This is a genomic window from Bacillus sp. 5RYD7K (assembly GCF_059831465.1).
Genome location: NZ_CP191200.1, coordinates 2,140,858 through 2,197,872, shown reverse-complemented (window position 1 = coordinate 2,197,872; position 57,015 = coordinate 2,140,858). Strand labels below are relative to the sequence as shown.

Below are 57,015 nucleotides of genomic sequence, written 5' to 3'. Positions count from 1 at the left end.
AAAATTCAGCCTGTTTCCGATGCTCCGGTTAATGCGATTTCCACTTGTGTCAAAGGGAAATTCGGCTGGGACTTTGTGAATTCGGAAGAACGGATTACAAAACCGCTCATCCGGAAAAACGGCGCATTTGTTGAATCGTCATGGGAAGAAGCGCTTGACCTTGTCGCTTCAAGACTCGGTTCGATCAAGGCTGAGCACGGCAGCGGTTCTGTCGGTTTTATTTCTTCTTCTAAAATTACGAATGAAGACAACTACGTCATCCAAAAATTAGCGCGCCAAGTATTTGAAACCAACAACGTGGATAACTGCTCACGCTACTGCCAGTCACCGGCAACGGACGGCTTATTCCGCACCGTCGGTATGGGCGGAGACGCCGGCACAATTAAAGATATCGCAAAAGCGGGCCTCGTGCTCATCGTCGGCGCTAATCCGGCGGAAGGACATCCCGTTCTGGCCACACGCGTGAAACGCGCGCATAAGCTGCACGGACAAAAATTAATTGTTGCCGATCTGCGCAGAAATGAAATGGCTGAACGGTCCGACCTCTTTATCAGCCCGAAACAAGGAACTGACCAAGTCTGGCTCATGGCAGTGACGAAATATATGATTGACCAGGGCTGGCACGATCAAGCGTTTATTGATGAGAATGTCAACTACTTTGAAGATTATAAAGAAACGCTGAAAAAGTATACATTAGAATATGCGGAGCGCATCACCGGACTATCTCAGGATACGATCATCCGCATTGCCGAAATGATTCGTGATGCAGACGGCACTTGTGTTCTTTGGGGCATGGGCGTTACTCAAAATACAGGCGGCTCTGATACATCAGCGGCGATTTCCAATCTGCTGCTAGCCACAGGAAACTACCGCCGTCCGGGTGCCGGAGCTTATCCGCTGCGGGGACATAACAACGTTCAAGGCGCTTGCGATATGGGAACTCTCCCGGGCTGGCTTCCGGGATATCAGCATATTACCGATGATGCGGCCCGCGCTAAATTCGAAAAAGCTTACGGTGTCGAGATTGACGGCAAGCCGGGTCTTGATAATATTGAAATGCTCCATGCGATTGAAGAAGGAAAGATGAAGGCGATGTATCTTGTCGGTGAAGACATGGCGCTCGTCGATTCAAACGCCAACCATGTTCATGACATTTTATCCAGCCTTGATTTCTTTGTTGTGCAGGATATTTTCCTTTCAAGAACGGCGCAATACGCGGATGTCATCCTGCCTGCGGTTCCTTCTCTTGAAAAAGACGGAACATTTACAAACACAGAGCGGCGTGTGCAAAGATTGTATCAGGCGCTTCCGACGCTTGGTGATGCAAAACCGGACTGGTGGATTATTCAGGAAGTCGCCAACCGTTTAGGCGCTGATTGGAATTACACGCATCCAAGCGATATTTTCTCAGAAATGGCGAGCCTTTCTCCGCTGTTCGGAAAAGCCAGTTACGACGTTCTTACCGGCTGGAACAGCTTCTTATGGGGAAGCTTTACGGGAGAAAGCACTCCGCTTCTTTATGAAGACGGCTTTAACTTCCCTGACAAAAAAGCCCGTTTTGCCCTGAGCGATTGGGTGGAGCCTGCCGTATTCCCTGAAGAATATGACTTGCACATTAATAATGGGCGGATGCTTGAACATTTCCACGAAGGAAATATGACAAACAAATCTAAAGGCATTCAGTCTAAAGTGCCGGACGTATTTGTTGAAGTATCGCCGGAGCTCGCGGCTGAACGCGGAATTTGCGACGGAACAATGATCCGCCTCGTCTCTCCTTTTGGAGCGGTTAAATTGAACGCGCTTGTAACAGACCGCGTCCGCGCAAATGAGCTTTATCTGCCGATGAACTCTACAGATAAAGATTCGGCGATTAATTTCCTGACCGGGCCAGCGTATGATTCACGGACACATACGCCTGCCTATAAGCAGACAAAAGTCCGCATGGAAGTGCTCGGTTCCTGTGATACTCCGCCGCTTCCGAAAACGAATCCGCGGAACAAAAAACGTCATCCGCAAAATGGTGTGGAAGCTCAGCGAAAATGGAACCGTCCGGGCTATGTGCACTTAACTGATTAAGGAAAGGAGGAAGCATTATGGCAAGCCCAATTACTGAAATTCAAAAAGAAACAAAAACGGAGGAACAGCTGAAAGCAGAAAAGCTGGAAGAGCTGAAGACGCTTCTCGCAGAAAATGAAGAAGCCGTCGCGAAAACGATGTCTATTATGGCTGAGCTGAATGGCTTGGGCATTTTTGATGCCGCCGGCTATATGCTCCAGGCGAAAGAGGAAATTGCCAAAATCGCGCTCGGACAGATTTCCCGGGAACCTGTCACAAATCTCCTGAATACGATGATGGCAGCGGGAGGCGCGCTGTCAAAAGCTGATCCTGAATTTATGGGCAGACTTTTAGAAAGCGTCATGGCTGGAACGGAACAGGCGCAAAGCTTTTTAAAAGAAGACCGGAAAGTCAGTATGTTTGAACTGATGAAAGCCGCCGGTGATCCCGATATTAACCGCGCGCTCGGCTTCGGTCTGCAGTTTTTAAAAGGAATGGGAAAAGAATTACGGGAAACGCCGTCTGAGTAAGCAACGAAAAAGCCATTGTCTTTTGACAATGGCTTTTTTTTTATTCCTCGGCTTCTTCCAGCCTCTTTTTATAAATAAGTGAACGGTCCACGCAGAAATAAGCGCCCGCTAAAAATACACAATCCGTTACAAACATCAGCATTTTCTGGCCCGCAGTCAGCCCTTGTCCGGGAAGAACCGCGCCAATATAAATGAAGGTGCTGACTGCAAGCAGAATAAATGCGTAATGCTTAAAATCTTCTATTAATGATTTCAGTCTTTTGTTCTCCATATAAGGTCACCTGCCAGTTTTATAGTCTAACAACATTATAATATAAGCTGACAGCCGACAGAGAATGTAAATCTATCCAATCTTTATAAAAGTGAATCAAGCGCCTGTTTCACATCTTCCGTTAAATCCTCAGTATCCTCAATACCGACTGAGATCCGGACGAGCCCGTCTGTTATGCCAAGTGCAAGCCGGCGGTCGCGCGGGATTGAAGCATGCGTCATTCTGGACGGCACGGAGATTAAGCTTTCAACCGCTCCTAAGCTTTCCGCGATCGTAAACAGGTTCAATTTTTCTAAAAATGCGTCGACGCGTTCGCTGCTGCCGATATCAAAGGAAATCATTCCGCCGAAACCGGAGCTTTGCGCTTTTGTCAGCTCATGGCCCGGGTGTTTCGCTGATCCCGGATAGTAGAGCGTCTGAACGGCATCATGCGCTTCAAGCAGCTCGGCGATTTTTCCGGCGCTGTGATTGATGGCATCCATTCTGAGTCCCAGTGTTTTAATGCCTCTCATTAAAAGCCATGAATCCTGCGGTCCTAAAACGCCGCCTGTTGAGTTTTGCACGTAATGGAGCTTTTCACCGAGCTCCTTATCAGCCGTCACGACTAAGCCGCCGACGACATCGCTGTGGCCACCGAGATATTTTGTCGCGCTGTGCAGCACGATGTCAGCGCCGAAGCTGAGCGGCTGCTGGAAATACGGCGTGTAAAACGTATTATCGACGATAAGCAATACGCCCGCTTCTTTTGCGATGTCAGACATCAGTTTGAGGTCAGTCACTTTCAAAAGCGGGTTTGTCGGCGTTTCGATATAAATGGCTTTCGTATTCGGACGGATGGCTTTTTGGACTTTTTCTTTGCTGCTCGTATCGACAAAGTCCGCTTCAATGCCGAAGCGGTTCAGCACGCCTGTCATCACCCGGTAAGTGCCGCCGTATACATCATCCGTCAAAATAACATGATCGCCGCTGTCAAACATCATCATGACGGCTGTAATCGCAGCCATACCAGAACCGAATGCATATCCCGCCGCGCCGCCTTCAAGCTCCGTAATTAAACTTTCAAGAGCCGTCCGCGTCGGATTGGCCGTTCTTGAATATTCATAGCCCGTGTGCTCGCCCGCTTTCGGCTGCTGGTACGTGCTTACTTGATAAATCGGTACGGAAACCGCTCCGGTCTTTTCATCTCCCGTAATTCCTCCGTGCACCATCAGCGTTTTTTTCTTCATCTTACTGACCTCCTTGGAAAATGTTTTTGCTTATATAACGATCGCTGCCATCTGGGAAAATGGTGACGATATTTGAGCCGGCGGGCGCTTTTTTCGCTTCTTCCAGCGCCGCATATAGAGCCGCCCCTGATGAGCTTCCGATTAAAAGGCCTTCTTTCTCGGCCGCTTCTCTGACAAACGAAAACGCCTTATCGTCTTCCACCGTGTAAATGGCGTCAAAATGGCTCTCGTCCATATAATCCGGGATAAACTCCATACCGATGCCTTCCGTTTTATGGGCATGCGGCTCTCCTCCGTTCAGGATCGAGCCTTCCGGTTCAACGATCACCGTTTTGACGGCAGGATTTTTTTCTTTTAAATAAGCTGCCGTGCCGGCAAAGGTCCCGCCGGAACCCGCTCCGGCGACAAAGGTGTGGATATTGCCGCCGAGCGCGTTCCAAATTTCGGGACCGAGTGTTTTATAGTAAGTCAATGGATTTACTCGGTTTTTAAATTGCAAAACGGCATAAGAATTATTAATCTCTCTCTCCAGCTCAAGCGCTTTTCGGATGGCTCCCTGCATGCCTTCTTCTCTCGGCGTATGCACAATGTCCGCTCCGAGCGCTTTCATAATCTGCTGCTTTTCTCTGCTGAAATGCTCCGGGACGCAAAAAACGGCGCGAAGCTGGTGCTTTCTGGCGCACAGAGCGAGTCCGATTCCGGTGTTCCCGGCTGTCGCTTCAATGATAACGCCGCCCGGTTTCACCTTGCCCGTGCGAAGCGCATCTTCAATGAGCATCTCGCCCAGCCTGTCTTTAATGCTGCCGCCCGGATTCATCATCTCAAGCTTAGCATAAACCGCTGTTCCCTCCGGTATATCAAAATGCTTGAGACGGAGCAGCGGTGTATTTCCGATCAGTTCTGTAATATCTGTTATCACGTTCAATATTGTGTCCTCCCCCTGAAAGCGGAGGAGAACGAGAATCCCCCGCTTAGTGAATTCGTTTGATGACATTCAGGACAAGCTCAGTTGAATGAACGGCTGCCTGTTCTAAAAATTTATCAAATGAAACGTCAGATTCTTTTCCAGCAATATCAGATAAAGCTCTGATGACAACAAAAGGCGTTTGGAACTGGTGGCACACCTGTGCGACAGCTGCAGCTTCCATCTCAACCGCATACAAATCCGCAAACTTGGCGCGTACGTCTTCAACCCGCTTCGGATCATTCATAAAAGAATCTCCTGTAGCGATTGTGCCTTTTGCGACTTGAATGCCGTTCAGTTCAGAAACCGCTTCCTCGGTAATGCTGATCAGCTTTTCATCAGCCTTGTATGCTGCCGGAAGACCCGGCACCTGTCCGTATTCATAGTCAAACGCCGTCACGTCCACGTCATGATGGCGGACGTCTGTTGAGATGACGACGTCTCCTACATTCAATGTATGATGAAATCCGCCCGCTGAGCCTGTGTTAATCACATAATCAGGTTTGAAACGGTCAAGCAGAAGCGTCGTGCTGATCGCCGCGTTGACTTTTCCGATGCCCGATTTCAGCAAGATAACTTCGACGCCTTCATAGCTGCCCGTCGTAAACTCACAGTGAGCGATCATTTCTTGTTTTGCGTCTTTCAGTTTGCTTCTTAAAATCGTAACTTCTTCTTCCATTGCTCCGATGACTGCCAGTTTCATTTATACACAATCCCTTCGATTTACCGTTTAATCGCCTCCATTATCCAGACAAAGTCGTTTTGCTGCGTAAATCTTGCGGCAAATCCCTCAGCTGAAAAGATGTTTTTCATTGTCCCGAGTGTCGGATAATGTTCCGTCTTTAAATCGTCCGCTAATTGGTGATAGCCGTTCCGGTTTGCTTTTCTGACGGCTTCCCCGTATGCTTCATGATCTTTAAAGACGGTATCGGCAAACACTATTTTATCATGCTTCTGAAGGATTGTGCCATATTGCTTTACAGCCGCGTGCTTTTCTTCATCGGTTAAATGATGAAATGCGTACGAGCTGACGATGGTATCTATTTGGAAAGGCGGAGCAGGAAACTCCAGAAAATCCCCGTCACTGAACACAGCTCTGTCAGAAAGCTTGTCAGCTGCCAGTTTTCTCATTGACGGTGACGGTTCTACACCAAACACTTTTTTGTTCGCGGCGGCTAATTTCGCCGTTAAATTCCCTGTGCCCGGTCCGAACTCTAAAACGTTAGAACCCGAAAGTGCGACGATACTGTCAAGAATCTTGTCATACCCTTTAAAGACATCAGCATATTGTTCGTCAGCTCCGTGCACCGTGGCGTCATAAGTCGCTGCCCAATCTTCAAATAAAGGAATAAATTCACGGCCCATATTTTTCACTCTCCATAATTTATAATTCCTATGAGTATAGTATGGATTAATCATGGAACAGTTCCTATCCTATCACAAAAAAGAGCGAAAGGGTACTAAAATACTTTGGGATTATTGCGCAATTACAGCAGAAAGGCTTATACTTTCATTGACTCAGAAGAAAAATCAGGAGGATCTATACTGATGAATTTTCAATTGGATTTAATAAAAGATAAAGTAGAATTTTTTGAAGCGGCATCTTTGCAGGAGCTGGAAAAGAAAATAAACGTACAGATTGAAAACAACCAGGCGATTATGCTTCGCGTCCGTTCGGTATCCCATCAGGTGACGGCCGTTGACGGCAGAATTCTTTACAGCGCGTCGGTGCATTTTTCAGCTGACGTATGACAGAAAAAAAGCAGCTGAAGAGTCAGCTGCTTTTTTGCGGTTATTTTAAGGTTTCTACTTTTGTCGGCTTCCAGCCTTTTTTGTCTTCCCAAGTGATAGTGACCTGATACTTTTTGCCGTTCGTTTTGTCTAAAACTTTACCCTTCGCATCTTGCGGGCTTCCATTGTTTCCGAGCCACAGCACTGTCATGTGATCTTTTGACACGCCGGTTGCGTAAGAGATGGCGTCAAGCATTTCGGACCAGTCTTCAGAGCTTGAGTCATACGTCGCCGCATGTTCTCCCGTCTGCTTTGTGCCGACTGGTTTCCATTTTGAGTTAACAATTGTTTTATCGACATCGCTGGATGAGCCGCCCTCTGTTATTTTTGCTCCTTTAAAAGGATCGCTTGAATCAGAGGCTTTTTTGCTGTCATCACTTTTCGATGAATTATCGTCTTTTTTGCTGTCAGAGTCTGAAGATGAATCGGATTTGTCCTTATCCTGTTTATCTTTTTTGTCATCGTCTGATGCCGTATCTTTTTTGCTGTCTTTTATGTCCTCATCTGATGTCTGCTTCGTCTTGCTTGATGCAGGGGTTTCCTGCTTCTGGCTCACGTCGCTGGACGGACTGTTGATGAAGAGGCTGACTGCAACGACGACAATAAGAATAGATACGATAGCAATTAAAATGTTAAGCACCAAATTTGCTTTTCTGCGCTTATCACGGTTTTCAAAACGAGATTGTTTATTGCTCAATCATTCTGCACTCCTTTATCCCTCTTGCTCAGCATATATTTTAACATGGGCTGAGCGGTTGTTCTATGTCTGATTTGTTTCATTTTCATGTACCTTTTTAACAATATCATAAAACACTGTATTTGTCAGAGCCTTATCTCCCGGCGTGTCCATGTGCAGCACAACGAGAGCGTATTTCGGCTTGTCCGCGGGAAAGTATCCCGCAAACCATTTGTTGTAAAGCGTCTGTTTATCTTTTGTAAACATTCCCGTCTGGGCCGTTCCGGATTTTCCCGCCACCGCATACGGCAGATCTTGAAATCTTCTGCCGGTTCCTTTCGGTGATGTGACGACTTCTCTGAGAATTTTTTGAAGCTGCTGGGCCGTATATTTATCGATCGTTTTCCCCTTTAACGGCTGATCTTTGAATGACGCCATCGTCGTTCCGTTTTTGTATTCGATTTTGTCTGCGATTTTGACTTGTTTTTTTTCGCCGCCGCGCGCGATTGTCGCCATCATATTGGCGACTTCAAGCGGGGTGACTTTCACGTTTTTCTGTCCGATTGCCGTCTGGGCTACTGCTTTTTTGACGCTTTTGTCTTTGGCATCTCCCCAAATGACGCCGCTTTTTTCATTATACAGCTGCCTGAATCCGTCTTCCCGGTACAGCTTGCCTTCCCAGCCCGCCCGCTGTGTGAGACCGAGTTTTTCCGCCATGTTTTCAATAGCGGAGTCATCTTTTTTGACCAATTTTTCCGCAAGACTTGTAAACGTATAATTGCAGCTTTGGGCAAAGCTTTCTCCAAAATTGAGCGTGCCTTTGTCGTCACCCGGCTCTCCGTACAGGTTGAGACTGCAGTTAAAGGATGTGCCCGGCTTCACTTCATTTTGTTCAATTGCGGCTGCGGCGATCACCGTTTTAAACACGGATCCCGGATAAATCGGCGTCAGCATGTAATTTTGCAGTGTCTGCTGCTTTGACATGTCGGCGTCAGGCTTTGATACCATTCCGAGCACACTGCTTTTTTCAATGTCTAAAAGGACGGCTCCCCCCTTTTTTAACCCGCGGTCTTTCAATACATCTTCCATTGCTTTTTGAATGTTGCGGTCGATGGAGGTTTTGACTTGCAGCGGATAAAACGCGTTTGCTTCTGCCGTATATTTGACGTCCATTCCGAATAAAGGGTTTCCCCTTCCGTCGACATGATACAAAAGTTTTGTGTCCTGATCCGCCAGCAAAAACTCATCAAATGTCCGTTCCATCCCGCTTGTCCCGATTTTTGCCGTGATCGGCAGTTCCTTACGTCCGGGATACTTCTTTTTCAAAAGCTCCGGGTCCTGATTTGTCGCGCCCAACAGATGAGCGGCTATGTTTGTTTCTTTGCTGTCTTTCATATATACGCCGTAAATGCCGGGATATTTCAAAGAATTGATATTTGACACGGATTGTTTCGTCAGATGCTTTATTTTTCTGCTGTTTAGGATCACCGGTTTTTTCGCTTCCGTGAGAAGCTGCCTGAGCTCATCCTGTTTCATCCCGAGAATGGCGGATACCCGGTCAATCGGCCAATCCTGCGTCATGAGAAAGGGAAACAGAACGACAGCAGGCTGCTTTTTTCCGGTCAGCTCTTTGCCGTTCCGATCAAGAAAAGAGCCGCGTCCGTCTGAAATTAGGACTTCTTCCGTCCGCTGCTTGACGCTTTCCTGAATCAGATTAATATTAGATTTTGAAAAAGATTCTGTAAAAAACAGCTGAATTTCAGCCAGCCTGGCAAGCAAAAAGAAAAACACGAGCAGAAAACAAATCACGGCCGTTTTCAGCCTTTTTGATACGATCATAAAAAACACCTCATCCACATTTTGGACGAGGTGTTTCATTGTTAAACGGATCTTATGAAATTTTCACAATTTTCACGAGCATTTCTCCGCCCGGCGTCTGAACAGTGACTTCGTCGTCCACTTTTCTGCCGAGCAGGCTTTTTGCGATCGGCGAATCGTTTGAGATTTTTCCTTCAAACGGATCAGCTTCAGCGCTTCCGACGATCGTGTAAGATTCTTCTTCACCGTCAGGCAATTCGATGAATGATACGGTTTTTCCCAAACCGACAACATTTGAACCGCCGTCGTCCTCGATGATTTTCGCATTGCGGATCATATTTTCAAGCGTCGTGATGCGCCCTTCCACAAATGCCTGTTCTTCTTTTGCAGAATCATACTCAGAGTTCTCTGACAGATCTCCGAAGCTTCTTGCGATTTTGATGCGTTCTACTACTTCTTTACGTTTAACCGTTTTCAATTGCTCTAATTCTTGTTCAAGTTTTTGTTTTCCTTCTTGAGTCATCGGAAAAACTTTTTCTTGTGCCATGTTCCTTCACTCCTTGGTGGTTGTCCCTCAACAATAACGTGTGATTATGTATGAGAGCATAAACGAAAAAATCAAGAATGAGAACACAGGGCAGTCCTCGTTCTTCTCTCCCATATAGGTACTGTTTATCTTAAACTGAATGTGTGTTTTCTGCAAATGTTTCGGTTTATAAACAGGGAAAGAAGGGAACTGTCTCATTCCCTTCCAGCCTATACATAATATGGTCTGAGTTATTTATGTCTATGCTATGGTATTACAAAATTGCATTTTGTTCAAGGATCGTTTGAATCTTCGTGACCATCAGATCAATCGCGACGTGGTTTTGGCCGCCTTCCGGAATAATGATGTCCGCGTAGCGTTTCGTCGGTTCAACAAACTGATTGTGCATCGGTCTGACGACGGATACATACTGCTCGATGACAGAATCAATAGAACGGCCTCTTTCGTTAATATCTCTCATAATCCGTCTGATGATACGGAGATCCGCGTCCGTGTCGACATAAAGTTTTATGTCCATGAGGTCGCGAAGCCTTTTATCTTCAAGAACGAGAATGCCTTCCAGAATAATGACATCCTTCGGCTCAACCGGAATGGTTTCCTCAGAACGCGTATGGAGTTTATAATCATAAATCGGCTTTTCTATCGGCCGGTAATTCAAAAGCTCTTGAATATGCTCGATTAAATAGTCATTATCAAATGCGAGCGGATGATCATAGTTTGTGTTGAGCCTTTCTTCAAACGGAAGATGGCTTTGGTCTTTATAATAAAGGTCTTGCTGGATCATTAAAATCGAGTGTCCTTTAAACTGTTCGTAAATGGAACGGGTGACGCTTGTTTTTCCTGATCCGGAACCTCCGGCGATACCTATAACTACAGGACTCTTACCCATTGGGATTACTTCCCCTTTCTCATCATGTTGCTCGGATAAATCTTTTTGTCTACTTTAAATGTAACGATTTGCAGGGGATGGCGGGCAGCATCAAGCTCGTTTCCGTCTTCGTCCCAAATAGTGCCGATGGTGAATGTGAAATTGTCAATTTCAGGACCGAAAAATTCAACTTCGTCACCTTGTTTAAAGAAATTGCGCTGCTGGAGCGTCACCATTTGAGTTTCCTCGTTATATGCGAGCACGAGACCGGCAAAATCAAATGTTGTTTTCTTTCCGTGTTCGCCGAACATCTGCTCCTCAAAACCGGGCGTGCCTTCAAAGAAAGCAGGCGCAGTATCCCGGTTTGCACATTTGTCCAGCTCATCAAGCCATTCTTTTTGAATGATAAAGTTTTCAGGATCAGCGCAGTATGCGTCGATGACTTTGCGATACACACTGACAACCGTCGCTACGTAATGAATCGATTTCATCCGGCCTTCAATTTTCAGACTGTCAATGCCCATCTCGATCATTTGCGGTATGGATTCAATCAATTTTAAATCTTTCGGGCTCATCGCAAACGGAGCGTCTTCTTCGTCATAGAGCGCGACCGCATTTGCACCGTCTGTCTGATACAGGTCATAATCCCAGCGGCACGACTGACAGCAGCCGCCGCGGTTGGAATCACGGGCCGTCATGTGATTGCTCAGCACGCATCGGCCTGAGTAAGCGATACACATGGCGCCATGGATAAAGGTTTCGATTTCAATATCCACCTTTTCCTTCATTTCTTTAATTTCCAGTCCGCTCGTTTCACGGGCAAGCACCACACGGTCAAGACCTTCTTCTTTCCAGAACTGCACCGCTTTCCAGTTGGAAAGGGACTGCTGTGTGCTGAGATGAATCTCAACGTCCGGGGCGACTCTCCGGCATGTTTCAATAATCAGCGGATCAGCGACGATAATTCCGGCAACTTTTGCGTCTCCCAACGCTTTTAAGTATTCTTCCAGACCGTCCATATTTTCATTATGGGCGAAAATGTTTGTTGTCACATATATTTTCGCCCCGTATTTTTTGGCGAATTCTACGCCCTCTGCAATTTCTTCTATAGAAAAGTTATCCGCATTAGAGCGGAGCCCGTATTCCTGTCCTCCGATAAAAACCGCGTCCGCCCCGTAATGAACGGCAATTTTTAATTTTTCAAGGTTTCCTGCCGGAGCAAGAAGTTCAGGTTTTTTCGTAATGACGCGTTTTCCGTTTACGACTTTGGAAATGGTTTGATTTACGGCTGTCATCCGTTGCACCCTCCTTTTTAATAGACCGTTTCTTTAAAGAAGAATCCTGTGTCGATGCTTCTGTTCACAGGCTGAATGCTTTCAATCCGCTCTATCCAGCTCTCTTTTTTCTCTTCGTATGCCTCGCGGCTTTCGATGCACAAATCGATTGCCTCTCTGTACATGCGGGTCACTTCGGTTAAGTATTCAGGAGACTTCAAAACTCCGTCGATTTTGAAAGAATCAATGCCGGCGTCTATCAGATCCTCTAATTCATCAATCATGCACACATCGTTCGGACTCATGATGTGCGTGCCGTTTTCGTCTTCAAAAATCGGGTATTTATTGCCCCGTTCTTTGTCATGCAGAAACATGCCCGCTTCTTTTTTCTTCTGTTCGATGTCCATGACTTTTCCCTGGTATTCGAAGTAATGGCCCACTAATGAACGCTTAGATTGGAACATGCACGTCATGCCGTGGATTTGAATTTCAATTTCCACTTCGGCGTTCTCTTTTATGTCAATGATGCTGTCCATATTTAATTCCTTTGCCAGCACTGCGCGCCGTGCGCCTTTGCGTCCCCAGTAATTACAGGAATAGTAGTTGGTTCCCGTTGTTTCCGTGCTCCAGTGCAGTTTGAGCCCGGGAGCCGCTTCACGCGCCGCCATTAAAACGGCCGGATCACCGAAAACAGCCGCATCCACGCCGGCTTCCTGCAAAAAGGCAAGATAGCCGTTCAGCTCGTCCACTTTTTCATTGTGAAAAATAGCATTGACGGCAGCGTACACTTTCGCGCCTTCCTGATGAGCTGTTTTTACGGCTTCTTTAATATCTTCTCTTGAAAATTCCCCGGCCAGTCTCAGGCCGTATCTTTGTTCTCCGACTAACAGCGCCGTTGCCCCCGCTTGAATGAGCGGAAGAATATCCTGTACGGAAGTCGGAGTCACCAAAAGTTCAGGTTTTTTCATGATCATTCACCTCTTCTTTTTACTGATGGCGATGCCGTCTCCGACCGGCAGTATGACCGTTTGATAGTCAGGCCGGTTCATCAGCCATTGGTTATATTGATCAATTTTTTCAACAAGCTTCCGTCTTCTTTTCGGCTCAATTTCCGAGTGATCTTGCGCCACCAGCCCTTTAAACAGAACATTGTCTGTGAAAATGACCCCATCCGGCGCAAGCATCGGTTCATAGAGCTCAAAAAAGTTCGTGTACTGGCCTTTTGCCGCATCGATAAAAATGGCATCATAAGGAGCCGTGACACGGACAGACTCAGAAAGTTCAAGCGCATCCCCGTACAGTACGTGAATCCGATTTTCCATTTCAAAGTCTTTTATATTGTTCACAGCTTCTTCATAGCGTTTGTCGTCCCGTTCAATCGTGTAAATATTCGCATCCGGAAGTTCAAGCGCCATCCGTATAGCCGAATATCCGATTGCCGTGCCGATTTCCAAGATGTTTTTCGCCTGTTGAATCGACAGCATTTGAAGCAGCACTTCAATGCCCGCTTCTTCCATAATCGGAACATGGTGCTCTTTTGCATAGGCTTCAAGCTTTTTCACTTTATCAGGCCGAGGCTTCAGCATCGCGTTTATATACTCGTTTATTTGTTCATACCGATCATTCACGGCAAACAGCCTCCGTTCTAAAAAGGAGTGCCCCTGACGAATCCGCGGGGACACTCTCTTAAGACACTTCTTTATCCATAAGTAAACAACCCGATATATTTTATCATAAAACCTTTCAGAATGGAATAAAAGGAGAGCTTTTGCCCTCCTTTATTCACTGTCTTTTTTGGAAATATACTTTTCCTTCGCTTTATTATGATCTTTTAATGTTTTCGTGAATACGACCTCACCGTTAGATTTTGCCAGGAAATAGAGATAATCCGTTTTGTCAGGGTTAAGAGCCGCTTCCCACGATGAATCCCCGGCGTTTGCAATCGGTCCCGGCGGCAGCCCCTTATGTTTATACGTGTTAAACGGAGAATCAATTTTCAGGTCTTTGTAGAAGACCCGGCTCTTATGCCTGCCGGCCGCATATAATACCGTCGGGTCAGTCTGCAGCGGCATTTTTTCTGCAAGTCTGTTGTAAAAGACGCTTGCGATTTTGTGACGGTCGGCTTTGGCAGTGGCTTCCTCTTCGATAAGCGATGCCATCGTCAGGGCGTTATGGACGGAAAGTTTCTTTTTTTCCAGTTCAGATTTATATGTTTCGATACGGGTGTTTGTTTCCTGAACCATTGCCGTCAAAATCTTATCAAGCGATGCTTCCGGATCATTAAACGGATATGTGGCCGGGTATAAATAGCCTTCAAGCGGATGCTTAAGCTTCTTGTTTGAAAGGGCGTCCGTTATTGTATCAGGAAACTGTTTTTTCAGTTTGTCGATAAATGTTTTGTCGTCCAGTTTTGCCATGATCTCTTCTTTTGAATATGATGTTTCTTTTGCGATCGCGTCGGCAATCTGTGTCAGCTGTTTTCCTTCGGGAACGGTGATCTGAAAGGCATACCCCGCAGATCCCGCGGTCAGTTTTTTGATAATCGCATCCGCGTCCATTCCTTTATTCAGATGGTAAAATCCCGCCTGAAATCCGGAAGCGCCTTTATACTTCACATACAGCTGAAATGCTTTTTTGCTTTTGATGACATGCTGATCCTCAAGAATTCCGGCGATTGCCGAAACCGAAGAACCGCTCGGAATATTAATATTGACTGTCGTTTTGCTGCCTTTGTCAACCGGGGACAGCAGAGATTTTCCATAGAAAAAAGCACCGCAAATGATGATGATCAGAGCGATCACGGAGGACAGTATTATCGTCGTTTTTTTGTTTTTGCGCAGAAATGAATGTTTAGTCTGATTGATATTCATACAAGTATTTTCCTCCCAACAGCTCTTATACTACATGATTCGCGGGCATTCGGCAATTTATTACAAAAAAAGCCGAAGCGGCATATGCGCTCCGGCTTTTTCTGTTCATTTTATTCTTCGTCTTCTTCCGCTAAAAACGTATTCAGCGTTTCTTCGATCATTTCCCACTCTTCATCAGTTTCAATCGGCATCAGTTCGCCGTCTTCGCCGTTTTCGTTCGGCTCGAAGCTTGAAGCGTGAATTTCGATTTCATCATCGTCTTGAGCATCAATCGGATAATAAAGAACGTAAGATTTGTTGAATGTGTCGTTTTCAAATGTAAACAGCACTTCGCAAAGCTGTTCGTTACCTTGATCATCGACAATTGTAATGTGTTTTTCGCCGTGTTCCATTTCTTTCACCTCTTAGTTTAAACTGTCCAGATATCCTTGAAGGATCATGACAGCCGCCATTTTATCAATGACTTTTTTTCGTTTTTGCCTGCTGACGTCAGCCGCGATCAGCATTTTTTCAGCCGCCATCGTCGTCAGACGCTCGTCCCACAGCACAACAGGGACATTGTACGCTGTTTCAAGCAGTTTCGCAAATGTTTGGCTGGCTTCGCCTCTCGGACCGATCGTCCCGTTCATGTTTTTCGGAAAACCGAGCACGACCTTCTCTACATTATAGTCTTTCATCAGCTCGGATAAACGGTCCAGACCGTAATCTCCTTCAGCTTCGTTTATTTTTATCGTCTCAATGCCCTGAGCGGTCCAGCCCATCTCATCGCTTAAAGCGACGCCGAGTGTTTTCGTTCCCAGATCAAGTCCCAATATTCTCATGAGTGTATTTACGCCTCTTTATGCTGTTCTAGATAGGATTTTACCAATTCCTCAATTAATTCGTCACGTTCCAATTTGCGAATTAAGTTCCGGGCGTCGCGATGCCTAGGAATGTATGCAGGGTCTCCAGACAGCAAGTATCCGACAATCTGGTTGATAGGATTGTACCCCTTTTCCTGAAGCGCATCATATACTGTAATCAGCACTTCTTCGACGTTTGTTTCAGCAGAATCATCGGAGAAATTAAATTTCATCGTTTTATCAAACGAGCTCACCGTTTTGCACCTCTTTCCCAAATTCGCAGGCAAAGTTCAGCCTGAGGTCCTCATCTTATCATCATTCTACACTAGTTGAAAGGATTATAAAACGGATTTTATCCAATCTTCCGCAGATGCGAGCGCCTCTTCCAATTTCTCAGGCTGCTTTCCGCCGGCCTGCGCCATGTCCGGACGGCCTCCGCCTCCGCCTCCGCAGACTTCTGCCGCTTGTTTGACCATTTTGCCGGCGTGAAGGCCTTTTTCGATCAGGTCTTTTGTTACGCCCGCTGACAGGTTGACTTTGTCATTTTGCACGGCGCCGAGAATGATGACCGCAGAGCCGAGCTTCGCCTTCAGGTCATCCACCATTGTGCGAAGGTGGTTCATGTCTTTCGCGTTTACTTTTTCAGCCAGCACTTTTACGCCGCCGATGTCTTTTACTTTAGACAGAATGGCTCCGGCTTCCACATTGCCGAGTTTGCTGAGCAATGATTCATTTTCTCTTTGCGCTTCTTTTAGCTCCGCTTGAAGAGACTGGATTCGCTTCGGCACGTCTTTTACGTTTGATTTCAGCTCGTCCGCAGCGTGCTGCAGGAGGCTGAGCTGGGTGTTCATTTCCTGATAAGCGCCTTTTCCTGTCACGGCTTCAATTCTTCGCGTACCTGCGCCGATCCCTGATTCGGATACGATTTTAAACAGGCCGATTTCAGCCGTATTCGTAACATGGCATCCGCCGCAAAGCTCAATGCTGTAATCTCCGACTTGTACGACGCGGACGATATCGCCGTATTTCTCGCCGAACAGGGCCATTGCGCCCATTTCTTTTGCTTCATTGATCGGTTTCAGATCAATCGCTACCGGAATGCTCTCCCAGATTTTTTCGTTGACGATTCCTTCAATGCGTTCAAGTTCTTCTTTAGTCACTTGACCGAAATGAGAGAAGTCAAAACGCAGACGGTTTTCGGTAACGAGTGAGCCGGCTTGGTTGACATGTGTGCCGAGAACGTCTTTCAGCGCCTGGTGCAGAAGGTGGGTTGCCGTATGGTTTTTCACTACGCCGCTTCTCATTTGGTCCTCCACTTCAGCGGTGACGCTTGCGCCTTTTTGAATCGTGCCGCTATCCACTGTGCCTTCGTGGACATGCTGGCCGTTCGGAGCTTTTTTCACGTCTTTAATGGTTACGACAGCCTGTGCGCTTCTCAGCACTCCTCTGTCACCGATCTGTCCGCCGCTTTCAGCATAGAAAGGCGTTTTATCAAGAAGAATCTGAACGGTATCCCCTTCATGCGCCTCGCTGATTAATTGCCCGTCATGAAGAAGCTCGATCACCTTCGCTTCAGCTTTTACGGAACTGTAGCCGACAAACGTGCTTTCTGCAGTAATGTCGCGCAATGCGCCGCCCTGCACCTGCATGCTTCCTACATCTTGGCGCGCATTTCTCGCCCGTTCACGCTGTTTTTCCATTTCGGCTTCAAAGCCTTTATGATCAACCTTCATTTGCTCATCTTCCGCGTATTCCTCCGTCAATTCAACCGGGAATCCGTACGTATCGTACAGTTTGAATACGTCTTTTCCGGAGATGATGCCGCTGCCTTTTTCCTTTTCTTTCTTTATTACGTCAGATAAAATGGCAAGACCTTCGTTCAATGTTTCATGGAAGCGCTCTTCCTCCGTTTTGATGACTTTGGCGATAAACTCTTGCTTTTCTTTCACCTCCGGATAGAAAGCGTCCATAATTCCTGCAACAGTCGGTACCAGCTCATACATAAACGGACGGCTGATACCGATTGTTTTCGCGTATCGTACAGCCCGGCGAAGGAGGCGTCTCAGAACATACCCGCGCCCTTCGTTTGACGGCAGAGCTCCGTCGCTTACCGCAAATGCGACCGTTCTGATATGATCTGCAATCACTTTAAAGGCTGTGTCCTTCACTGCATCCTTTCCGTAAGCATCTCCGGAAATGCGCTCTGCAGCTTCAATAATCGGCATAAACAAATCAGTGTCAAAGTTTGTCGGAACGTCTTGAATAACGGAAACCATCCGTTCAAGCCCCATGCCCGTATCAATGTTTTTCTTCGGAAGCGGTGTGTACGTGCCGTCCGGATTGTGGTTGAACTCTGAAAATACCAGGTTCCACACTTCAAGATAACGATCATTTTCGCCGCCCGGATATAATTCAGAATCTGACGGATCATTGCCGTATTTCTCGCCGCGGTCATAGAAAATTTCCGTATTCGGTCCGCTCGGGCCTTCGCCGATATCCCAGAAGTTCCCTTCCAGGCGGATGATTCTTTCTTCCGGAACGCCGATTTTTTCGGCCCATAGCGTATAAGCTTCTTCATCCTCAGGATGAACCGTTACAGACAGCAGCTCCGGATCAAAGCCGATCCACTTTTCGCTCGTTAAAAACTCCCATGCCCACGTGATGGCTTCTTCTTTAAAATAATCGCCGATGGAAAAGTTTCCGAGCATCTCAAAGAACGTATGGTGGCGCGCCGTTTTTCCCACATTTTCAATATCATTTGTGCGGATTGATTTTTGCGCGTTCACAATTCTCGGATTCTCCGGCACAACGCGGCCGTCAAAGTATTTTTTCAGCGTCGCAACGCCGCTGTTGATCCACAATAAAGACGGATCTTCATGCGGAACCAATGAGGCGCTCGGTTCAACGGCATGGCCTTTTTCTTTAAAAAAATCTAAAAACATTTGACGCACTTCAGCAGAAGTTAAGTGTTTCATCTATATTCCTCCTTATCACTACCCGAAATTCTCTTTCGCGACAGCAAAAAAGCCCTCTCCCTATGCAAACCATGCGTTCACACAGGGACGAGAGCTGTCTCGCGGTACCACCCTGATTACAGGCCGAAAAAGGCCCGTCACCTTTCATCCCGTAACGCAGGACTGCGGCAGCCTTTAACTGCACTCAGGATTAGCTTCGGCCGATCTTCTGCTGAAGCTCCTTTCAGCGTATCGGAGCTTCTCTCTTAAACAGGGCTTCGGCGTACTCATATCCGTCACTCGAGATTCGTATGTATTCTACTCGAAATTATAGACAAGCAGAACCCGAATGTCAATGTTCCGTCCTGATCCGCAAAAAGTGAATAGCCGTCACTTTTAAAACGGCTGCTGCAGGCACAGCGAGAATCATGCCGGGAATGCCCGCAAGCTCTCCTCCGGCAAGAAGTGCAAGCATAATCACGACGGGATGCATTCTGAGACTGCGCCCGACAATAAGCGGGCTCAAAATGTTTCCTTCTATAAATTGAAGAATAAAAATCGTGACGATTACGATGATCACAGCTTTAGCAGAAATCGCCAGCGAAAGGAGCAGCGCCGGAACAGCGCCGATAAACGGACCGAAATACGGTATGACATTCGTAATCCCGATGGCAAGACCTAAGATCAGCGGATAAGGAAGGCCGAACAGCCAGAAAGAAACGCCGGCTATTAATCCGAGCAAAAAACAAACGAGAAGCTGCCCGCGGATATAGTCGCCGAGAGAGTCGTCCACATCCCGCAGAAATTCACTCCCCCTTTTCCTCCAAGACTTCGGCGTCAAATACCAGACCGTCTTTTTCATGACGTCTATATCCTTCACCATATAGAAAACGAGAAAAGGAATCGTCGCCGCGATCAGGATATAATCAAGCACGAAACGGATGCTTCTGATTGTGCTTTCAATCGTGCCGGCAAGAAACGTTTCTGTCTGCTGAATCATTTTATCCATCCGATGGTGCATGCCGTCAGGCCAATGATCTGTATGATTATGCAGATGCCTCAGCATGATGTTGTAGTTTTCGGCAAGACCGGGAATGCTCTCAGACAGATCCTGCAGCTGTTCAATTAAAACAGGAACCCCTTTATAAGCCCCCCAGCCGATTCCGCCGAAAAACAGGCAATAAATCAGAAGCAGGCTTAAAGTTCTAGGCATCCCTTTCTTATGAAGCCATTCAGTAATCGGAAGCAAAAGATAAGCAATAAATACTGCAATGAATATGGGAATAAAGAGAGATTTTATAACAAGCCATATGGGTGACCATAACATATCGAGCATACAAAAGACATACACTGTTAACAAAACGAGCAGACATACAGCCGTCCACATTAAGAGCTGCAGCGGTTTTTGAAGCATGATGTTTCACCTCTTGCTTTATCTTTTGACAGAAAGCCGGAATTATTCCCGTTTCCTAAAGTCCGCCTTATGTCGCAGACCTCATGACGGAATTAATTATCTGAAATTACTAAAAAGTTTGAATATATTTTCTGGAAATTTGTATAATCATCGTAACGTTAAAGAAATTTCCATAACTGTTAGTTAATATGACGCATGTTTTTCTAAGGAGGATGACCATGATCTCATTTCAGGATGTCAATAAGCACTACGGACAGTTCCACGTGCTGAAGAACATTAATCTGCACATTAAAAAAGGGGAAGTCGTCGTTGTCATCGGACCATCAGGATCCGGAAAAAGCACGCTTCTCCGCTGCATTAATCAGCTGGAAACGGTTGATGGAGGCGTTTTAACGGTAAACGGCGCCTCCATCCATGACAAAAAAACGGATATGAATAAAGTCCGCCGCAATATCGGCATGGTGTTTCAGCATTTTCATCTGTATCCGCATAAAACCGTTCTGCAAAACATTATGCTCGCGCCGATCAAAGTGCTCAGGCAATCAAAAGAAGAAGCAAAAGAAACGGCCTTATATTACCTGAAAAAAGTCGGCATACCCGACAAAGCGGACGCTTACCCTTCACAGCTTTCAGGCGGCCAGCAGCAGCGCGTCGCCATTGCCAGAGGGCTTGCGATGAAGCCTGAGGTGATGCTGTTTGATGAACCGACATCCGCGCTTGATCCGGAAATGATCGGGGAAGTGCTGGATGTCATGAAAACACTTGCAAAGGAAGGAATGACCATGGTGGTCGTCACACATGAAATGGGATTCGCCAAAGAAGTGGCGGACCGCATCGTGTTTATCGACGGCGGTTCCATCTTAGAGGAAGCTGCACCGGCTGCGTTTTACGAAAGCCCGCGTGAAGAGAGGGCGCGTTTATTCTTAAGCCGTATTTTAAATCACTGAAAAGAAACGGGGGAACGCTTATGTCACGCGTAACAAAATGGTTATCTTTCGGATTGATCTCACTGCTGGCCGTCTTGATGCTGGCCGCCTGCGGAGGGAAAGAAACGTCCGGGGATTCAAAGGGCACAGGAAAAGACACATTAGCTTCTATTAAAGACAGAGACAAAATCATCTTCGGCGTTAAAACCGATACGAGATTATTCGGACTGAAAAACCCAAGCTCCGGGGATATCGAAGGGTTTGATATTGATATCGCCAAACAGATTGCAAAAGATATTCTGGGAGATGAGAAAAAAGCGGAGTTTAAAGAAGTGACGTCAAAAACGAGAATTCCGATGCTGCAAAACGGCGATATCGACGCCATCACGGCCACGATGACGATAACAGATGAGCGGAAAAAAGAAGTTGATTTCTCAGACGTTTATTTTGAAGCCGGGCAGTCCCTGCTCGTCAAAAAAGGAAGCCGCATCAAAAGCACCGAAGACCTTGGAAAAAGCTCAAAAGTATTGGCGGTAAAAGGCTCCACTTCCTCACAGAACATCAGGGAAAAAGCGCCTGACGCCTCAGTGCTGGAATTTGAAAATTACGCCGAAGCGTTCATTGCGCTTAAAGCGGGACAGGGAGATGCGCTCACAACGGATAATGCGATTTTATACGGCATGGCGGATGAAAATAAACAATATCAGCTGACAGGCGGCACATTCACCGATGAACCTTACGGAATCGCCGTTAAAAAAGGCCAATCCGGGCTCGTCAAAGAAATCAACGCCTCTTTGAAAAAAATGAAAGCCGACGGCAGGTACGGGAAAATCTATAAAAAATGGATTAAAGAAGAACCGGCAAAATAGAATCGACCGCGGGATGAGCAGACATGCTCATCCCCGTTTTATAAGGAGTGACAAAAACATGAACTTTACAATCTTAACGGAAAACTTCGATATGTACCTGGACGGTTTCCTGCACACACTGCTTGCGAGCTTCATCGCGCTGGCCGGCAGCTTCGCTCTTGGTGTTCTGATCGCAGTCATGAGAATCACGACGTTCAAACCCCTCCAATGGATCGGCACTGCGTATGTGGAATTTATCCGGAACATTCCGCTTCTCCTCATCACATTCGTTTTTTATTTCGGACTTCCGAACGCCGGATTGAGACTGGACGGCTTTCAGGCGGGAACGATCGCACTGACGATTTATACGTCCGCCTTTATCGCAGAAGCCATAAGAGCCGGAATTCAGACTGTCTCCAAGGGACAAATGGAAGCGGCCAGATCGTCAGGCTTCACCTACAGTCAGGCGATGAGATACGTGATTCTCCCTCAGGCTGTTAAAATCGTGATTCCCCCGCTTGGAAACCAATTTCTCAACCTTGTCAAAAACTCATCAATTCTCGGAGTGGTGGCGGGACTGGATTTGATGTATCAGGCCGATCTCGTTTCTTCAAGCACTCTCGTCGTGTTTGATGTTTATATCTTTGCGGCGCTTTTTTATTTGATTTTAACGATACCGCTCAGCATCGGGGTTCATTATTTGGAAAGACGCCTCGGAAAAAGTGATTAAAGAAGGAGAGTGAAAAACATGGATTTTAGCGGCGCCTATACACCTGACCACCTGCTGTTTTTATGGAACGGCTTTTTGATCACGCTTTATGTTGCGCTTATTTCTATTATCCTGAGTTTTATTTTCGGGCTTGCCGCCGGCACTTTGCGCTATGCGAAAATCCCTGCCGTCTCTGGCATTATAGCCGCCATTGTCGAAACCATCCGCAACCTGCCGCTGTTATTAATCATTTTCTTTACGTTTTTTGCCCTTCCGGAAATCGGCATCAAACTGGAAATTTCCGCAGCCGCCATCACAGCGCTGACGATTTTTGAATCAGCTATGCTGTCAGAAATCATCAGAAGCGGTCTGCAATCCGTTGAGAAAGGCCAGATTGAAGCGGCGCGTTCTTCAGGACTGACCTACACGCAGACTCTTTTTCTCGTCATCATGCCGCAGGCGCTCAGGCGTATGGCTCCTCCGATTGTGAGCCAATTTATTTCTTTATTAAAGGATACGTCACTTGCGGTGGTCATCGCTCTGCCCGAGCTGATTCATAATGCGCAGATTTTAAACGGACAAAGCGCTGACGGGGGTTATTTTTTCCCGGTTTTTCTGCTGGCGGCCCTGATGTATTTTGCGGTCAATTACAGCTTATCTCTTCTAGCCAGGCGGCTGGAGGCGAGACAAACGTAAAAAGGATACTTCCGAAGAAGTATCCTTTTTTCTGCTTAGAACATTTTCATAACTCGTCTTCTCATCCGTTTCATACCTTTTTTATTCAGCATATCGGACTGAGAAGCCATACGATACATAACGGCTCCAGCTCCTAAAGCCAATAGAGAGGTCATTGTTCTGCCCATCGCGCGTATCTCCTTTCAACATTAAAAATTGATACTGCGTTCGTCTTCAGAAAACAAATCATCAAGACTGCTTAACGTGCCGTCTTCCTCTACTTGATGTGTCGCAATTTTGCCTTTGGCCACCGTCAGCTCTATGAAGCAGCCCCAGCAATAGTATTGGTTTACGCCGATTTTGCCGATATCTTTACTTTTGCAGTTCGGACATACAAGCACAGACTACACCTCTTATCCGTTCAGGACGATGCCGTCTTTCCCCGCTTCAATAAGCGTATCGGCAGCGCGCCGCACTTGGCGTCTGCCTGCCAGATCTGAAAAGAAGCCGTCCGAGAGTTCATATGCTACGATTATGCCCTTGTCCAAACAAAAGTATACATCTTCCAGCAAACCGAACATTTCACCATCAGGCGATTTCACCGGCTGCATCTTAATCTGTTCAAAGGTGAAACAGCTCTTCGGCAAAGGCTGCAAGTGAGCTTCGGCGGCAGCTACGGCTTCTTGTTCCATCTCTTTTATATCACTGGCTGCTAAAAAAAGATGGCGGTTGTGAAACAGGCGTTTCTGCTCAAGCACGAAACCGAGAAACCGGCCGTCAAGAGAGAAACACACATCCGATATTACCCCCAGGCTGCGCCGGGTGTGTTCGTCATATACGGTTCGTCCTTCAGCTGCATGGCATGTTCTCAAAGTGTGATCAACCACCTTTTGTTGAACACGTATAGGTTTTGCCAAGAAGCCGGGCGCCATACTTTGAAATGACTTCCACAGGCGAAAACCCGGCGCATGAACATACGCCGGGTTTTATTTACGCTTTTTCTTCCATAAAGTCAAAAGGCGTGATGCCTTCCATTCCGATATTTGCATCGTATACACTGAACGGCAGCTCTTTTTGGAGGGCGGCCAGTTCTGCATCCATCTCTTCAGTCTGCTCTGTGAGCCTGTTTTTAAGTGACGTCTGTCTGACGGTGGCATCATTGTTTTTGACGCCCCATTCAAGCGCTTCTTCTTCTCCGCAAAGAATCAGAAATTTTTTGGCTCTTGTAATGGCGGTATAAAGGAGATTTCTCCTGAGCATTCGATAATAGCCTTTGACGACAGGCAGGACGACAATCGGAAATTCGCTGCCCTGCGACTTATGAATGGAACAGCAGTAAGCGTGGGTAAACTGGCTGAAATCCTTTTTCGTAAAGGTGATTTCGTTGCCGTCAAACGAGACGACGACCATGTCTTCTTTTTCCGTATTTTCTTTGGCATAAAAAATGGACACGATTTCGCCGATATCTCCGTTAAACACATTGTTTTCCGGCTGGTTGACAAGCTGTAATATTTTATCGCCCGTCCTGTAGACGACATCTCCGAATTTCAGCTCCCGCCTTTTTTCTTTCGGCGGATTCATGATGTCTTGAAGAAGCACGTTCAGTTCGTTAATTCCCGCTTTTCCCCTGTACATCGGCGCGAGCACTTGAATGTCTTTGGACGTATATCCCTTTTTTAGCGCATTCGAGACGACTTGATCCACGACTTCTTTAATTTGTGAAGAATTACAGCGGATAAACGAGCGGTCCTTTGTCGGCGCGGTCAGCCCCTTGGGAAGCAGTCCCTTTTTCATATCATGGGCAAGTTCAACGATGGATGATCCTTCAGCCTGACGGTAAATATCTGTCAGACGCACGGTCGGCAGCACCTCAGAAGCCAAAAGGTCTCTCAGCACCTGCCCGGGCCCTACGGAAGGAAGCTGGTCTTCATCACCGACGACGATAAGCTGAATGTGCTTAGGGAGCGCCTTAAACAAATGGCTGGCGAGCCAAATATCGAGCATACTCGCTTCGTCTATAATAATCAGTTTCCCTTCAATCGGCTGATCTTCATTGTAGGTAAAGCCTTCAGCGCCATTCCAGCCGAGCAGCCTGTGAATCGTAACAGCCGGCAGACCCGTAGATTCGCTCATTCGTTTTGCGGCTCTTCCGGTCGGCGCGGCAAGCAGCACCGGAAAGGCTTCATCTTTTTTATAATCACCAGGGTCAAGCGATACTCCGTGCAGTTCACTGTACAATTCCACGATGCCTTTGATAACGGTCGTTTTTCCCGTGCCCGGTCCCCCGGTCAGTAAAAGCATCGGCGAGGACAGCGCTTTTTGAATTGCATCCTTTTGGCTCGGAGCGTATTGGACATTCATCCGTTCTTCCAGTTCACCGAGCGCAAGAAGAAATTCCGATTCAGGAAACTGATCGGCATACTCCGTCTGGGCCGCAATGTCGAGCACGCGTTTTGCGACGTTTTGTTCCGCGTAAAACAAGGACGGAAAATAGCAGCGTTCTCCTTCTATGACGATGTCCTTACTCTCCCCGAGGGCGATGATGCCGTCAGCCGCATCCATTTCCGTGACGCGGCCGCCTTCAGCTGACTGATTCAGAAGCGTTTGCGTATTGATAATCAGCTGCTTTGTCTCTATGTACGTATGACCTTCTGAAAGACACGTTGATTCAATCGTATATAAGATAGCCGCTTTGACCCGCTCGGGGTGGTTTCCTGACAGCCCCATTTTCCCGCCCAGCTCGTCGGCTTTAACAAAACCGATGCCTTCCACGTCCTTTACAAGCTGATAAGGATTTTCCTGAATTTTCTCCAAGGTGTCCGTTTCGTAAGCCTGATAAATTTTCATGGAAAGCTGAGGTCCGAAACCGTATTGGTTCAGAGAAATCATAATCTGTTCAAGCCCCTGATGCCGCTGCAGCTCTCCCGCCAGTTTGTCCGCTTTCTTTTTTGACATTTTCGGCACATCATAAAGCACCGATGCATCAGCCAGAATTTTATTGAGCGCGCCGTCTCCAAGCTTTTTGACAATTTCTTCCGCCGTTTTTTTTCCGATTCCTTCAAACAGATCACTTGATAAATAGTGAATGATCCCTTCTTTTGTGGTCGGAATTTCTTTTTTAAAGTGTTCAGCCTGAAATTGCAGGCCGAACTTAGGGTGTGTGGCGGTTTTTCCGTAAAATGTGTAAGTCTCATCTTCTTGCAGCAGAGGGAAGTAGCCCGTTACGGATACGACCTTGTCTTCGATCGCCTCAGACGTTTCTGCAACCTTGACTTTCAGCACTGTATACAGGTTGGTGTCATTGTGGTAAATGACCGTATGAATGACGCCTTTTACATACGGCTGTTCCTCGATGTTCAGCTGATCCACGAGCCTTCCCTCCTTTTGTTATGACTGAGTGATAAGCTGTTTCGCATGAAGCGCGAGCATATGATCAGGCTGTATGCCGATTGCGCCTTCAAGCATCTCAAGCGCCTTTTCACGATTTTCTTTGTAAGCGTAAGCGACTCCGGCATTATAAAATGCGTCCGCATGGCTTGGGTCCTGTTCAATCACCGTCTCAAACTGCGCCAATGCTTCATCCAGCATTTCTTCGTTTGCGAGACACATTCCGAACTGGAAGCGCGCTTCCGTGTCATTTTCGTTTAATTCAACGGCCCGCTGCAAATACGGCAGCGCAAGCTTCGGCTGCTCTAATTTGACGAGAACGGTGCCGAGCATATAAAACAAGTCTCCGTTTTCCATTCCGGAGCGAAGCGCTTTTTCAAACATATCCTTCGCTTCGGAAAACGATTCCTTCATCACGTATACGTTTCCCGCTCCGTAATAAGCGGCTGCCGCTGAATTGTCCAATTCAAGCGCTCTGTTGTAAAATGCAAGCGCGCGTTCAAGTTCGTTCACTGAAGAAAGCAGATTTGCGAAGTTGATGTACGGCACCGGATCTTGGCCGTTTTCCTCAATCGCTTTCGTGAAAGCTTCTGCCGCTTTTTCAAAATCGCCCTCCTGCATGGCATCAATTCCGATTTTATTATAATCCATTTTTAACTTCCTTTCGCTAAAAAACCCCAACATGCGAGTTGAGGTTTTTTACATGTGTTATACGTACCACAATTTTGTTCCGTCTTTATAAACGTCATCTATCGTTCCGCCGCCGAGGCACTCTTCTCCGTCATAAAAAACAACGGCTTGTCCCGGCGTTACGGCGCGGACCTGCCCGTCAAAAATGATTTCCGCTTCATCGGCACCCGTCATTTTCACCGTTACTTTGTGATCTTCCTGACGGTAGCGGAATTTCGCCGTGCATGTCATTTCGCCGCCGTCCATCAGACCGGGACGCGTCCAGCTGACATTTGTCGCCGTGATCTTATCGGAATACAGAAGCGGATTGTGGAATCCCTGATCGACATACAGAATGTTTTTCTCGAGATCTTTACCGACAGCGAACCATGGCTCGCCGCTTCCGCCGATTCCTAAACCGTGGCGCTGTCCGATCGTATAATACATCAGTCCGTCATGACGCCCTTTTACTTCTCCGTCCATTGTCATCATATCGCCCGGCTGAGCAGGGAGATATTGGCTGAGAAACGTTTTGAAGTTGCGTTCGCCGATAAAGCAGATGCCCGTGCTGTCTTTTTTCGCAGCTGTCGCAAGTTCCGCTTCTTTGGCGATTTCCCGCACGCGGCTTTTCTGCAGATCACCGATCGGGAACATGACTTTGCTGAGCTGTTCCTGATTGAGCTGATTCAGAAAATAAGTCTGATCCTTGTTTTCATCCAGACCGCGGAGCATGCGCACTGAATTTGCGCTTCTGTCCACGCGGGCGTAATGGCCCGTCGCAAGGTAATCCGCGCCGAGTGATAAAGCATGATCCAAGAAAGCCTTAAACTTAATTTCTTTATTGCACATGACATCCGGATTAGGGGTTCTTCCGGCTTTATATTCATCAAGGAAATACTGAAATACCTTTTCCCAATATTGCTTTTCAAAATTGACGGCATAATACGGAATTCCGATTTGGTTGCAGACCCGGATGACGTCTTCATAATCTTCCGTCGCCGTGCAAAAACCGTTTTCGTCCGTATCATCCCAGTTTTTCATAAAGATTCCGATTACATCGTAGCCCTGCTCCTTCAGCAGAAGGGCCGCCACAGAAGAGTCCACTCCGCCGGACATGCCGACTACGACTCTTGTATTCTCCGGCCGTTTTTCCATTTGCATTCACTCCATTAAAAACGTAAGTCCGCCGTTTTAAGCAAGCCGTTTAACGACGTCGGCGAGCTTTTCGGCGGCTGTTTCGATTTGTTCCGCCGTATTGCCGAGGCCGAAGCTGAGTCGGATTGACGAGGTCAGTCTGCCGCTTTTACTTCCGAACATGGCCGTAAGCACATGGGACGGAAGAACGGATCCCGCCGTACACGCGGATCCGCTGGAGACGGCAACGCCTTCCATGTCAAGATTGACCAGCAGCGCTTCCACCGGCACACCGGGAAAGTAAAGATTTAAAATATGAGGCAGGCAGTTCTCGGCATCTCCGTTCACCTCCGCTGTCACGCCGGCTTTTTCCAGCGTGCTCATGATGATGTTTTTAAACTCCTTAAACTTCGCTGTTTTCTCTTCCCGCTCACGGTTTGAAAGAACGACCGCTTCTTTTAAGCCGGCGATGCCCGGTACATTTTCCGTCCCCGCGCGGCGCTTTCGTTCCTGCTCTCCCCCGAGAAGAATCGGTGACAGCTTCACCTCTTGATTTACATATAAAAAGCCTGTCCCTTTTGGCCCGTTAAGCTTGTGACCGGAAACAGACAGCATGTCAATTCTGCTTTTTTTCACGTCAATCGGCATATAACCGAATGCCTGAACGGCATCTGTGTGAAAATAGGCCTGATGCCCGCTTAACAGCTCTCCGATTTCGTCAATCGGCTGAATGGTTCCGACTTCGTTATTGCCAAACATGACGGTAACAAGGATTGTATCATCACGGAGCGCTTCTTTCACCTGATTTGCACTGATCCGTCCTGAAGGGCCGGGGATGAGGTATGTCACCTCAAAACCGTCTTCTTCCAGCTTTTCGCAAGCGTGCAGTACGGCATGATGCTCAACAGCGGTCGTAATGATATGCTTTCCTTCATTCTTCCGGGCGGCAGCCGTTCCGAAAATCGCTAAATTATCAGCCTCCGTGCCGCCGCTTGTGAAAATGATTTCCTGTTCTTTCGCACTGATTTCACGGGCGATGTCCGCTCTCGCTTCGTCGACCCATTTCCGGGACTCTCTTCCAAATGAATGGATGCTTGACGGGTTTCCGAAGCTGCCGAAGAAATGCGGCTTCATTTTTTCAAGCACACGCTCATCCATCGGGGAAGTCGCGGCGTGATCTAAATAAATCCGTTCCATTGTTTTTTACACCTCTGGTTTAAATATAGAACATATAGGCTTCCTGCTCGCCGTCCGTGTAGCTCGCAAGGTCTTCTAACGTCGTGCTGTCCAGCACGTCTTTTACGGCGTCGCGGATGCGGATCCACAGCTCCCGCTTGGCAGGCTCTTCATCCTCAAGAACTTCCACCGGGCTGATCGGTCCTTCCAGCACTCTGATAATATCTCCGGCCGTGATCTCTTCAGGCTGACCGCCGAGCACATAACCCCCGTAAGCGCCTCTGATGCTTTTTACGAGTCCGGCGTTTCTGAGCGGTGATACAAGCTGTTCCAAGTAATGCTCAGAAAGGCTGTTTGTTTGGGCGATGCTTTTGAGCGACGTCGGACCGTCTCCGTGCTTTTTCGCCAATTCGATCATAATGGTGAGCCCGTATCTTCCCTTTGTCGATATTTTCAATATGAACACCCCAGTCAATTCTAATTGTTAATTTATACAAGTAAATGGATATGAATAATCTGTTTAGTATCTTATAGACCAACTGTTATTATAACATAACTTATCCTAATTTTCATTGAAACACGGGGCCTGCCGCAATTCGCTTTTCTAATCGTCCGTTTTCCGTTACCCTGTATATGTAAGGAGAGATGTTCATGAAACCACTGGCGTATCGGATGCGGCCTGCCAATATCGAAGACATTATCGGCCAGGAACATCTGGTCAAAGAAGATAAAATCATCGGCAGAATGGTGCGTGCAAAGCACTTATCCTCCATGATCCTGTACGGTCCGCCGGGCATCGGAAAAACGTCCATCGCCACGGCGATCGCAGGATCGACAAGCATCGCATTCAGGAAATTGAATGCCGTCATTCATAATAAAAAAGACATGGAGATTGTCGTACAGGAAGCGAAAATGTCAGGCCAGGTCATTTTAATCCTTGATGAAGTGCACAGGCTTGATAAGGGGAAACAGGATTTTTTGCTGCCCTATTTAGAAAACGGCATGATTATTTTAATCGGCGCGACGACCGCCAATCCTTATCATGCCATTAACCCGGCGATCAGAAGCCGGACCCAGATATTCGAGCTCGAACCGTTAACACCCGATCTGATCAAGCAGGCATTGAAAAGAGCGCTTACAGATGAACACCGCGGACTCGGTTCCTACAGCGTTTCGGTGGACGGCGATGCGATGGATCATTTCGCGCAAGGGTGCGGAGGAGACGTCCGCTCCGCTTTGAACGCGCTGGAGCTTGCCGTGCTCTCCACAAAGGAATCAAGCGACGGCACGATCCGGATTACACGGGAAACAGCGGAGGAATGTCTGCAGAAAAAAAGCTATACCCATGATAAAGACGGAGATGCGCACTATGACGTCTTATCCGCGTTCCAAAAATCAATCCGGGGCTCTGACGCAAACGCAGCCCTTCATTATTTGGCCCGTCTGATCGAAGCCGGCGACCTTGAAAGCATATCAAGAAGGCTTCTCGTGATTGCCTATGAGGATATCGGCCTCGCAAGCCCGCAGGCAGGCCCCCGGGTGCTGAGCGCGATTCAGACCGCAGAACGGATCGGCTTTCCGGAAGCGAGAATTCCGCTGGCCAATGCGGTCATCGAATTATGCCTCTCGCCAAAATCAAACTCCGCCATCTCAGCCGTTGATGAGGCGCTTAAAGATATCAGAGCGGGTAAAATCGGCGATGTGCCGAAACATTTAAAAGACGCCCACTATAAAGGGGCCCAAGAGCTCGGACGCGGGATCGGCTATCAATATCCTCACGATTTCGAGAACGGATGGGTCGAACAGCAATATTTGCCCGATCCGTTAAAAAACAAGCAATACTATAAACCGAAACAAACGGGGAAATTTGAAGCCGCCATAAAGCAAGTGTATGAAAAACTGATGAAGAAAAAATAACCGGGCAAGGACACCCCATGTGTTCTTGTCTTTTTTGTTTGATACTGGCCAGACCGTCCGCACAGGCGGCGGATTCAAATAAAAAAACAGCCTTTCTTAATGAAGGCTGTTTTTCTTTTTATTTATCTTTAACCCGTTTAATCTTGATGTCCTTTAAGAGCTCCATCACGACATGTCCGCCCATAATCAGGCCGGCCACTGACGGAACCCAGGCGTTGGAAGACGGCGGCATTTGCGCTTTGCGGATTTTCGCTTCATCATTCCCGACTTCTTTTCTGACGTCTTCACGGATGACGATCGGGCTTTCATCAGAAAAAATGACCTGTACGCCTTTTTTAATGCCCTCTTTACGAAGCCTTGTGCGGACGACTTTGGCAATCGGATCAGTATGGGTTTTTGAAATATCAGCAATCTGAAAGCGTGTCGGGTCTGTTTTATTCGCCGCTCCCATGCTCGAAATCAGCGGAACATCCCGTTTCAGACATTCTTTCATCAGATGAATTTTATAATGAATCGTATCCGATGCGTCAATGACGTAATCGAGCGGATACTCAAAGAACTGCTCATATGTCTCTTCTGTATAAAACATTTTTAAGGCGACGACATCGCAATCCGGATTAATATCCGCGATCCGCGCTTTCATCAAGTCCGTTTTCGGCTGTCCCACCGTCGACAAGAGCGCATGCAGCTGGCGGTTTACGTTTGTAATGTCAACATCATCTTTATCGACAAGGACGATCCGTCCCACTCCGGACCTCGCCAGTGCTTCGGCTGCGAATGAACCGACTCCGCCGACGCCGAGAACGGCCACCGTGCTGTTTTTTAACGTGTCCAGCCCTTCTTTTCCAATCGCTAGCTCATTTCTGGAAAACTGATGTAACAAGAACCTCACTCCACATTCTGGTTTTATAAACTCGGCTTGTCAAAAAGCCGCTGGTTTCAGCGCACAAAAAATAAAGTCCCAATTGTGCCGTTGCAGCTTTCCTTCGTTTTGAACCCGCTCTCAGCAGGTGGGTGCCCTTTTTCAAATCTTGTAAGTCCTCTTTACCGAATGAAAAGAGGCATGTACGCCATTTAAAAATACGGGCTCCCAAAGCAAAAAAATGTTCGGTCAAAACTAGGTGTACAACTAACACATCAGGACTTTATTTAACTTGTCAAAATCATATCACAGCAGATTTTGATTTTCAAGAAACAAACTGCTGATCTTTACTGTTTCACTTTTCTTTTGACAGAAAGGTGAAGTTCTTCAAGCTGGGCGTCGCTCACTTCGCCGGGCGCTTCCGTAAGAAGGCAGCTTGCGCTTGCCGTTTTCGGGAAAGCGATCGTATCTCTTAAGTTTGTGCGGCCTGCAAGAAGCATAACGATACGGTCCAGACCGAGCGCGATTCCGCCGTGCGGAGGAGCGCCGTATTCAAAGGCTTCAAGAAGGTATCCGAACTCCTCCTCCGCTTCTTCTTGTGTAAAGCCGAGAAGCCCGAACATTTTTTCCTGAACGTCTTTTTCAAAAATCCGGATGGAGCCTCCGCCGAGTTCATAACCGTTTAAGACAAGGTCGTAAGCCTGCGCTTTCATATCTTCAGGCGCTGTTTCAATCAGATCAAGGTCTTCACGGACAGGCATAGTAAACGGATGGTGAGCCGCATAGAAACGGCCTTCTTCCTCGTCATGCTCCAATAACGGCCAGTCCACAACCCACAGGAAGTTGAAGAGGCTTTCGTCAATCAGGCCGCGTTCTTTACCGAGCTTTAAGCGCAGCGCACCGAGGGATTGAGCCACAACCTCAAACTTATCAGCGCCGAACAGGAGCAGATCGCCTTCAGAAGCATCCAGCGCTTCAGCCAGTTCTGCCTGCTTCTCATCATCAAAGAATTTCGCAATCGGGCCTTTTACGCCGTCAGCTTCAACTTTGACCCAAGCGAGACCTTTCGCGCCGTAATTTCCGGCGAAAACGCCGAGCGCATCAATATCTTTTCTGGAGTAGTCGCCGGCAGCGCCTTTAACATTGATCGCTTTTACAACACCGCCGTTGGCTACAGCTGATGAGAACACCTTAAATTCAGTATCTTTCACAATGTCTGATACGTCCGTCAGCAGCATGCCGAAGCGGGTGTCAGGTTTGTCGGAACCGTAGCTGTTCATCGCTTCTTCATATGTCATTCGCGGAAGCGGCAGCGATACTTCGACGCCTTTTGTTTCGAGCACGACCTTCGCCATCATCTTTTCCGCCAGAGCCATGATGTCTTCTTGACTCATAAAGGACATTTCGATATCAATCTGCGTAAATTCCGGCTGGCGGTCGGCACGCAGGTCTTCATCGCGGAAACAGCGGGCCACTTGATAATACCTTTCAAAGCCAGATACCATCAGAAGCTGTTTAAAAATCTGCGGCGATTGCGGAAGAGCGTAAAATTCCCCTTCATGCACCCGGCTCGGCACCAAGTAGTCACGGGCGCCTTCCGGAGAGCTTTTCGTTAAAATTGGGGTTTCAATATCAAGAAATCCGTTTTCATCCAAGAAATGGCGGATGGATTTTGTGACTTGATGGCGCATTTGCAATGTTTGAAACATCGCCGGGCGGCGCAAATCCAAATAGCGGTGTTTTAACCGGACGTCTTCAGAAACGTCAGCCGCCTGGTCACTGATCGGAAACGGCGGCGTTTTCGCCGTGCTGAGCACCGTCACTGCTTCGGCTTTAATTTCAATTTTACCGGTTTTCAGGTTAGGGTTCACCGTGCCTTCTTCACGGGCAGAAACCGTGCCTTCGATATCAAGCACATATTCGTTTCTGATTGCTTCTGCTGCGGCAAGGGCTTCTTTCGAGACGTCAGGATTGAACACGACTTGCACAATACCCGAACGGTCGCGCAAATCAATGAAAATCAAGCCGCCGAGATCGCGCCGTTTCTGCACCCACCCTTTCAGTTTGACGGTTTCGCCAATCGCTTTTTCAGTTATCTCGCCACAATAATATGTTCTTCCAAACATAGCGTTCCTCTCCTTCACTGCTTTTGATCTGCCTTTAACACTTGTATCAGCTCGTCTAACACCACTTCACGCTGCTCGCCTGTTTCCGCATCTTTTACATTGATTTTATTTTGGGCAAGTTCATCTTCCCCTAAAATCGCGATAAAGCGTGCGCCGAGACGGTCAGCTGTTTTGAATTGGCCCTTCATTTTTTTGTTTTCATAATCGATTTCACTTGAGATGCCCGCTTCTCTCAGTTTGTACACGAGGGAAACGGAATAATCCTTCGCTTTTTCTCCGAGCGTCACGATATAGCAGTCAATCCCCTGATTGACGGGAAGCTCTGCTTTCTCAGCGTCAATGGCTGCCAGCAGGCGTTCGATGCTCATCGCAAATCCGATACCCGGCGCTTCAGGTCCGCCGATCTGTTCAACAAGCCCGTCATAGCGGCCCCCTCCGGCAAGTGTTGTAATCGCTCCGAAACCTTCCGCGTTGCTCATGATTTCAAAAGCGGTATGATTGTAGTAATCAAGCCCTCTGACAAGGTTCGGATCAATTTCAAACGGGATGCCGAGATCGTTTAAGTATTGTTTGACTTTCTCAAAATAAGCGGCTGATTCTTCATTTAAGTAATCAAGAATGGATGGTGCCGATTTCATCAGTTCATGTTCTCTGTCTTTCTTGCAATCAAGAATTCGGAGCGGGTTTGTGTGCAGGCGTGACTGGCAGTCTGAGCAAAATTCTCCGATGCGCGGTTCAAAATGTTTGACGAGTGCTTCACGGTAGGCTTTGCGGCTCTCCTGGTCACCGAGGCTGTTCAGCACAAGCTTGACATTTTTCAAACCGGCTTTACGGTAAATGCTCATCGCAAGCGCAATGACTTCTGCATCCACAGCCGGATCTTTGGAGCCGATCGCTTCAATTCCGAATTGATAGAATTGGCGGAAGCGCCCCGTCTGCGGACGTTCATAACGGAACATCGGTCCGACATAATACAGCTTCGTCGGCTGCACCGGGTTCGCAAATAATTTATTTTCATTGAACGCGCGGACTGCGGCGGCTGTTCCTTCCGGCCGAAGCGTCAGGCTTCTCCCTTTACGGTCTTCAAACGTGTACATTTCTTTCTGCACGATATCTGTAGATTCACCGACGCCTCTTGCGAACAATTCCGTATGCTCGAAAATCGGCGTGCGGATTTCTTTATATTGATAAGTGCGGCACGTCTCTCTCATAATTTGTTCGACGAACTGCCATCTGTCTGATTCACCCGGCAGTATATCCTGTGTGCCTCTTGGAATGTGATATGCCATGTAACAGGCCTCCTTAATGTCTTTCTTCAAATAAAAAAACTCCCGCTCCTACTATACATGTATAGTAGGGACGAGAGTTATACCCGTGGTGCCACCCTAGTTGGAATGCTGAAGCATCCCCGCTCTGACCGTTAACGCAGGTTCACGTCCGCTGCCTAATGACTCGCTAAAGCGTTCAGCAGGGAACCTCCGGAGTGTTGTTTCGAGAAAGATGCAGTGCGGATCCGCTTTCAGCCCGGGACGGTTCCTCTCTTCTCCATGCATTCTGACCTACTCTTCTCCATTATCGGTTCAAAATCGTTATTTTGACTTATGTACATCAATTTCTATTATAATAATGGGATTGCACTCCCCTGTCAAGTTTTATTCCGTCTGTTTTTCCTTGCGACTGCATCTTTCGATAAAAGACCGAACTCCGTCGCCGTCTCTTCAAGAAAACCCGCCTTCTCTTTATCGCTCTGATCACTGAAGTGCAGATTTCCTTCCGCATCGTGCAGCGCGCGTCCCATTTTTGGTTGATATTTCATGATTTGCACACCTTTTCGCTGTATTTACGACTAGTATAAACAAACCATTTTATTTTTATTTAACATTCAACAAGGAAAATACGATATTATACAAGAATGTATTTTAGTTAGTTCAGAAAGGAGGACAGCCATGAATAAGAAAACTCTTGCTCTTATTTTATGCGGCGTCATCATCACGGCACTTCTTCCGTCATTTCATACCGCTATCGCCGCTGAGGGAGAAGCGGTTATCGCGACAGACAAGATCAATGTCAGAGGCGGTCCCGGCCTGAGCTATGGAATAAAGGCTGAAGTGAAAAAAGGGGAAAGATACCCGATCACAAAAGAAGAGGGAGACTGGGTACAGCTTCAGCTGAGTCCCGGTAAGACCGGATGGGTCGTTTCCTGGCTGATATCAAAAACAGCCGGAGGAGCAGACCATTCATCCGCAACAAGCGGAACGGTCACTTCCAACGACCCTGATCTCCGCATCAGAAAAGGCCCGGGGACATCATATGAAGTCATCGGCAAACTTCCGCAAGGCGCACATGCTTCTGTGCTGGACAAGAACAGCGGCTGGGTGAATATTTCTTATCAAGGCACAAGCGGGTGGGTTTCTTCCGAATACGTCACCGCGGACAGCGGCGGATCGGATTCGAAAGAAACTTCGTCCCAAAACGGTTCAAAGAACGGGACGGTAGGCGTTTCTTCATTGAATGTCAGAAGTGCAGCGTCACATGATTCAGCGATTATCACTAAATTATCACGCGGAGCAAAGGTTTCCATCTTAAGCGAAGACCACGGCTGGCTGAAAATTGAAGCAAACGGGCAAAAAGGCTGGGCAGCAAGCCACTACATCATAAAGGATTCCGACTCATCGGACACCCCGTCCGAATCGGGAGACGGCTCTGAGGGCTCAGGCTCCTCGAAAAAAGCGTATATCGTTTACGGCGGCACCAACCTAAGAAGCTCAGCCTCGACTTCCGCTTCTATCGTAAAAAGAGCGGATAAAGGCGCAGCCTATCCGATTGTCGGTTCAAGCGGCAAGTGGTACGAAGTCCGGCTGGAAAACGGCCAAACGGCATATGTGGCAAACTGGGTCGTACAAACGTCAAAAAGCGGTGAAGAAACAGGAGAAGCACCTTCTCCCAACACGTCAGGCGGCAGCGGATCGCTCAAAAACAAAACGATCGTCGTTGATCCCGGACACGGAGGAAAAGACAGCGGAACGATCGGGTACTCCGGAAAGTTTGAAAAAAACGTAACGATAAAAACAGCTAAGCTGTTAGCCGGAAAATTGAGAGCGGCCGGGGCAAATGTGTATATCACAAGGCAGGATGATACATTTATCAGCCTGCAGGCCAGGGTTTCAACATCCCATTACCGGAATGCGGATGCCTTTATCAGCATCCACTATGACAGCTATGCCGATACGTCAACGAGAGGAAGCACGGCTTATTATTACAGTCCGTCTAAGGACCGCCAGCTTGCCTCAGACGTCCATTCTGAAGTAGCGAAGCGTTCACCTATTCCTGATCGCGGCGTTCTGTTTGGAGATTATTACGTCCTGAGGGAAAACAAACGGCCTGCCATGCTGTATGAGCTCGGCTATCTCAGTCAACCGCAAGAAGAAACAATCATACATAGCGGCTCTTACCAGGAAAAAGTGACAGACGGAATTGAAAGCGGATTGGAACATTATTTTCAATCATAAAAAAAGCTGCCGAACGGCAGCTTTTTTATTGTTTAGAATCCATAATCAATGTAACGGGCCCGGAATTCGTCAGCTGAACATCCATCATGGCCCCGAATATTCCCGTTTCAACTTTGACTCCCTTTTCCCGAAGAAGTTCGTTCCACTTTTCATAAAGGAGCAGAGCCTGATCCGGTTTGGCCGCATTCATAAAATTCGGACGTCTCCCTTTCTTCGTTTCGCCGTAAAGCGTAAACTGGGAAACTGATAAAATCTCTCCGCCCGTATCTAAAAGCGATAAATTCATCTTACCGCTTTCGTCCTCAAAAATCCGGAGATTCACGATTTTATCCGCCAAGTAAGCGGCATCTTCCTCTGTATCTTCATGAGTGACACCGACAAGCGCCATAATACCGGGTCCGATCCGGCCGGCGACAGCGCCGTCAACCGTCACACTCGCTTCTGTTACACGCTGAACAACTAATTTCATAGCAAGCTCCTTTTAGTTCATAACCCGTCGGACTGAATAGATGTCTCTGATCTGCTTAATCCGCTCGACCACTTTATGCAGATGATTGATGTTCTGAATAAAAATCGCCATATGAATCGTAGCAACTTTATTCCGGTCGGATTTGCCGGATACAGACGAGATGTTGGTTTTCGTTTCATTTACGGCCTGGAGCACTTCATTTAACAGCCCGAGACGGTCATACCCCAAAATCTCAATCTCAACGTTATATTCTTTGCGTCTTTGAACCTGTGATTCATGTTCCCATTCAACAGGGATCAGACGTTCCTGCGCTTCATTCGTTTTTACATTCGGACAGTCATCACGGTGAACGGATACACCGCGGCCTTTTGTAATAAAACCGACAATATGGTCTCCGGGCACGGGATTGCAGCATTTCGACAAACGGACGAGAAGGTTGTCGATGCCTTTCACGCGCACACCCGCTTCCCGTTTTCTTCCTTGCGGGTACTGTTTCGGCTCGGAAGCGACTTCCTGAACGATTTTTTCCTGCTCTTCCTGGTCACGCTGCTTCCGTTCTTTTTCAGTGAGCCTGTTGGCCACCTGCAAAGCGGTAATGCCGTTATACCCGACAGCCGCGTACATATCCTCTTCATTTGAGAAATTAAACTTGTCGGCAACCTTTTGAAGATTTTCGAGCGTTAAAACATCCTTCACTTCAAAATCAAGATTTTTAATTTCTTTCTCGACAAGTTCACGGCCTTTTTCGACGTTTTCTTCACGGCGCTGTTTCTTAAAGAACTGGCGGATTTTGTGTTTGGCCTGCGACGTCTGAGCGAGTTTGACCCAGTCTTGGCTCGGTCCGTACGAATGCTTGGACGTCAGGATTTCAACGATGTCGCCCGTCCGGAGCTTATGGTCAAGTGTCACCATTTTCCCGTTCACTTTCGCTCCGATTGTTTTATTGCCGATTTCCGAGTGAATCCTGTAGGAAAAATCAATCGGCACAGAGCCTGACGGCAGTTCAATGACATCGCCTTTTGGCGTAAATACGTATACCATGTCAGAAAACAGATCGATTTTCAGCGATTCCATAAATTCTTCCGCGTCGGTAGACTCGTTTTGGAATTCCAGAATTTCGCGGAACCAGGACAGTTTTTTCTCAAATGTCGCTTCTTCGTTTGCAGCCTTGCCTTCTTTATATGCCCAGTGCGCGGCCACCCCGTATTCAGCGATCTCATGCATCTCAAATGTTCTGATCTGCACTTCCAGCGGATCGCCTTTAGGCCCGATTACGGTTGTATGCAGGGACTGATACATATTCGGCTTAGGCATCGCAATATAATCCTTGAATCTGCCCGGCATCGGCTTCCAGCACGTATGAATAATGCCGAGTACGGCGTAGCAGTCTTTAATGCTTCCGACAAGAATACGGACGGCGAGCAGATCATATATTTCATTAAACTGTTTATTTTGCAGCGCCATCTTGCGGTAAATGCTGTAGATGTGCTTCGGACGGCCTGAAAAGTCCGCTTTGATATTCACTTCTTCGACGCGTTTTTTCACTTCATTGACAACCTCATCGACATAAAGTTCGCGTTCCGCGCGCTTTTTCTTCATGAGGTTGACGATTCTGTAGTATTGCTGAGGATTCAAATAACGGAGAGCGGTGTCTTCAAGCTCCCATTTAATTTTCGAAATCCCGAGCCGATGTGCCAGCGGAGCGAAAATTTCCAGCGTCTCATTTGAAATTCTCCGCTGTTTTTCCTGCGGAAGATGCTTTAACGTCCGCATATTATGAAGGCGATCCGCCAGCTTGATCAATATGACTCTGATATCCTGAGCCATAGCGACAAACATTTTTCGGTGGTTTTCCGCCTGCTGCTCTTCTTGAGATTTATACTTAATTTTACCGAGCTTCGTTACACCGTCGACAAGCATCGCCACTTCTTCAGAAAATGCTTCCTTCAGGTCATCGAGGGTGACATCCGTGTCTTCTACCACATCATGCAGAAAGCCGCCTGCAATCGTGGAAGGGTCCATTTCCAGATCGACGAGGATTCCCGCCACCTGAATCGGATGAATGATGTACGGCTCACCTGATTTGCGGTACTGTTCGCGATGCGCGTCTTGCGCATACAGGTAAGCTTTCTCAACAAACGCAATCTGCTCCCCCGACAGATACGTGCGCGCTTTATCTATTACTTGCTCGGCAGTCAATACTTGTTCGTTCGCCATGGAATCACCTTTTTTAAATGTAAACTGTATTAGTTTATTATCAAGAAAAAAACGAGAGATGTAAAGGGCAGAAGTTCAAAACACCTAAAGAATCTGTCAGGATGATGAAATAATAGGAAAAAAGCACCCTGACACGAGTGCTTTTTTCCATATGCGGTTAATATTTCATTAATGTTAAAATATCGTAATCGTCAAGCTTGTCTCTGCCGTCAAGGTAAGAAAGCTCGATTAAAAATGCAATACCGGCTACGACGCCGCCCAGTTCTTCGACAAGCTTAATTGTTGCTTCGATCGTGCCGCCTGTTGCAAGCAAGTCATCAGTAATCAGCACGCGCTGTCCCGGCAGGATCGCATCTTTATGAATCGTCAGTACGTCTTTTCCGTACTCCAAACCGTAATCGACTTTAATGACTTCACGCGGAAGTTTTCCTTCTTTCCGAACCGGCGCAAAACCGACTCCGAGAGCGTATGCAACCGGACAGCCGATAATAAAGCCGCGCGCTTCAGGCCCGACAACTAAGTCAATTTCTTTTTCTTTTGCATATTCAACAATTTGGTCAGTGGCGTAACGGTAGACGTCGCCTTTGTCCATCAATGTCGTAATATCTTTAAATTGTACGCCTTCTTTCGGGTAATCGGGCACAATTGTTACGTATTTTTTAAGATCCATCTGTTCTATGTCCTCCTCGTACTTTCATAAGCCTCTGAACCTTGGTTCATCAGCTTATTCAGCCATTCCTTCAGCTCATGGGCCGCGGAATAATTGAGCTTCTGGTCTAATTCCATCAGCTGCTGTTTTACCTGGTAGGTTTGCGAATCTGCGAGGTCGCGTTTTTTCGCGCCGCTCACGACAGACAGCACACCATCTTCTATTTTAACAAAACCGAGATCAAAAAACACCTTTGTCATGAAATTGATTGTGTCAATTGACCATCCTTTGTGTCTCGCAAGCTCCGAACCATGCTTACTTAAGTCAAAATTGCCCCTTTTCAAGAGAAATGCGTAAAACCACTTGAAATCACTCCGCGATGGAAATGAGGACAGAAAATGTTCTTCATGATTGATAAAAACAAAATAAATCCGTTCCGGCTTCTTCCCGTCAAGCAAACGCTTGAGCCGCTCCTCTGACGGCGGCACATCCAGAAAGACGGCATACTTTCCGTCAAGCGGAAGAGCCTCCGCCTCGGATTCCGACATGATCTGAACCAGCTCGTCCGGCAGCTCTTCGCCACGAAGTTTTCGGACAGTTTTTTCGTTAAAACTGATGAGCACCCGTTTTTCCTTCGGCAGCGCAGCAACCGTATCTTCCCACGTCCGCTTGCCTCTGATATCAAAAAGCTGCCATTCCAGCACCGCAGCGTCTTTAATCATCAGCTGGGGTTTCTTTCTGTTGTTCCATTCATTAATAGACATTTCGCCGACAATGGAAATCGCTGATCCGGGAACAATTCCGGCTTCCAGCTCTCCTTTGTTAAAGCCGACGCAGTCGAGAACGGCGGCATCATTTTTCACCGTCATTTTCACGTGATTTTTATTCGCTCCGATCAGGCGCACTTCATCAAGCACGGCGTTTTCCACCATGACATGCGGTTTAGGGTTAAGCATGCCGAACGGCGAGAGCATATTCAATTCTGTAATGCTTTCAACGGTTATGTCTTCGACGCCGCAGACAAGATCAATCTCCTGAATCGGGATAAAATCCTCTTCCTTAAGGGTTTCTTCAGCCAATTGATTCAGCCTGTCTCTTAAATCCGGCACATCTTCAGCCTTTAAAGTCATTCCTGCGGCCATCGGATGCCCGCCGAAATGAGGGAGAATGTCTCTGCACTGTGAAAGGCTCGTAAAAAGGTTGAAACCCCTGATGCTTCGCGCCGATCCTTTAGCGATTCCCTGCTCCTCATCTATCCCCAGCACGACAGCGGGGCGATAAAAACGTTCAGCGAGCTTCGATGCGACAATACCGACAACCCCCGGGTTCCAGCCGGCTTTTGCCACTACAATGGCAGACGGGTTTCCGTCTTGCTGCTGAACCATTTCAACAGCCTCTTCGGTCATAGTTTTCACCATTTTCTGGCGTTCCTTATTCAGCCTGTCAATATCCGAAGCCAATTCCTCCGCTTCAAACCGGTCTTCGGTCATCAGCAGGTGCACGGCGGGATCAGCCTGTTCTATTCTTCCGACGGCATTCAGCCTCGGTGCAACCTGAAACCCGATCGTTTCCTCATCAGCTTGTCCGATATCTCCGCCGGAAAGCTTAATCAGAGCTTTGAGACCCGGCCGTTTTGTCGTCCGAAGCTTTTCGATCCCAAGTGACGCAATTAATCTGTTTTCATCATGCAGCGGCACCAGATCCGCAATCGTACCGATGGCCGCTAAGTCCAGCATAGCTTCCGGCAAAGAACCCGTAAGCGCGTGGGCAAGCTTAAACGCCACACCGACGCCGGCCAATTCTTTAAACGGATAGCTGCAGCCCGGCTGCTTCGGGTGGATGATCGCAAATACGTCGGGAAGCTCGGGTCCCGGCTCATGGTGGTCGGTAATAATGACGTCTAGACCCAGCTCTTTTGCGACTTCAGCTTCATGAACGGCGGCGATGCCCGTATCCACTGTAATGATAAGCGAAAAACCCCGCTCTTTTATGGAGCGGAAAGCTTGTTCATTCGGGCCGTAGCCTTCTGTGAAACGGTCGGGAATATAAAAGTCAACGTTTGCTGACAGCTGTCTGAGTGCCGTCAGCATCACTGATGTGCTTGTAACGCCGTCTGCATCGTAATCTCCGTAAATCATAATCGGTTCCCCTTGAGAAACCGCCAGCTTTATCCGATCAACTGCTTCCCGCATTCCTTTTAATTCATACGGGTCATAAAAGTCTGCATCCTTTGTATGTAAAAAATGCCTTGCGCTTTCGGCAGTATCAAAACCTCTTTTTACAAGCAGCGATGCCACAAGAGGTGTTATGTCCAATTGTTCTGTGAGTGATTTGACCTTTTCCTGATCCGGCTGCTGGATTTCCCAGCGCATTTTTGACGCTAACATAAATTCACCCCTCAACCACCCTATTATACTAGAGCGGACTGAGGGGTTTCAAATGTTATTCTGATCCTTTTTTCTCTTCCAATATTTCTTCCGGCGGCGCGGCCGGTTTTCTGCCGTCCGGATCAGCCGGCAATTCAGCAGCGGATCTGTTTTCTTTCCGCAGCATTTTAATTTCCCGCTTCAGCTTCATCACTTGAAATATACCGGCTGAAAATACGATCAGCGCTCCCATTAACACAGAGCCTAAAATGACTAAAATCAGCGGCCATTCAGCGGTGCCGAACAGATAATCAACCTCAACCGCCCGCACGTTAATAACAGCAAAAATGGCGACAATCAGAGTAAATAGTAAAGCGAATATAATAGTCCATTGTTTATTCATACGTCAGCCCCCAATTATTAATTCTTATCTTTTCCCTCATTTTCCAGAGATTAAACCCCGGTCTCAGGAAATCCGGGCCGTTAACTGCTCACGGACCAGCCTTTTCAATCCGCTTCTTTCACCGGATAAGACGAGGGTGTCCCCTTCTTCAATCACAGTATCAATGCCGGGGCTCAGCTGTTTTCGCCGGTTTTTCTTAACGATCGCAATAATCTGGACGTTGTAATGCTTCTTGATATCCAAATCTCCGATTGTGCGGCTGACAGCCGGTGCGCGGGATTCGGCTTTAAACCACTCAATAACGAGATCATCAAGTGCAACTTCCACAGATTCCAGCGCTTTCGGCTTATACGTCATCCCGCCTAAAATAGCGGAAATCTGCCTCGCCTCTTCATCGTTAAATTCAACGGATGCCAAGCATTCGTCATAGTCTTTCTCATCGAAGTAATAGAGCTCTCTTCTGCCGTCATCATGGAGAATAATACTGATTTTATCATGATTTTTCGTAATGATTTCGACTTTCTGGCCGATGCCCGGAAGTTCCGACTCACGAACATTCATAAGAACCCTCCTACATGTTTTTACAATGATGATTGATTATGTAAGCGTATGTCATTATAGCAAATGCAGGTTTTAAGTTCAACGCAGCCTAAAAAACAGGCTGCCTTCTGCAAGACAGCCTGTTCCCATTTTACTCTTCGATTGATTTTTTCCCTTTAAATTCTTTTCCTTTCCATACAAGCCACAGCTGTGAAGCGATGTAAAGAGAAGAATAAACACCCGTCAATAAACCGACCAATAAGGCGACTGAGAAGTTCGTAATTGACGATGAGCCTAAAATAAGCAGCACGACGACTACAATCACAACGGTTAAGACCGTATTGATCGAGCGTGTAAAGGTTTGCTGCAAACTCAGATTCACAATGTGTTCCAGATCGGCAAATGACTTCGGCTTGCGTTTTTTCATCTGCTCGCGTATCCGGTCAAATGTAACGATCGTATCATTTATCGAGTAACCGATTATGGTGAGAATAGCGGCGATAAAGGTGACGTCGACCTCAAGCCTTGTAATGCTGAAAAACGCGACGATAAAGAAAGCGTCATACAGCAGGGATACAATCGCGGCGATAGCCATTCTGTACTCGAAACGGATTGACACGTAAATAATGATGCCGATTGATGCAATTGCCACGGCATATAAGGCATTACGGGCCAGTTCTTTTCCGACTGTCGGCGATACCGTGCTGACATTCGGTTCAGCTCCGTATTTATCCTTAAAGTACGTTTTGATTTCAGCGATCTTTTCTTTAGATGGCTCTCCGACAAACCGGGCTGCGGCAACATGGTTCTCTTTACCCGAGAGCACGATGTTTTCCGGATCCATGCCGAGAGAGTCAAAATCTTTTTCAACCTGCTGCGCCGTCAAAGCATGATTGCTCTGCACGTCAATCCGCGCACCGCTTGCAAAATCGATTCCCAGGTTGAGCTTAAAGATCAGCAAGATGATAATTCCCGCAACGGTTACAGCGCTTGAGAAAATAAAGAAGTATTTTCGTTTGCTCGTGAAATCCCATTTCTGGAATGCCGTATGCGGTTCAGTATTTTCGTCGGTCTTCTGAATATCCATAATGTGTTTTTTCTTGACGCCGAACCAGCCTTTTTTCCGGTCAAGCCATCTGCTTTCCACAAGAAGGCCGAGCAGGAATCTTGAAAGGAAGACAGCTGTGATAAAGCTTGTCAGTATTGACAAGATCAGCATCGTCGCAAACCCTTTTACAGAGCTTGTCCCAAAAATAAAGAGCACGACCGCTGCGATGATCGTTGTGATATTCGCATCGAAGATCGTCGCAAATGACCGTCTGTTTCCTGAACGGAAAGCCGAACGGACGGATTTGCCGAGTTTCAGCTCTTCTTTTATCCGTTCATAGGTGATAATGTTGGCGTCAACCGCCATCCCGACACCCAAAATGAGCGCCGCAATACCCGGCAAAGTCAGCACAGCCTGCATCCAGTCAAACACTTGCAGCGTAATATACACGTATACAGAAAGCGTAATGACCGCTATGAGTCCCGGCAGTCTGTAATAAAGCAGCATAAATAAGAAAACAATTGCAATCCCGATGATGCCGGCCTCGACCGTATCATGTAAAGCCTGCTGTCCGAATTGCGCCCCTACTGAAGTAGAGTATTTTTCGGTCAGTTTCACAGGCAGTGCGCCCGCGTTTAAAATATTGGCCAAGTCCTTTGCTTTTTGAACGGTGAACTGGCCTTCAATCGTGACATCCTTTGTATTTAATTCCTGGCTCACATTCGGAGCGGATACATATTTCGGATGTTTTTTGCCGACTTCTTTTTTAAATGAATCGCCTTTTTGATAATCGAGCCAGATGACGAGCTGATTATTAGGCGCCATTTTCTTGACCTTTTTCGTCACTTCTCCGAACTTGTCTGCATCCTTCAGTTTCACGCTGACAATCGGTTCGTTCGTTGTCGGATCAAAAGTCTGCTTCGCGCCGTTTTCCACGAGATCAGAGCCGTTTAAAAGCTCTTTATCATTCGTGTCCCTGAATGAGAGCTGCGCTTCCGTTGACAGAATTTCGCGCGCTCTGTTTTGATTCGTGACGCCCGCCAGCTGTACGCGGATGCGGTTGTTCCCTTCAATCTGAATGTTCGGCTCGCTTACGCCGAGAACGTTAGCCCGGCGGTTCAGCGCCTGCACCGTGCTGACGAGCACGTCTTTTGTGATTTTATCGCCTTTTTTGACGGGCTGCACGTCGTACAGTACTTCAAACCCGCCGCGTAAATCCAATCCTAACGTAATATTATTGGCAGCCGGTTTTGTAAAATACCCCAGCCCTGTGCCGATTAATAATACGATCAGGAAAAACGCAATCAAGCGTCCTTTTTTCATTATGTATTTCCTCCTTAAACCTATGCCGTCAAATCATTATCTCAGCAGTTCATCCAAAGCTTCCTGACCTTCATCGCTTTCCAGCCAATTAGACGACTTAAAAGCTTCAACGGTTGCATAGTTCATAAAATCGCCAATTTTAACTGATAAAATATCGCCGGCCAATTCATACAGCGGCATTTCCTTTTTCTGTTTCCACTTTTTATGTATTAGGTATGACCATAAACTCTCGTGTTCAACATCATCGTATCCAAGGATTTTGAACTCTTCAAGTTTACTGTACAAAAAAGGCCGCAAATGATCCTTATACATTTCGGCAGGATGCTTCTCCATGGGCGCTCGCTCCTTTTTCCCTTTTTCTCGAAGACTTGTCATGCTCGGACGACATCGGCGCATATCTTTATTGTATATGATTCCAGGTAGTTTGAGAAGGCAGGGGTTATAAAATGGCAAAACAGACTTTTTTAAGGGGCACTCTTATTCTCATCGCAGCGGGGATGATTACAAGAATGCTCGGCTTTGTCAATCGGGTGGTCATCGCCCGGTTTATCGGTGAAGAAGGTGTCGGATTGTACATGATGGCTGCCCCGACATTTTTTTTGGCCACCACTTTGACCCAATTCGGCCTCCCTGTTGCCATCAGCAAGCTCGTCGCTGAAGCAAGCGCCCGGGGGGACCGGCAGAAAATGAAACACATTTTAGTGATGTCGCTTACCATCACCGGGGTATTAAGTCTCATCTTTACGCCGCTGTTTTTATGCTTTGCGCCGATTATGGCGGAAACGATGCTGACTGATCAACGCACGGTTTACCCGCTTCTGGCGATTACGCCCGTCGTGCCGATTATCGCAATCTCCAGCGTGCTGCGCGGTTATTTTCAGGGCAGGCAGAATATGAACCCGCTGGCATTTTCCCAAGTGCTTGAGCAGATTGTGCGGATTTCACTTGTCGCGGTCTGCACGACAGTGTTTCTGCCATACGGGATTGAATATGCCGCAGCCGGAGCCATGATTTCATCTGTCATCGGAGAGCTCGCCTCTCTTATTTATTTATTCATTTGTTTCAAAGCTAAAAAAACAATCAGAATCAGAAAACAATTTTTCAAATCGATTGCAAATGGAAAAGAGACCTTCCGTCAGCTGATGAGCGTATCGCTCCCGACAACCGGAAGCCGATTCATCGGAAACTTGTCTTGGTTTTTTGAGCCTATTGTCGTCGCGCAGAGCCTTGCAATTGCAGGAGTCGCCACCGCTGCTGCCACCAGCCAGTACGGGGAGCTGACCGGATTTGCCATGACGGTTTTGACGCTGCCCAGCTTTATAACCTATTCTCTGTCAACGGCCCTTGTTCCTGCGATCAGTGAAGGAATGGAGCAAAAAAAGCTGCAGGTTGTCGAATACCGTCTGGAACAGGCGATGAGGCTGTGTCTTTTAAGCGGGGGCATTTCGGTGGTTATTTTATTCTCTTTCGCTGATGAGCTGATGTCCGTCATGTACGGATCGACTAATGCGGCGGTTTTTATTAAAGTCATGGCGCCGTTTTTTCTGCTCTATTATTTTCAGGGGCCCCTTCAAGCAGTGCTGCAGGCGCTTAATTTAGCCGGAGCCGCCATGATGAACAGTTTTATCGGCGCCGCTGTTAAAACAGGCCTTATTTTTGTGCTGGCGACCAGGCCTTCTTTGGGCATTATGGGCGCGGCATTGGCGATTGTGACGGGAATGGTGCTCGTCACCCTTCTCCATGCGGCCACTGTAAGCAAAGTGCTTCCGATCAGCATTAAAATAAAAGAATATGCGCTCTGTTTTGCTGTTATATTCATCTGCGGTTATGTGAGCCGACTCATAAAGCGCGCCGTTCATTTTTCAGGGTCAGAGGCCGTTAATCTTACAGGCTGGATTGCCATGACCGTCATACTATACATTGTGCTTCTGCTGTTATTCAGGCTGATTAAAAGGGAGGAGCTGATCCGGATTCCGGTCATCGGACGGTTTGTGACGCGGTGAATCTGGTTTAAGGCTCCCCTTTTTCATTTTTGATATCAATAAAAAAAGCGCCGTCTGTAAACGTGCAGAATGATATTTCCGAAAGATCCTGATATCCTCTTTTCGCTAAGTTTTTTTCGAGCCAGTGTTTGTCTTTCCCGATTCTGTCTAAATGCTCGTTTTGAATGACTCCATCGACGATAAGCGGTGTTTCCATCTGCTTATCCTTATTGTTTTTCTTTTTGACGATTGACAGCTTTCCCGACGACTCTAATATGGCGTATGACACGTCAGAGATTCTCTCGATGTTATTTTCCCTCAGCTGCATAAGAAGATCATCAAAATTGTAGCGCTGCGACCTCATCGCCCGTTCGTCGATTTTTCCCTGTTTAATGATAATAGTGGGTTTGCCGTCAAGCAGCTGCCGTATTTTTTGGCTTTTGAGCGAAATAAAAGCAAGGCTTACTTGAATAATCATTAAAATGACAATCGGCACAATGGTATGCAAAAGCTTATCATCTACATTTTCGATTGCCAAAACCGCTATCTCGGCAATCATAATGGAAACGACAAGATCCAAAATGCTCAGTTCTCCGATTTCCCGTTTTCCCATCAGTCTGAAAATCACAAGAATGATAAAATAAAGCACAATCGTACGAATCGTAATAATGAAAATATCTCCCATATCGCACCTCCAACGGTCATAGCATTTGCGATCCGCTCTGTTTTATGTAAGAAATGAACTGAACATGATGCTTTTACGTCTAATCCGAACATTCAGAGAATACATTTAGAAAAAGACGGGCTCCGGCTTGTCATATGTCAGGCCCAGAGCGGAGAGGAGATCAAAATGGAAGAAACAAAACAAGTGGGTAAAGGCGTCTTATACGGCTTAGTGGCTATCTTTGCAGTGATGCTTCTTACGAGTCTGGCGATTTCACTGCTGCTGACGGTTACCTCAATGGAAGAGTCATCTTTCAGCTGGCTGGTCACCGCGCTTTCTTTTCTTTCTTTATTTGCCGGCGGTTTTATTTCCGGCGGCAAAGCAAAAGAAAAAGGCTGGATGATCGGAGCGTTAACCGCCGTTTGTTTCTCATTAATCATCTTGCTGTTTCAATATTTAGGGTTCGGAAAATCATTTACATCCGGTCAGCTTTTGTTTCATCTCGGCTTTTTGGGAGTCAGTATGCTGGGCGGGATTTTCGGAGTGAATTTGAAGGGCAGCAGATCAGCGTAATAAAAAAAGAGCGGATTCTCCGCTCTTTTTTAGTATGTATGAGCTTCGCTGTTATTCAGCAGAAGCTTCTCTGATTGCGCGGCGGTCAAATGTTAAACGGGTGTTATCACCTGTTTTAATGACGACCTTGCTTTCATCAATTGACTCAACAGTGCCGTGCAATCCTCCGATTGTCACCACTGAATCTCCTTTTTTCAGCTCTTCCTGCATCTGGCGTACGGCCTTCTGCTGCTTTTGCTGCGGACGGATGAGCAGGAAATAAAGCACTGCAAACATCAAAATAATAGGAACGATTGTGCCTAAAGTACCCATCTGTTTCCCTCCTTTCAAAAATGGTTTTTATTTAGAAGCTTTTCGCATTTGGCTTATTATAGCCGTAACGCTCAAAGAACTCTTCTCGGAAATCACCAAGACGATCCTCTCGGATAGCTTGTCTGACCTGCTCCATTAAGTGTAACAGAAAATGAAGGTTATGGTAAGTTGTTAATCGAATTCCAAACGTTTCATTGCAGCGGATCAAATGTCTGATGTAAGCACGGGAGTAATTTTTGCATGTATGACAGCTGCACTCTTCGTCAATCGGTCGGAAATCGCGCTCATATTTGGCGTTTTTCATGTTCAGGCGCCCTTCATTCGTAAACACCGTGCCGTTTCGGGCAATCCGGGTCGGCAGTACGCAGTCAAACATATCCACGCCGCGGATGGCGCCGTCAATTAAGGCATCCGGTGAACCCACACCCATTAAATATCTCGGCTTGTCCTTCGGTAAAAGCGGAGTTGTAAACTCAAGCACTCTGTTCATGACGTGCTTCGGCTCGCCGACAGATAATCCGCCTATGGCATAACCCGGGAAATCAAGTGAAACCAAGTCTTTGGCACTTTGTGTCCGCAGGTCTTCATACTCTCCGCCCTGTACGATTCCGAACAGCCCCTGCTCATCAGAGCGCCCGTGCGCCTCCAGACAGCGTTCCGCCCAGCGGCTGGTCCGTTCCACAGAGCGTTTCATGTAATCATACTCTGCCGGATACGGAGGACATTCATCAAACGCCATCATGATATCAGAACCGAGGGCGTTTTGAATTTCCATCGCTTTTTCCGGAGATAAAAACAGCTTGTCTCCGTTTAAGTGATTGCGGAAATGTACGCCTTCTTCTTCTATATTACGAAACTTGCTCAATGAAAAGACCTGAAAACCGCCGGAATCCGTTAAAATCGCGCGGTCCCAGTTCATAAACTGATGAAGCCCGCCCGCTTCTTTTACAATGTCATGTCCGGGGCGGAGCCATAAATGGTACGTATTGCTTAAAATAATACCCGCATCCATAGATTTCAGCTCGTCCGGAGACATCGTCTTTACCGTAGCAAGCGTGCCGACCGGCATAAATACAGGCGTTTCAAAGGAGCCGTGGGGCGTATGAACTCTGCCCAGACGCGCTCCCGTTTGTTTGCATTCCTTTATAAATTCATAACGTATCGGTTGTTCAGCCACTTTGTATGAGGCCTCCTGTCATTCAAATTAGATAATCAGCATGGCGTCGCCAAAGCTGAAGAAACGATATTCCTCTTCTACCGCATGACGGTAAGCGGAAAGAACATGCTCTCTGCCGGCAAGCGCAGAAACAAGCATGATAAGCGAAGATTTCGGCAGGTGAAAGTTGGTGATCATGCCGTCAATCGCTTTAAATTCATATCCCGGATAAATGAAGATCGACGTCCAGCCGCTTGAAGCGGTAAATACGCCGTCATGCTCGCCGGCAATGGTTTCAAGGGTGCGCGTTGATGTCGTCCCGACCGACACGATGCGCCCTCCCGACTTTCTGACCTCGTTTAAAGAAGCGGCGGTTTCTTCCGTCATTTCATAAAATTCCGCGTGCATGTTATGCTCTTCCACATCATCCGCACTGACTGGGCGAAATGTGCCGAGTCCAACGTGCAGGGTGATAAATTCAATCCGCACACCCTTTTGCTTCAGCTCGTCCAGAATCTCTTCCGTAAAATGAAGTCCGGCAGTCGGAGCTGCGGCGGACCCGATTTCTTTTGAAAAGACGGTCTGATACCGTTCTTTATCATCAAGCTGCTCTTTAATGTAAGGAGGAAGCGGCATTTCACCGAGCGATTCAAGCACTTCGTAAAAAATCCCGTCATACCGGAATTCTATTTTCCGGCCGCCGTGATCAAGTTCCTCCGTGCAGACCGCTGTCAGCCGGCCGTCCCCAAATGTCAGGACCGTTCCTTTTTTTACGCGTTTCGCCGGCTTTACAAGCGTTTCCCATGTATCATTTTCTTCCTGTTTTAATAACAGGAGCTCCACTTTCGCTCCCGTATCTTCTTTTGTGCCGAATAATCTGGCAGGGAGCACACGGGTATTGTTCAAGACGAGGCAATCCCCTTCTTTAAAAAAGCTGACAATCTCTTTAAATGAACTGTCCGTCAGACCGCCCGTCTGTTTGTCAAGCACCATCAGCCGCGATGCGTCACGCTCTTTCAGCGGCACTTGGGCAATGAGGCGTTCAGGCAGTTCAAAATCAAATAAATCGACTTTCATCATTTCACCTTTATTCTGTCTATTGTTATTTCATTCTGCCGAAAAAATTGAGCAGGATGGATAGTATCACACTGATTACAATACAAGTAACAACGGGAAAGAAAAATGTGACATTTCCCTTTTTAACGAAAATATCTCCGGGCAGCCGTCCGACAAAGTGCCAGACTGCGCCGGCAATAAGCAAAACAGCACCGAGAACCATGAGAACCTTCGGAAAATCAGTCACAGGCGGGTGCCTCCAATCGAAAATGCTCATACACAGCCGGGGTCACGACCCGTCCCCTCGGCGTCCTCTGAAGAAATCCGATCTGCAGCAGATACGGTTCGTACACATCCTCTATTGTATGCGGTTCTTCGCCGATTGTCGCGGAAATCGTATCAAGGCCGACCGGACCGCCGCTGAATTTTTCAATCATGCCCATCAGCAGCTTGTGGTCAATATGATCAAGGCCGAGCGCATCGACTTGAAGACGTTCGAGCGCGTCGTGAGCGATTTCTTCCGTGATGCGGCTGTCGCCGAGCACCTGGGCAAAATCTCTCACCCTTCTGAGAAGCCGGTTTGCAACCCGCGGCGTTCCCCTTGACCGTCTGGCAATTTCCAGAGCCGGCGCTTCTTCGATATCCACTTCAAATACTTCAGCCGTTCGTGACACGATATCTGTCAGCTCTTCCTGCGTATAGTATTCAAGGCGCGACAGCACCCCGAACCGGTCTCTGAGCGGTGCGGTCAATAATCCCACCCTGGTCGTCGCTCCTACCAGCGTAAAAGGCGGAAGGTCAAGACGGACGGAGCGGGCGGACGGGCCTTTACCAATGACGATATCAAGGCAGAAATCCTCCATCGCCGGGTACAGCACTTCTTCAATTGAACGGTTCAGCCTGTGAATTTCGTCTATAAACAGCACATCTCCGGGTTCAAGCGCCGTCAGAATGGCTGCCAAGTCTCCCGGCCTTTCAATGGCCGGCCCTGACGTCGTCCGCATCTCCACACCCATCTCATTGGCCACGATCGACGCAAGCGTTGTTTTTCCGAGACCCGGAGGCCCATATAAAAGAACGTGGTCAAGCGTTTCCTGCCTCATTTTCGCCGCATCGATAAACACGCGCAGATTTTCTTTCACCTTCTTTTGGCCGATGTACTGGGCGAGATTCTGCGGCCTGAGGCTTTGCTCGATTATTGATTCATGGCTGTCTGCTTCACTTGAAACGAGCCGTTCATCCATGAACATCACCTTACTTTAATAATTTTTGCAATGCTTTTTTCACATATTGATCTGTTGAAAGCGCCGTTTCCTCTTTTAAGTGAGGAAGCACTTTTTTAATTTCTTTTTCGGCGTAGCCGAGAACCCTGAGCGCTTCAAGCGCCTCGTCAAGCGCCGTTTCAGCCTCTTGTTTTTCAATGCGCGCTTCATGATTGAACAGATTGTCAATCATTTCAGGCACGACATCGGCCAGTTTGCCTTTTAAATCAAGAATAATCTGCCGCGCCGTCTTTTTGCCCACACCCGGAAATTTCACCAAAAAGGCTTCATCTTCCTGTTCAATCGCTTCGATGACGGCTCCCGGATCACCGGAACCGAGAATGGCGAGCGCCCCTTTCGGCCCGATGCCGGTGACGTTCAGCAGCTTTGTGAAAAGCGCTTTTTCTTCCCTGGTTGAAAAGCCGTACAGAGAAAAGGCGTCTTCTTTTATATGATGATACGTAAAAATGGTCTCTTGATTGCTTACCTTATAAATAAACGGATTCGGAGTGAAGACCTGATAGCCGATTCCGCCGTTTTCAATCACGATGTATTGGGGAGATACGTAATCAATCGTCCCCTTCACGAATTCAATCACACCTATTCACCTCTTTGACTGCTTATCATTGTAACACAAAAACAGCCAAAGTCTTATAGAAAAGTTAACGTATGTTCGCTTTGACACCTTCCGTTCAGAAAAAAAAGACATGTGTCACATGTCTTGCGTCAAAGTCAGCCGCTGTAAGTCTTAATATGATCGATCACGCTCTCAAACTCCGCTTTTGTCCTGTACGGTATACCGTGTTCCAAATGCTTTTGCAACCGGCTTTCCAACCGCTCTAAATCAATTTGGAAGAAAGACTGGATCGGCTCCGACAGCGATCCGGGACGGCCGTGAAAAGTGGAAATCACCCCTCCGTCCGTGACACCGATATAACCGTTTACCTTACTGAGCGGAGAAATATCATCAACATGCTTACGGAAAAGAACGAAGCCTTTTTTCTGCTCAACGAGCGTCCAGCCGGCGTATGCGGCCCAAAAGTCTTCCATCGCCAAAACGGTTTCATCCGTATGTTCGATGCCGACATCACCGTCAAGATAGACTTTTTCCAGCTGGACGTGCACCCGAAGCGGCCCGTAATGCTCGACCTCTGCCCCGTATGCATCGTTTCCTCCGCAAATCAGGACTGCAGCTGATAAGATAAACATAAATAAAAGACGCCCACCGCAAATTCGTTTCACCAATAACACCTCTTTATTCAATCAAACTCTTGATGCTAGTTTGACCAAAGATACCGGTGCTTAACCGTTTTCTTTCTTTTGACTGCTTCGCCGAAAAAAAAGCAGCCCTCTAATAAAGGCTGCCCCGCTTTATTATGCCCGGCCGGCTGATATCAGTTTCATCTGTCCGGGCGTCAGTTTGAGTCGGTATCCTCTTACGGTCAAATACACAGTTTTTGTCCCGCGGCTTTTGTCGCACTCCGTTTTTTTCATCCCAGCCCCTCCGTTACGTTTTATTTAGCTTTTATGTTAACAGCGCAATATAAAGAGCGTTTTAAGACTATGTAAAGAAATGATGAAAAAAATACTGCCGGATGAAATCATCCGGCAGTCCCGTCTAACGGCTGTTTTTGTTCATGTCTTGAAGCTTTGTAAAAGTGGCGTTATCAGTAAATACTTGAATTGCGCGGCCGTCCGCGAATTTTTTGGCTGCATGTTTGACATGTTGATCATCATTTTTCGTAAAAGGATGATTTGTTCTGACAGCAATGACGACTCTTGTGTCAGTCACGACGACCTGACTATCCTGTACGCCTTTTACTTTTTTCACGCGGTTTGCAATTTTTGCCGCCATTCTGATGTTTTCGGCATTGTCATACCCATTATAAGACATAGCGGCCGGCGGCGTATTGGCGTTGCGGCCGTTATATGTGCCGTCCGTTGTTAACGGAACCCCGTTATTCGGCGTATTTCGGTAAGACACGTTTGTCGTATCCCGGCGGCCGTTTCGGTTTTCCATCATTTCGGAAACAGGTCCTTGATGGTCCATTCCGTACTGGCGTCTGCCGTTATCATTGTCATTTGAATAATACCCGACCGGACGTGTTGTCTGATTGTAGCGTCCGTCATTCATGGCATTATTTGCTCCGCATGCCGTTAAACTTGCAGTCACGGCTAAAACGCCTGCGATTGTCATCAGTTTTTTGCCCAATGGAAAAACCCCCCGTGGATTCATCGCTGTGTGAGCGTTTCCGCTCATGTTTAGGATGTGCGGCCGACGGCGGGTTTAAGCTTGTCAGTTATGTCCAGTCTTCTTCGGACATAAAAAAAGGAACGACATACATCGTCCCGATACATTAGTCTTCATCTTCCTCCGGCCGTCCGAATACTTGATTTGGACTCGGCTGATTCGGCGCGGCATTGGGATTTGCTCCGCCGTAAGGCATAAAATATCCGGCACTTGCGCCCACATTCGGATATGGCTGCACAGGCATATTGGCGTGATGGTGATGTGAACCATGATGATGTGAACCGTGGTGGTGATGATGGTGATGATGCGAATCATTGCAGCCGCAATCATCGTCCTTAAATTTCCCATCGTGATGAGGCTCGTTTGCGTAATGTGATGAATAGCCGCCGTAATACGGCATATGTCCGTATGGAGCACCGCCGAAACCAGATGCAAAACCATCAAAATGCTCTGCATTTTCATGGGCCAGGTTTTCATATTCACCGTAACCCGCTTGCGGCCCAAATCCCGGATGATGGAATCCGTACGGTAACGGCATCGGCATTACCGGAAAGCCTCCAAAACCTCCTCCAAAACCGCCGAAACCTCCGCCTACCGGGAAGCACGGATGGCATAGTCCCGAACCCGGCAGCATCGGTGTCACCGGAACCGGACAAGGACAAGGCATGCACGGAATCGGGTAATGCATAAAAGGCGGTTCAACGGC

60 protein-coding genes, 1 other RNA gene and 1 other annotated feature (2 of these 62 cut by a window edge) are annotated in these 57,015 nt (G+C 47.3%); of the genes, 11 read left to right on the top strand and 50 right to left on the bottom strand.

Annotation, left to right across the window (positions count from 1 at the left end):
- Positions 1-2,076, top strand: partial view of a formate dehydrogenase subunit alpha gene (gene fdhF, locus ACQE26_RS11050; protein ID WP_500469375.1) — the 3' portion only. Its footprint begins 867 nt before the window's first position; only the last 2,076 of its 2,943 coding nucleotides appear in the window; its start codon lies off the left edge, out of view; the stop codon is at positions 2,074-2,076.
- A gap of 17 nt (positions 2,077-2,093) precedes the next feature.
- Positions 2,094-2,585 carry a helical membrane plugin domain-containing protein gene (locus tag ACQE26_RS11045; protein WP_438420287.1) on the top strand — a complete coding sequence of 164 codons (492 nt, stop codon included), beginning with the start codon at positions 2,094-2,096 and terminating at the stop codon, positions 2,583-2,585.
- A 40-nt stretch (positions 2,586-2,625) separates the two neighbouring features.
- Here the strand turns inward: ACQE26_RS11045 and ACQE26_RS11040 are convergent, their stop codons facing one another.
- From ACQE26_RS11040 to ACQE26_RS11020, 5 genes are all read right to left on the bottom strand, one after another.
- Positions 2,626-2,856, bottom strand: a complete 231-nt coding sequence (locus ACQE26_RS11040; RefSeq protein WP_016938844.1) for a YrhC family protein — start codon at positions 2,854-2,856, stop codon at positions 2,626-2,628.
- 83 nt (positions 2,857-2,939) lie between these two features.
- Positions 2,940-4,082, bottom strand: coding sequence for a bifunctional cystathionine gamma-lyase/homocysteine desulfhydrase (locus ACQE26_RS11035; protein ID WP_500469372.1), 1,143 nt, complete (start codon positions 4,080-4,082; stop codon positions 2,940-2,942).
- 1 nt (position 4,083) lies between these two features.
- A complete protein-coding gene (locus tag ACQE26_RS11030) occupies positions 4,084-5,007 on the bottom strand; it encodes an O-acetylserine dependent cystathionine beta-synthase (protein ID WP_438420289.1) in 924 nt (307 codons plus the stop codon).
- Positions 5,008-5,053: 46 nt separating this feature from the next.
- Positions 5,054-5,749: a 5'-methylthioadenosine/S-adenosylhomocysteine nucleosidase gene (gene mtnN / locus ACQE26_RS11025; RefSeq protein ID WP_060964679.1), complete on the bottom strand. Its 696-nt coding sequence runs from the start codon at positions 5,747-5,749 to the stop codon at positions 5,054-5,056.
- Positions 5,750-5,769: 20 nt separating this feature from the next.
- On the bottom strand, positions 5,770-6,411 hold the full coding sequence (locus ACQE26_RS11020; RefSeq protein ID WP_438420290.1) for a class I SAM-dependent methyltransferase: 642 nt from the start codon (positions 6,409-6,411) through the stop codon (positions 5,770-5,772).
- Positions 6,412-6,594: 183 nt separating this feature from the next.
- Between ACQE26_RS11020 and ACQE26_RS11015 the strand changes: the two genes are divergently transcribed.
- A complete protein-coding gene (locus ACQE26_RS11015) occupies positions 6,595-6,798 on the top strand; it encodes a YrzA family protein (protein ID WP_003152771.1) in 204 nt (67 codons plus the stop codon).
- A gap of 40 nt (positions 6,799-6,838) precedes the next feature.
- On the opposite strand, the gene ACQE26_RS11010 is transcribed toward ACQE26_RS11015, so the two are convergent.
- From ACQE26_RS11010 to ACQE26_RS10950, 13 genes are all read right to left on the bottom strand, one after another.
- On the bottom strand, positions 6,839-7,534 hold the full coding sequence (locus ACQE26_RS11010) for a YrrS family protein (RefSeq protein ID WP_500469368.1): 696 nt from the start codon (positions 7,532-7,534) through the stop codon (positions 6,839-6,841).
- A gap of 63 nt (positions 7,535-7,597) precedes the next feature.
- Positions 7,598-9,352, bottom strand: coding sequence for a peptidoglycan D,D-transpeptidase FtsI family protein (locus ACQE26_RS11005; RefSeq protein WP_500469366.1), 1,755 nt, complete (start codon positions 9,350-9,352; stop codon positions 7,598-7,600).
- A gap of 52 nt (positions 9,353-9,404) precedes the next feature.
- Entirely contained in the window at positions 9,405-9,878 is a 474-nt protein-coding gene (gene greA, locus ACQE26_RS11000) for a transcription elongation factor GreA (protein ID WP_438420293.1), read from the bottom strand.
- A 253-nt stretch (positions 9,879-10,131) separates the two neighbouring features.
- Positions 10,132-10,767, bottom strand: coding sequence for a uridine kinase (gene udk, locus ACQE26_RS10995; RefSeq protein WP_016938838.1), 636 nt, complete (start codon positions 10,765-10,767; stop codon positions 10,132-10,134).
- 5 nt (positions 10,768-10,772) lie between these two features.
- The gene (locus ACQE26_RS10990; RefSeq protein WP_500469364.1) at positions 10,773-12,041 is read right to left on the bottom strand and encodes a peptidase U32 family protein; all 1,269 of its coding nucleotides are present in this window, start codon (positions 12,039-12,041) and stop codon (positions 10,773-10,775) included.
- Positions 12,042-12,058: 17 nt separating this feature from the next.
- The gene (locus ACQE26_RS10985) at positions 12,059-12,988 is read right to left on the bottom strand and encodes a peptidase U32 family protein (protein ID WP_500469363.1); all 930 of its coding nucleotides are present in this window, start codon (positions 12,986-12,988) and stop codon (positions 12,059-12,061) included.
- Positions 12,989-12,994: 6 nt separating this feature from the next.
- Complete coding sequence (locus ACQE26_RS10980) at positions 12,995-13,648, bottom strand: O-methyltransferase (protein WP_016938835.1); 654 nt, start codon at positions 13,646-13,648, stop codon at positions 12,995-12,997.
- Positions 13,649-13,798: 150 nt separating this feature from the next.
- Positions 13,799-14,890: an endolytic transglycosylase MltG gene (mltG, locus tag ACQE26_RS10975; protein WP_500469361.1), complete on the bottom strand. Its 1,092-nt coding sequence runs from the start codon at positions 14,888-14,890 to the stop codon at positions 13,799-13,801.
- Positions 14,891-15,000: 110 nt separating this feature from the next.
- Positions 15,001-15,282, bottom strand: coding sequence for a DUF1292 domain-containing protein (locus tag ACQE26_RS10970; RefSeq protein ID WP_003152751.1), 282 nt, complete (start codon positions 15,280-15,282; stop codon positions 15,001-15,003).
- A 12-nt stretch (positions 15,283-15,294) separates the two neighbouring features.
- Positions 15,295-15,711 (bottom strand): Holliday junction resolvase RuvX, encoded by a 417-nt coding sequence (gene ruvX, locus ACQE26_RS10965; RefSeq protein WP_016938833.1) that lies wholly within the window; start codon positions 15,709-15,711, stop codon positions 15,295-15,297.
- Between the two features lie 8 nt (positions 15,712-15,719).
- On the bottom strand, positions 15,720-15,986 hold the full coding sequence (locus ACQE26_RS10960) for an IreB family regulatory phosphoprotein (RefSeq protein WP_003152749.1): 267 nt from the start codon (positions 15,984-15,986) through the stop codon (positions 15,720-15,722).
- 84 nt (positions 15,987-16,070) lie between these two features.
- Entirely contained in the window at positions 16,071-18,707 is a 2,637-nt protein-coding gene (gene alaS, locus ACQE26_RS10955) for an alanine--tRNA ligase (protein ID WP_500469358.1), read from the bottom strand.
- Between the two features lie 331 nt (positions 18,708-19,038).
- Positions 19,039-20,100: an AI-2E family transporter gene (locus ACQE26_RS10950; RefSeq protein ID WP_500469356.1), complete on the bottom strand. Its 1,062-nt coding sequence runs from the start codon at positions 20,098-20,100 to the stop codon at positions 19,039-19,041.
- Between the two features lie 218 nt (positions 20,101-20,318).
- Between ACQE26_RS10950 and ACQE26_RS10945 the strand changes: the two genes are divergently transcribed.
- From ACQE26_RS10945 to ACQE26_RS10930, 4 genes are read left to right on the top strand one after another with little or no spacing between them, the layout of a single operon-like run.
- Positions 20,319-21,047: an amino acid ABC transporter ATP-binding protein gene (locus tag ACQE26_RS10945; protein ID WP_438420299.1), complete on the top strand. Its 729-nt coding sequence runs from the start codon at positions 20,319-20,321 to the stop codon at positions 21,045-21,047.
- 20 nt (positions 21,048-21,067) lie between these two features.
- Positions 21,068-21,895, top strand: coding sequence for a transporter substrate-binding domain-containing protein (locus ACQE26_RS10940; RefSeq protein WP_500469355.1), 828 nt, complete (start codon positions 21,068-21,070; stop codon positions 21,893-21,895).
- Positions 21,896-21,953: 58 nt separating this feature from the next.
- Positions 21,954-22,604 (top strand): amino acid ABC transporter permease, encoded by a 651-nt coding sequence (locus ACQE26_RS10935; RefSeq protein ID WP_438420301.1) that lies wholly within the window; start codon positions 21,954-21,956, stop codon positions 22,602-22,604.
- An 18-nt stretch (positions 22,605-22,622) separates the two neighbouring features.
- Positions 22,623-23,279, top strand: coding sequence for an amino acid ABC transporter permease (locus ACQE26_RS10930; protein WP_500469353.1), 657 nt, complete (start codon positions 22,623-22,625; stop codon positions 23,277-23,279).
- Between the two features lie 35 nt (positions 23,280-23,314).
- On the opposite strand, the gene ACQE26_RS10925 is transcribed toward ACQE26_RS10930, so the two are convergent.
- The 8 genes from ACQE26_RS10925 to cymR form a co-directional block, all read right to left on the bottom strand.
- The gene (locus ACQE26_RS10925) at positions 23,315-23,446 is read right to left on the bottom strand and encodes a YrzQ family protein (protein ID WP_003152741.1); all 132 of its coding nucleotides are present in this window, start codon (positions 23,444-23,446) and stop codon (positions 23,315-23,317) included.
- A 21-nt stretch (positions 23,447-23,467) separates the two neighbouring features.
- Positions 23,468-23,659, bottom strand: a complete 192-nt coding sequence (locus ACQE26_RS10920) for a YrzR-like zinc ribbon domain (protein WP_003152738.1) — start codon at positions 23,657-23,659, stop codon at positions 23,468-23,470.
- 12 nt (positions 23,660-23,671) lie between these two features.
- Positions 23,672-24,130 (bottom strand): PRC-barrel domain-containing protein, encoded by a 459-nt coding sequence (locus ACQE26_RS10915; protein WP_438420304.1) that lies wholly within the window; start codon positions 24,128-24,130, stop codon positions 23,672-23,674.
- Positions 24,131-24,248: 118 nt separating this feature from the next.
- On the bottom strand, positions 24,249-26,627 hold the full coding sequence (gene recD2 / locus ACQE26_RS10910) for an SF1B family DNA helicase RecD2 (RefSeq protein WP_438420305.1): 2,379 nt from the start codon (positions 26,625-26,627) through the stop codon (positions 24,249-24,251).
- Between the two features lie 18 nt (positions 26,628-26,645).
- On the bottom strand, positions 26,646-27,266 hold the full coding sequence (locus ACQE26_RS10905) for a tetratricopeptide repeat protein (protein WP_095532179.1): 621 nt from the start codon (positions 27,264-27,266) through the stop codon (positions 26,646-26,648).
- An 87-nt stretch (positions 27,267-27,353) separates the two neighbouring features.
- Positions 27,354-28,469, bottom strand: coding sequence for a tRNA 2-thiouridine(34) synthase MnmA (mnmA, locus tag ACQE26_RS10900; protein ID WP_500469350.1), 1,116 nt, complete (start codon positions 28,467-28,469; stop codon positions 27,354-27,356).
- A 36-nt stretch (positions 28,470-28,505) separates the two neighbouring features.
- Entirely contained in the window at positions 28,506-29,645 is a 1,140-nt protein-coding gene (locus ACQE26_RS10895) for a cysteine desulfurase family protein (RefSeq protein WP_500469348.1), read from the bottom strand.
- A 19-nt stretch (positions 29,646-29,664) separates the two neighbouring features.
- Positions 29,665-30,081, bottom strand: coding sequence for a cysteine metabolism transcriptional regulator CymR (gene cymR / locus ACQE26_RS10890; RefSeq protein WP_003152730.1), 417 nt, complete (start codon positions 30,079-30,081; stop codon positions 29,665-29,667).
- Positions 30,082-30,275: 194 nt separating this feature from the next.
- Here cymR and ACQE26_RS10885 point away from each other — a divergent pair, with 194 nt between their 5' ends.
- Entirely contained in the window at positions 30,276-31,541 is a 1,266-nt protein-coding gene (locus tag ACQE26_RS10885; RefSeq protein WP_489202130.1) for a replication-associated recombination protein A, read from the top strand.
- A gap of 118 nt (positions 31,542-31,659) precedes the next feature.
- Here the strand turns inward: ACQE26_RS10885 and ACQE26_RS10880 are convergent, their stop codons facing one another.
- From ACQE26_RS10880 to ACQE26_RS10860, 5 genes are all read right to left on the bottom strand, one after another.
- Positions 31,660-32,424: a tRNA threonylcarbamoyladenosine dehydratase gene (locus ACQE26_RS10880; RefSeq protein WP_016938820.1), complete on the bottom strand. Its 765-nt coding sequence runs from the start codon at positions 32,422-32,424 to the stop codon at positions 31,660-31,662.
- A 71-nt stretch (positions 32,425-32,495) separates the two neighbouring features.
- Positions 32,496-32,688, bottom strand: a non-coding RNA gene (ssrS, locus tag ACQE26_RS10875) — 6S RNA.
- A gap of 62 nt (positions 32,689-32,750) precedes the next feature.
- Positions 32,751-34,529 (bottom strand): aspartate--tRNA ligase, encoded by a 1,779-nt coding sequence (gene aspS / locus ACQE26_RS10870; RefSeq protein ID WP_500469345.1) that lies wholly within the window; start codon positions 34,527-34,529, stop codon positions 32,751-32,753.
- A gap of 14 nt (positions 34,530-34,543) precedes the next feature.
- Complete coding sequence (gene hisS, locus ACQE26_RS10865; RefSeq protein ID WP_016938818.1) at positions 34,544-35,818, bottom strand: histidine--tRNA ligase; 1,275 nt, start codon at positions 35,816-35,818, stop codon at positions 34,544-34,546.
- 63 nt (positions 35,819-35,881) lie between these two features.
- Positions 35,882-36,114 (bottom strand) — a binding site (T-box leader).
- 60 nt (positions 36,115-36,174) lie between these two features.
- Positions 36,175-36,345 carry a YrzK family protein gene (locus tag ACQE26_RS10860; RefSeq protein ID WP_016938816.1) on the bottom strand — a complete coding sequence of 57 codons (171 nt, stop codon included), beginning with the start codon at positions 36,343-36,345 and terminating at the stop codon, positions 36,175-36,177.
- Positions 36,346-36,475: 130 nt separating this feature from the next.
- On the opposite strand from ACQE26_RS10860, the gene ACQE26_RS10855 reads away from it, so the two are divergent.
- The gene (locus ACQE26_RS10855; RefSeq protein WP_500469342.1) at positions 36,476-38,038 is read left to right on the top strand and encodes an N-acetylmuramoyl-L-alanine amidase family protein; all 1,563 of its coding nucleotides are present in this window, start codon (positions 36,476-36,478) and stop codon (positions 38,036-38,038) included.
- Positions 38,039-38,063: 25 nt separating this feature from the next.
- On the opposite strand, the gene dtd is transcribed toward ACQE26_RS10855, so the two are convergent.
- The 8 genes from dtd to comN all read right to left on the bottom strand — a co-directional run bounded on the left by dtd (position 38,064) and on the right by comN (position 47,386).
- The gene (gene dtd, locus ACQE26_RS10850; protein WP_016938814.1) at positions 38,064-38,507 is read right to left on the bottom strand and encodes a D-aminoacyl-tRNA deacylase; all 444 of its coding nucleotides are present in this window, start codon (positions 38,505-38,507) and stop codon (positions 38,064-38,066) included.
- A 12-nt stretch (positions 38,508-38,519) separates the two neighbouring features.
- Complete coding sequence (gene relA / locus ACQE26_RS10845; protein WP_500469340.1) at positions 38,520-40,724, bottom strand: GTP diphosphokinase; 2,205 nt, start codon at positions 40,722-40,724, stop codon at positions 38,520-38,522.
- A 157-nt stretch (positions 40,725-40,881) separates the two neighbouring features.
- On the bottom strand, positions 40,882-41,394 hold the full coding sequence (locus ACQE26_RS10840) for an adenine phosphoribosyltransferase (protein ID WP_003152714.1): 513 nt from the start codon (positions 41,392-41,394) through the stop codon (positions 40,882-40,884).
- Between the two features lie 5 nt (positions 41,395-41,399).
- A complete protein-coding gene (gene recJ / locus ACQE26_RS10835) occupies positions 41,400-43,760 on the bottom strand; it encodes a single-stranded-DNA-specific exonuclease RecJ (RefSeq protein ID WP_500469337.1) in 2,361 nt (786 codons plus the stop codon).
- Positions 43,761-43,815: 55 nt separating this feature from the next.
- A complete protein-coding gene (locus ACQE26_RS10830) occupies positions 43,816-44,142 on the bottom strand; it encodes a LapA family protein (protein WP_016938811.1) in 327 nt (108 codons plus the stop codon).
- A gap of 63 nt (positions 44,143-44,205) precedes the next feature.
- A complete protein-coding gene (locus ACQE26_RS10825) occupies positions 44,206-44,703 on the bottom strand; it encodes a cation:proton antiporter regulatory subunit (RefSeq protein ID WP_500469335.1) in 498 nt (165 codons plus the stop codon).
- Between the two features lie 130 nt (positions 44,704-44,833).
- Positions 44,834-47,053, bottom strand: a complete 2,220-nt coding sequence (gene secDF, locus ACQE26_RS10820; RefSeq protein ID WP_438420312.1) for a protein translocase subunit SecDF — start codon at positions 47,051-47,053, stop codon at positions 44,834-44,836.
- 36 nt (positions 47,054-47,089) lie between these two features.
- Positions 47,090-47,386 (bottom strand): post-transcriptional regulator ComN, encoded by a 297-nt coding sequence (gene comN / locus ACQE26_RS10815; RefSeq protein ID WP_016938808.1) that lies wholly within the window; start codon positions 47,384-47,386, stop codon positions 47,090-47,092.
- Positions 47,387-47,499: 113 nt separating this feature from the next.
- Between comN and spoVB the strand changes: the two genes are divergently transcribed.
- Complete coding sequence (spoVB, locus tag ACQE26_RS10810; protein ID WP_438420313.1) at positions 47,500-49,056, top strand: stage V sporulation protein B; 1,557 nt, start codon at positions 47,500-47,502, stop codon at positions 49,054-49,056.
- A gap of 7 nt (positions 49,057-49,063) precedes the next feature.
- Here the strand turns inward: spoVB and ACQE26_RS10805 are convergent, their stop codons facing one another.
- A complete protein-coding gene (locus tag ACQE26_RS10805) occupies positions 49,064-49,720 on the bottom strand; it encodes a DUF421 domain-containing protein (RefSeq protein WP_500469332.1) in 657 nt (218 codons plus the stop codon).
- Positions 49,721-49,885: 165 nt separating this feature from the next.
- Between ACQE26_RS10805 and ACQE26_RS10800 the strand changes: the two genes are divergently transcribed.
- A complete protein-coding gene (locus ACQE26_RS10800) occupies positions 49,886-50,272 on the top strand; it encodes a TIGR04086 family membrane protein (protein WP_016938805.1) in 387 nt (128 codons plus the stop codon).
- A 51-nt stretch (positions 50,273-50,323) separates the two neighbouring features.
- On the opposite strand, the gene yajC is transcribed toward ACQE26_RS10800, so the two are convergent.
- The 10 genes from yajC to safA form a co-directional block, all read right to left on the bottom strand.
- Positions 50,324-50,584 carry a preprotein translocase subunit YajC gene (gene yajC, locus ACQE26_RS10795; RefSeq protein ID WP_012118091.1) on the bottom strand — a complete coding sequence of 87 codons (261 nt, stop codon included), beginning with the start codon at positions 50,582-50,584 and terminating at the stop codon, positions 50,324-50,326.
- 31 nt (positions 50,585-50,615) lie between these two features.
- Entirely contained in the window at positions 50,616-51,761 is a 1,146-nt protein-coding gene (tgt, locus tag ACQE26_RS10790) for a tRNA guanosine(34) transglycosylase Tgt (protein WP_016938804.1), read from the bottom strand.
- Positions 51,762-51,788: 27 nt separating this feature from the next.
- Positions 51,789-52,817 (bottom strand): tRNA preQ1(34) S-adenosylmethionine ribosyltransferase-isomerase QueA, encoded by a 1,029-nt coding sequence (gene queA / locus ACQE26_RS10785; RefSeq protein ID WP_016938803.1) that lies wholly within the window; start codon positions 52,815-52,817, stop codon positions 51,789-51,791.
- 25 nt (positions 52,818-52,842) lie between these two features.
- Positions 52,843-53,043, bottom strand: a complete 201-nt coding sequence (locus tag ACQE26_RS10780) for a DUF2905 domain-containing protein (protein ID WP_003152687.1) — start codon at positions 53,041-53,043, stop codon at positions 52,843-52,845.
- Complete coding sequence (gene ruvB / locus ACQE26_RS10775) at positions 53,036-54,040, bottom strand: Holliday junction branch migration DNA helicase RuvB (RefSeq protein WP_045926484.1); 1,005 nt, start codon at positions 54,038-54,040, stop codon at positions 53,036-53,038. Before ruvB ends, ACQE26_RS10780 begins: the two co-directional genes overlap by 8 nt.
- Before the next feature lie 10 nt (positions 54,041-54,050).
- Positions 54,051-54,656, bottom strand: coding sequence for a Holliday junction branch migration protein RuvA (ruvA, locus tag ACQE26_RS10770; protein ID WP_003152683.1), 606 nt, complete (start codon positions 54,654-54,656; stop codon positions 54,051-54,053).
- A 134-nt stretch (positions 54,657-54,790) separates the two neighbouring features.
- Complete coding sequence (gene bofC, locus ACQE26_RS10765) at positions 54,791-55,267, bottom strand: sporulation cell-cell signaling protein BofC (RefSeq protein ID WP_438422145.1); 477 nt, start codon at positions 55,265-55,267, stop codon at positions 54,791-54,793.
- A gap of 165 nt (positions 55,268-55,432) precedes the next feature.
- Entirely contained in the window at positions 55,433-55,552 is a 120-nt protein-coding gene (locus ACQE26_RS10760; RefSeq protein WP_420913147.1) for a hypothetical protein, read from the bottom strand.
- Between the two features lie 124 nt (positions 55,553-55,676).
- A complete protein-coding gene (locus tag ACQE26_RS10755; RefSeq protein ID WP_438420315.1) occupies positions 55,677-56,270 on the bottom strand; it encodes a YhcN/YlaJ family sporulation lipoprotein in 594 nt (197 codons plus the stop codon).
- A 145-nt stretch (positions 56,271-56,415) separates the two neighbouring features.
- Positions 56,416-57,015: the end of a spore coat assembly protein SafA gene (gene safA / locus ACQE26_RS10750; RefSeq protein ID WP_438420316.1), read on the bottom strand. The gene runs 606 nt beyond the window's last position; 600 of the gene's 1,206 nt are visible here — the last part of the coding sequence; its start codon lies beyond the right edge, outside the window; its stop codon occupies positions 56,416-56,418.

Excerpts from the sequence above, each read along its gene's own strand:
- ACQE26_RS10945 (WP_438420299.1), top strand. The coding sequence starts at position 20,319 with ATGATCTCATTTCAGGATGTCAATAAGCACTACGGACAGTTCCACGTG.
- ruvB (WP_045926484.1), bottom strand. The coding sequence starts at position 54,040 with ATGGATGAACGGCTCGTTTCAAGTGAAGCAGACAGCCATGAATCAATA.
- spoVB (WP_438420313.1), top strand. The coding sequence starts at position 47,500 with ATGGCAAAACAGACTTTTTTAAGGGGCACTCTTATTCTCATCGCAGCG.
- ACQE26_RS10930 (WP_500469353.1), top strand. The coding sequence starts at position 22,623 with ATGGATTTTAGCGGCGCCTATACACCTGACCACCTGCTGTTTTTATGG.
- ACQE26_RS10925 (WP_003152741.1), bottom strand. The coding sequence starts at position 23,446 with ATGGGCAGAACAATGACCTCTCTATTGGCTTTAGGAGCTGGAGCCGTT.
- ACQE26_RS10905 (WP_095532179.1), bottom strand. The coding sequence starts at position 27,266 with ATGCAGGAGGGCGATTTTGAAAAAGCGGCAGAAGCTTTCACGAAAGCG.
- ACQE26_RS10985 (WP_500469363.1), bottom strand. The coding sequence starts at position 12,988 with ATGAAAAAACCTGAACTTTTGGTGACTCCGACTTCCGTACAGGATATT.
- ACQE26_RS10895 (WP_500469348.1), bottom strand. The coding sequence starts at position 29,645 with ATGGAACGGATTTATTTAGATCACGCCGCGACTTCCCCGATGGATGAG.
- ACQE26_RS10935 (WP_438420301.1), top strand. The coding sequence starts at position 21,954 with ATGAACTTTACAATCTTAACGGAAAACTTCGATATGTACCTGGACGGT.
- aspS (WP_500469345.1), bottom strand. The coding sequence starts at position 34,529 with ATGTTTGGAAGAACATATTATTGTGGCGAGATAACTGAAAAAGCGATT.
- queA (WP_016938803.1), bottom strand. The coding sequence starts at position 52,817 with ATGAAAGTCGATTTATTTGATTTTGAACTGCCTGAACGCCTCATTGCC.
- udk (WP_016938838.1), bottom strand. The coding sequence starts at position 10,767 with ATGGGTAAGAGTCCTGTAGTTATAGGTATCGCCGGAGGTTCCGGATCA.
- ACQE26_RS11045 (WP_438420287.1), top strand. The coding sequence starts at position 2,094 with ATGGCAAGCCCAATTACTGAAATTCAAAAAGAAACAAAAACGGAGGAA.
- ACQE26_RS11040 (WP_016938844.1), bottom strand. The coding sequence starts at position 2,856 with ATGGAGAACAAAAGACTGAAATCATTAATAGAAGATTTTAAGCATTAC.
- mnmA (WP_500469350.1), bottom strand. The coding sequence starts at position 28,469 with ATGGAAAAACGGCCGGAGAATACAAGAGTCGTAGTCGGCATGTCCGGC.
- ACQE26_RS11005 (WP_500469366.1), bottom strand. The coding sequence starts at position 9,352 with ATGATCGTATCAAAAAGGCTGAAAACGGCCGTGATTTGTTTTCTGCTC.
- comN (WP_016938808.1), bottom strand. The coding sequence starts at position 47,386 with ATGGAGAAGCATCCTGCCGAAATGTATAAGGATCATTTGCGGCCTTTT.
- alaS (WP_500469358.1), bottom strand. The coding sequence starts at position 18,707 with ATGAAACACTTAACTTCTGCTGAAGTGCGTCAAATGTTTTTAGATTTT.
- ACQE26_RS10860 (WP_016938816.1), bottom strand. The coding sequence starts at position 36,345 with ATGAAATATCAACCAAAAATGGGACGCGCGCTGCACGATGCGGAAGGA.
- mtnN (WP_060964679.1), bottom strand. The coding sequence starts at position 5,749 with ATGAAACTGGCAGTCATCGGAGCAATGGAAGAAGAAGTTACGATTTTA.
- hisS (WP_016938818.1), bottom strand. The coding sequence starts at position 35,818 with ATGGCATATCACATTCCAAGAGGCACACAGGATATACTGCCGGGTGAA.
- recJ (WP_500469337.1), bottom strand. The coding sequence starts at position 43,760 with ATGTTAGCGTCAAAAATGCGCTGGGAAATCCAGCAGCCGGATCAGGAA.
- ACQE26_RS10855 (WP_500469342.1), top strand. The coding sequence starts at position 36,476 with ATGAATAAGAAAACTCTTGCTCTTATTTTATGCGGCGTCATCATCACG.
- relA (WP_500469340.1), bottom strand. The coding sequence starts at position 40,724 with ATGGCGAACGAACAAGTATTGACTGCCGAGCAAGTAATAGATAAAGCG.
- ACQE26_RS10825 (WP_500469335.1), bottom strand. The coding sequence starts at position 44,703 with ATGAATGTTCGTGAGTCGGAACTTCCGGGCATCGGCCAGAAAGTCGAA.
- ACQE26_RS10990 (WP_500469364.1), bottom strand. The coding sequence starts at position 12,041 with ATGACAGCCGTAAATCAAACCATTTCCAAAGTCGTAAACGGAAAACGC.
- ACQE26_RS10800 (WP_016938805.1), top strand. The coding sequence starts at position 49,886 with ATGGAAGAAACAAAACAAGTGGGTAAAGGCGTCTTATACGGCTTAGTG.
- bofC (WP_438422145.1), bottom strand. The coding sequence starts at position 55,267 with ATGTTTATCTTATCAGCTGCAGTCCTGATTTGCGGAGGAAACGATGCA.
- ACQE26_RS10760 (WP_420913147.1), bottom strand. The coding sequence starts at position 55,552 with ATGAAAAAAACGGAGTGCGACAAAAGCCGCGGGACAAAAACTGTGTAT.
- ACQE26_RS11020 (WP_438420290.1), bottom strand. The coding sequence starts at position 6,411 with ATGGGCCGTGAATTTATTCCTTTATTTGAAGATTGGGCAGCGACTTAT.
- ACQE26_RS11035 (WP_500469372.1), bottom strand. The coding sequence starts at position 4,082 with ATGAAGAAAAAAACGCTGATGGTGCACGGAGGAATTACGGGAGATGAA.
- ruvX (WP_016938833.1), bottom strand. The coding sequence starts at position 15,711 with ATGAGAATATTGGGACTTGATCTGGGAACGAAAACACTCGGCGTCGCT.
- ACQE26_RS10840 (WP_003152714.1), bottom strand. The coding sequence starts at position 41,394 with ATGGATCTTAAAAAATACGTAACAATTGTGCCCGATTACCCGAAAGAA.
- secDF (WP_438420312.1), bottom strand. The coding sequence starts at position 47,053 with ATGAAAAAAGGACGCTTGATTGCGTTTTTCCTGATCGTATTATTAATC.
- ACQE26_RS10805 (WP_500469332.1), bottom strand. The coding sequence starts at position 49,720 with ATGGGAGATATTTTCATTATTACGATTCGTACGATTGTGCTTTATTTT.
- ACQE26_RS10885 (WP_489202130.1), top strand. The coding sequence starts at position 30,276 with ATGAAACCACTGGCGTATCGGATGCGGCCTGCCAATATCGAAGACATT.
- ACQE26_RS10830 (WP_016938811.1), bottom strand. The coding sequence starts at position 44,142 with ATGAATAAACAATGGACTATTATATTCGCTTTACTATTTACTCTGATT.
- ACQE26_RS10970 (WP_003152751.1), bottom strand. The coding sequence starts at position 15,282 with ATGGAACACGGCGAAAAACACATTACAATTGTCGATGATCAAGGTAAC.
- ACQE26_RS10940 (WP_500469355.1), top strand. The coding sequence starts at position 21,068 with ATGTCACGCGTAACAAAATGGTTATCTTTCGGATTGATCTCACTGCTG.
- mltG (WP_500469361.1), bottom strand. The coding sequence starts at position 14,890 with ATGAATATCAATCAGACTAAACATTCATTTCTGCGCAAAAACAAAAAA.
- ACQE26_RS10950 (WP_500469356.1), bottom strand. The coding sequence starts at position 20,100 with ATGCTTCAAAAACCGCTGCAGCTCTTAATGTGGACGGCTGTATGTCTG.
- dtd (WP_016938814.1), bottom strand. The coding sequence starts at position 38,507 with ATGAAATTAGTTGTTCAGCGTGTAACAGAAGCGAGTGTGACGGTTGAC.
- yajC (WP_012118091.1), bottom strand. The coding sequence starts at position 50,584 with ATGGGTACTTTAGGCACAATCGTTCCTATTATTTTGATGTTTGCAGTG.
- greA (WP_438420293.1), bottom strand. The coding sequence starts at position 9,878 with ATGGCACAAGAAAAAGTTTTTCCGATGACTCAAGAAGGAAAACAAAAA.
- ACQE26_RS11015 (WP_003152771.1), top strand. The coding sequence starts at position 6,595 with ATGAATTTTCAATTGGATTTAATAAAAGATAAAGTAGAATTTTTTGAA.